At 41.3% G+C, this 57,671-nt stretch carries 43 protein-coding genes and 3 pseudogenes (2 of these 46 only partly in view); 19 read left to right on the top strand and 27 right to left on the bottom strand.

Annotated elements, in window-relative coordinates; genetic code table 11:
• Positions 1-178, top strand: partial view of an esterase/lipase family protein gene (locus LEP1GSC190_RS04665; protein ID WP_036047588.1) — the 3' end only. It extends 1,664 nt beyond the left edge of the window; 178 of the gene's 1,842 nt are visible here — the last part of the coding sequence; its start codon lies off the left edge, out of view; the stop codon is at positions 176-178.
• 246 nt (positions 179-424) lie between these two features.
• Here the strand turns inward: LEP1GSC190_RS04665 and LEP1GSC190_RS04660 are convergent, their stop codons facing one another.
• On the bottom strand, positions 425-1,132 hold the full coding sequence (locus tag LEP1GSC190_RS04660; protein WP_002745395.1) for a lysophospholipid acyltransferase family protein: 708 nt from the start codon (positions 1,130-1,132) through the stop codon (positions 425-427).
• Between the two features lie 68 nt (positions 1,133-1,200).
• Positions 1,201-1,593, bottom strand: a pseudogene (locus LEP1GSC190_RS20705) (hypothetical protein).
• A gap of 259 nt (positions 1,594-1,852) precedes the next feature.
• On the opposite strand from LEP1GSC190_RS20705, the gene LEP1GSC190_RS04650 reads away from it, so the two are divergent.
• Complete coding sequence (locus LEP1GSC190_RS04650; protein WP_036035810.1) at positions 1,853-2,713, top strand: bile acid:sodium symporter family protein; 861 nt, start codon at positions 1,853-1,855, stop codon at positions 2,711-2,713.
• 17 nt (positions 2,714-2,730) lie between these two features.
• On the opposite strand, the gene LEP1GSC190_RS04645 is transcribed toward LEP1GSC190_RS04650, so the two are convergent.
• Positions 2,731-3,009: a hypothetical protein gene (locus LEP1GSC190_RS04645; RefSeq protein WP_002745449.1), complete on the bottom strand. Its 279-nt coding sequence runs from the start codon at positions 3,007-3,009 to the stop codon at positions 2,731-2,733.
• A 383-nt stretch (positions 3,010-3,392) separates the two neighbouring features.
• Here LEP1GSC190_RS04645 and LEP1GSC190_RS04635 point away from each other — a divergent pair, with 383 nt between their 5' ends.
• The gene (locus LEP1GSC190_RS04635) at positions 3,393-4,316 is read left to right on the top strand and encodes a DMT family transporter (protein ID WP_002745614.1); all 924 of its coding nucleotides are present in this window, start codon (positions 3,393-3,395) and stop codon (positions 4,314-4,316) included.
• Positions 4,317-4,625: 309 nt separating this feature from the next.
• Here LEP1GSC190_RS04635 and LEP1GSC190_RS04630 read toward each other — a convergent pair whose 3' ends face one another.
• The 6 genes and pseudogenes from LEP1GSC190_RS04630 to LEP1GSC190_RS20985 form a co-directional block, all read right to left on the bottom strand.
• Positions 4,626-5,693, bottom strand: a complete 1,068-nt coding sequence (locus tag LEP1GSC190_RS04630; RefSeq protein WP_002745510.1) for an AI-2E family transporter — start codon at positions 5,691-5,693, stop codon at positions 4,626-4,628.
• A complete protein-coding gene (locus tag LEP1GSC190_RS04625) occupies positions 5,686-6,213 on the bottom strand; it encodes a cyclic nucleotide-binding domain-containing protein (protein WP_002745460.1) in 528 nt (175 codons plus the stop codon). The genes LEP1GSC190_RS04630 and LEP1GSC190_RS04625 overlap by 8 nt, the downstream gene beginning before the upstream one ends.
• 4 nt (positions 6,214-6,217) lie before the next feature.
• Complete coding sequence (locus LEP1GSC190_RS04620; RefSeq protein WP_002745634.1) at positions 6,218-6,766, bottom strand: lipoprotein signal peptidase; 549 nt, start codon at positions 6,764-6,766, stop codon at positions 6,218-6,220.
• Positions 6,763-8,475 carry an ABC1 kinase family protein gene (locus LEP1GSC190_RS04615; RefSeq protein ID WP_002745597.1) on the bottom strand — a complete coding sequence of 571 codons (1,713 nt, stop codon included), beginning with the start codon at positions 8,473-8,475 and terminating at the stop codon, positions 6,763-6,765. The genes LEP1GSC190_RS04620 and LEP1GSC190_RS04615 overlap by 4 nt, the downstream gene beginning before the upstream one ends.
• 11 nt (positions 8,476-8,486) lie before the next feature.
• Positions 8,487-9,374 (bottom strand): annotated as a pseudogene (locus tag LEP1GSC190_RS04610) (Gfo/Idh/MocA family protein); the annotation flags it as partial.
• 93 nt (positions 9,375-9,467) lie between these two features.
• Positions 9,468-9,740: pseudogene (locus LEP1GSC190_RS20985) on the bottom strand (gfo/Idh/MocA family oxidoreductase); the annotation flags it as partial.
• 397 nt (positions 9,741-10,137) lie between these two features.
• Here LEP1GSC190_RS20985 and LEP1GSC190_RS04605 point away from each other — a divergent pair.
• A complete protein-coding gene (locus LEP1GSC190_RS04605) occupies positions 10,138-11,100 on the top strand; it encodes an ankyrin repeat domain-containing protein (RefSeq protein WP_002745385.1) in 963 nt (320 codons plus the stop codon).
• A gap of 118 nt (positions 11,101-11,218) precedes the next feature.
• Here LEP1GSC190_RS04605 and LEP1GSC190_RS04600 read toward each other — a convergent pair whose 3' ends face one another.
• A complete protein-coding gene (locus LEP1GSC190_RS04600) occupies positions 11,219-11,938 on the bottom strand; it encodes a carbon-nitrogen hydrolase family protein (RefSeq protein WP_002745430.1) in 720 nt (239 codons plus the stop codon).
• Positions 11,939-11,954: 16 nt separating this feature from the next.
• Positions 11,955-13,802 carry a hypothetical protein gene (locus LEP1GSC190_RS04595; RefSeq protein WP_002745553.1) on the bottom strand — a complete coding sequence of 616 codons (1,848 nt, stop codon included), beginning with the start codon at positions 13,800-13,802 and terminating at the stop codon, positions 11,955-11,957.
• Positions 13,803-13,924: 122 nt separating this feature from the next.
• On the opposite strand from LEP1GSC190_RS04595, the gene LEP1GSC190_RS04590 reads away from it, so the two are divergent.
• Positions 13,925-14,293, top strand: a complete 369-nt coding sequence (locus LEP1GSC190_RS04590) for an STAS domain-containing protein (protein WP_004491659.1) — start codon at positions 13,925-13,927, stop codon at positions 14,291-14,293.
• Complete coding sequence (locus tag LEP1GSC190_RS04585) at positions 14,290-15,030, top strand: LA_1326/LA_4305 family lipoprotein (protein WP_002745594.1); 741 nt, start codon at positions 14,290-14,292, stop codon at positions 15,028-15,030. The genes LEP1GSC190_RS04590 and LEP1GSC190_RS04585 overlap by 4 nt, the downstream gene beginning before the upstream one ends.
• 369 nt (positions 15,031-15,399) lie before the next feature.
• On the opposite strand, the gene ileS is transcribed toward LEP1GSC190_RS04585, so the two are convergent.
• Genes ileS through purL form a run of 3 tightly spaced genes read right to left on the bottom strand, consistent with a single transcriptional unit; the run spans position 15,400 to position 21,045 of the window.
• Entirely contained in the window at positions 15,400-18,144 is a 2,745-nt protein-coding gene (gene ileS / locus LEP1GSC190_RS04580; RefSeq protein ID WP_002745558.1) for an isoleucine--tRNA ligase, read from the bottom strand.
• Between the two features lie 7 nt (positions 18,145-18,151).
• The gene (locus LEP1GSC190_RS04575; RefSeq protein ID WP_002745429.1) at positions 18,152-18,811 is read right to left on the bottom strand and encodes a leucine-rich repeat domain-containing protein; all 660 of its coding nucleotides are present in this window, start codon (positions 18,809-18,811) and stop codon (positions 18,152-18,154) included.
• Entirely contained in the window at positions 18,808-21,045 is a 2,238-nt protein-coding gene (gene purL / locus LEP1GSC190_RS04570) for a phosphoribosylformylglycinamidine synthase subunit PurL (protein WP_002745644.1), read from the bottom strand. Before purL ends, LEP1GSC190_RS04575 begins: the two co-directional genes overlap by 4 nt.
• A gap of 305 nt (positions 21,046-21,350) precedes the next feature.
• Between purL and sucC the strand changes: the two genes are divergently transcribed.
• The 7 genes from sucC to lpxB all read left to right on the top strand — a co-directional run bounded on the left by sucC (position 21,351) and on the right by lpxB (position 29,033).
• The gene (gene sucC / locus LEP1GSC190_RS04560; RefSeq protein ID WP_002745663.1) at positions 21,351-22,523 is read left to right on the top strand and encodes an ADP-forming succinate--CoA ligase subunit beta; all 1,173 of its coding nucleotides are present in this window, start codon (positions 21,351-21,353) and stop codon (positions 22,521-22,523) included.
• Positions 22,524-22,535: 12 nt separating this feature from the next.
• The gene (gene sucD / locus LEP1GSC190_RS04555) at positions 22,536-23,411 is read left to right on the top strand and encodes a succinate--CoA ligase subunit alpha (RefSeq protein WP_002745523.1); all 876 of its coding nucleotides are present in this window, start codon (positions 22,536-22,538) and stop codon (positions 23,409-23,411) included.
• Between the two features lie 212 nt (positions 23,412-23,623).
• Positions 23,624-25,198: a TolC family protein gene (locus LEP1GSC190_RS04550; protein WP_002745421.1), complete on the top strand. Its 1,575-nt coding sequence runs from the start codon at positions 23,624-23,626 to the stop codon at positions 25,196-25,198.
• A gap of 11 nt (positions 25,199-25,209) precedes the next feature.
• Positions 25,210-26,646 (top strand): SH3 domain-containing protein, encoded by a 1,437-nt coding sequence (locus LEP1GSC190_RS04545; RefSeq protein WP_002745587.1) that lies wholly within the window; start codon positions 25,210-25,212, stop codon positions 26,644-26,646.
• Positions 26,647-26,683: 37 nt separating this feature from the next.
• On the top strand, positions 26,684-26,917 hold the full coding sequence (locus LEP1GSC190_RS04540) for an FmdB family zinc ribbon protein (protein ID WP_002745423.1): 234 nt from the start codon (positions 26,684-26,686) through the stop codon (positions 26,915-26,917).
• 12 nt (positions 26,918-26,929) lie between these two features.
• A complete protein-coding gene (locus tag LEP1GSC190_RS04535) occupies positions 26,930-27,778 on the top strand; it encodes an LpxI family protein (RefSeq protein ID WP_002745458.1) in 849 nt (282 codons plus the stop codon).
• Positions 27,732-29,033, top strand: a complete 1,302-nt coding sequence (gene lpxB, locus LEP1GSC190_RS04530) for a lipid-A-disaccharide synthase (protein ID WP_174232275.1) — start codon at positions 27,732-27,734, stop codon at positions 29,031-29,033. The genes LEP1GSC190_RS04535 and lpxB overlap by 47 nt, the downstream gene beginning before the upstream one ends.
• A gap of 340 nt (positions 29,034-29,373) precedes the next feature.
• On the opposite strand, the gene radA is transcribed toward lpxB, so the two are convergent.
• Complete coding sequence (radA, locus tag LEP1GSC190_RS04525) at positions 29,374-30,753, bottom strand: DNA repair protein RadA (RefSeq protein ID WP_002745547.1); 1,380 nt, start codon at positions 30,751-30,753, stop codon at positions 29,374-29,376.
• On the bottom strand, positions 30,750-31,388 hold the full coding sequence (locus tag LEP1GSC190_RS04520) for a ribonuclease D (protein WP_002745402.1): 639 nt from the start codon (positions 31,386-31,388) through the stop codon (positions 30,750-30,752). Before LEP1GSC190_RS04520 ends, radA begins: the two co-directional genes overlap by 4 nt.
• A gap of 123 nt (positions 31,389-31,511) precedes the next feature.
• Between LEP1GSC190_RS04520 and LEP1GSC190_RS04515 the strand changes: the two genes are divergently transcribed.
• From LEP1GSC190_RS04515 to LEP1GSC190_RS04505, 3 genes are all read left to right on the top strand, one after another.
• Positions 31,512-33,452: a glycoside hydrolase family 36 protein gene (locus tag LEP1GSC190_RS04515; protein WP_002745516.1), complete on the top strand. Its 1,941-nt coding sequence runs from the start codon at positions 31,512-31,514 to the stop codon at positions 33,450-33,452.
• Positions 33,453-33,513: 61 nt separating this feature from the next.
• On the top strand, positions 33,514-33,999 hold the full coding sequence (locus LEP1GSC190_RS04510; RefSeq protein ID WP_036035832.1) for a putative lipoprotein: 486 nt from the start codon (positions 33,514-33,516) through the stop codon (positions 33,997-33,999).
• An 83-nt stretch (positions 34,000-34,082) separates the two neighbouring features.
• Complete coding sequence (locus LEP1GSC190_RS04505; protein ID WP_002745509.1) at positions 34,083-35,837, top strand: hypothetical protein; 1,755 nt, start codon at positions 34,083-34,085, stop codon at positions 35,835-35,837.
• 130 nt (positions 35,838-35,967) lie between these two features.
• On the opposite strand, the gene LEP1GSC190_RS04500 is transcribed toward LEP1GSC190_RS04505, so the two are convergent.
• The 3 genes from LEP1GSC190_RS04500 to LEP1GSC190_RS04490 are packed head-to-tail and all read right to left on the bottom strand — an operon-like array spanning position 35,968 to position 38,802.
• On the bottom strand, positions 35,968-37,077 hold the full coding sequence (locus LEP1GSC190_RS04500; RefSeq protein WP_002745397.1) for a SpoIIE family protein phosphatase: 1,110 nt from the start codon (positions 37,075-37,077) through the stop codon (positions 35,968-35,970).
• Between the two features lies 1 nt (position 37,078).
• Positions 37,079-37,894 carry a hypothetical protein gene (locus LEP1GSC190_RS04495; RefSeq protein ID WP_002745655.1) on the bottom strand — a complete coding sequence of 272 codons (816 nt, stop codon included), beginning with the start codon at positions 37,892-37,894 and terminating at the stop codon, positions 37,079-37,081.
• A gap of 2 nt (positions 37,895-37,896) precedes the next feature.
• Complete coding sequence (locus tag LEP1GSC190_RS04490; RefSeq protein ID WP_086005241.1) at positions 37,897-38,802, bottom strand: histone deacetylase family protein; 906 nt, start codon at positions 38,800-38,802, stop codon at positions 37,897-37,899.
• Between the two features lie 103 nt (positions 38,803-38,905).
• On the opposite strand from LEP1GSC190_RS04490, the gene pyk reads away from it, so the two are divergent.
• Both pyk and LEP1GSC190_RS04480 read left to right on the top strand, forming a co-directional pair.
• Positions 38,906-40,333, top strand: coding sequence for a pyruvate kinase (gene pyk / locus LEP1GSC190_RS04485; protein WP_002745475.1), 1,428 nt, complete (start codon positions 38,906-38,908; stop codon positions 40,331-40,333).
• 625 nt (positions 40,334-40,958) lie between these two features.
• On the top strand, positions 40,959-41,930 hold the full coding sequence (locus tag LEP1GSC190_RS04480) for a sensor domain-containing diguanylate cyclase (protein WP_002745609.1): 972 nt from the start codon (positions 40,959-40,961) through the stop codon (positions 41,928-41,930).
• A 205-nt stretch (positions 41,931-42,135) separates the two neighbouring features.
• Here the strand turns inward: LEP1GSC190_RS04480 and purM are convergent, their stop codons facing one another.
• The 5 genes from purM to LEP1GSC190_RS04455 all read right to left on the bottom strand — a co-directional run bounded on the left by purM (position 42,136) and on the right by LEP1GSC190_RS04455 (position 47,559).
• Positions 42,136-43,170, bottom strand: coding sequence for a phosphoribosylformylglycinamidine cyclo-ligase (purM, locus tag LEP1GSC190_RS04475; RefSeq protein WP_002745456.1), 1,035 nt, complete (start codon positions 43,168-43,170; stop codon positions 42,136-42,138).
• Between the two features lie 119 nt (positions 43,171-43,289).
• Positions 43,290-43,880: an adhesin Lsa19 gene (gene lsa19, locus LEP1GSC190_RS04470; protein ID WP_002745572.1), complete on the bottom strand. Its 591-nt coding sequence runs from the start codon at positions 43,878-43,880 to the stop codon at positions 43,290-43,292.
• A 428-nt stretch (positions 43,881-44,308) separates the two neighbouring features.
• Positions 44,309-45,085, bottom strand: coding sequence for a glutamate racemase (gene murI, locus LEP1GSC190_RS04465; protein ID WP_002745538.1), 777 nt, complete (start codon positions 45,083-45,085; stop codon positions 44,309-44,311).
• A 26-nt stretch (positions 45,086-45,111) separates the two neighbouring features.
• On the bottom strand, positions 45,112-46,416 hold the full coding sequence (locus LEP1GSC190_RS04460; protein ID WP_002745612.1) for a pyridoxal phosphate-dependent aminotransferase: 1,305 nt from the start codon (positions 46,414-46,416) through the stop codon (positions 45,112-45,114).
• 36 nt (positions 46,417-46,452) lie between these two features.
• Positions 46,453-47,559, bottom strand: coding sequence for a S1C family serine protease (locus LEP1GSC190_RS04455; RefSeq protein ID WP_002762330.1), 1,107 nt, complete (start codon positions 47,557-47,559; stop codon positions 46,453-46,455).
• Between LEP1GSC190_RS04455 and LEP1GSC190_RS04450 the strand changes: the two genes are divergently transcribed.
• On the top strand, positions 47,558-48,655 hold the full coding sequence (locus LEP1GSC190_RS04450; protein WP_002762402.1) for an aminopeptidase: 1,098 nt from the start codon (positions 47,558-47,560) through the stop codon (positions 48,653-48,655). The two genes, LEP1GSC190_RS04455 and LEP1GSC190_RS04450, sit on opposite strands and share 2 nt — an antisense overlap.
• A 91-nt stretch (positions 48,656-48,746) precedes the next feature.
• Here the strand turns inward: LEP1GSC190_RS04450 and LEP1GSC190_RS04445 are convergent, their stop codons facing one another.
• The 3 genes in view from LEP1GSC190_RS04445 to LEP1GSC190_RS04435 are tightly spaced (at most 13 nt apart) and all read right to left on the bottom strand, a layout consistent with a single transcriptional unit that may run on beyond the window.
• Positions 48,747-56,510 carry a TolB-like translocation protein gene (locus LEP1GSC190_RS04445; RefSeq protein ID WP_002745575.1) on the bottom strand — a complete coding sequence of 2,588 codons (7,764 nt, stop codon included), beginning with the start codon at positions 56,508-56,510 and terminating at the stop codon, positions 48,747-48,749.
• Between the two features lie 3 nt (positions 56,511-56,513).
• Positions 56,514-57,125 carry a hypothetical protein gene (locus LEP1GSC190_RS04440; RefSeq protein ID WP_002745600.1) on the bottom strand — a complete coding sequence of 204 codons (612 nt, stop codon included), beginning with the start codon at positions 57,123-57,125 and terminating at the stop codon, positions 56,514-56,516.
• A gap of 13 nt (positions 57,126-57,138) precedes the next feature.
• Positions 57,139-57,671, bottom strand: the 3' portion of a protein-coding gene (locus LEP1GSC190_RS04435) for an LIC_11026 family protein (RefSeq protein ID WP_036047577.1). 2,458 nt of this gene lie beyond the right edge of the window; the window shows 533 of its 2,991 coding nt (coding positions 2,459-2,991); the start codon falls outside the window, past its right edge; its stop codon occupies positions 57,139-57,141.

The following is a 57,671-nucleotide window of genomic DNA, read 5'->3' as shown; positions in this document are numbered from 1 at the left end:
TATCGGGAATTCTAAACTTGTCGACTTAGATTGGATCAGCGATACAGTTGTTCCGTATGAAAGCTCCCATCTGGAAAACTCAGAATCGGAAACGCTGATTCAGTCCGAACACTCGGTGCAGAATCATCCTCCTACTTTTTTAGAAGTGAAAAGAATTTTAAAAGAACACACCCCATAAAACGATGTTTGGCTTGTAAAATTGATACCTTGTTTTGAGGTACATTTCGGATACTATTGAACCGTAAAACTCCAAAAACTCGGGCAACGTCGAAATCGTACAAAAAGGCAACATCTTTCAGTTATTAAAAAAAATCGTTCCAATTTCATCGCACACTCACAAAATATATTTTCAGGCGAGACATATACAAACAAAGTTTTAACCCAAAAAAGCCGACCAATTTTAGTACATTCTATTTTAAGAATATTATTTTTTTCTTAATTCTTCGGCCTTATCGATGCTCCTCTGTCGGTTTTCGAGCATCGCTTTTTCTACTTTCAGCCGAGCCTCTTCAAAACCTTTTTCATCCAAATCTCTAGGGATATAAATCGACTCTCCGTACGAAACCACGAAAGTAGTAAACGGTTTCGGAATTCTATGTTTATCCCAGGCTCTTTCGGCAACCCATTGACGTGTACATTCATAATGAAAAGGAACGATAGGGACTTGAGAAATCTGAGCAGAAGCGATCAAACCGGGTTGTACGACTAATGCCGGACCTCTAGGACCATCGGGCGTCATCGCCGCAGGAAGATTTTTTTTAAGATGAGTAATCAATGCTTTGAGGGCCTTGGAGCCTCCCTTAGAAGAACTTCCTCGAACGCTGCAATTACCGAATCGATGAACAACCTGATTGATAAAATCCCCATCTTTGGATTCGGAAATGAGAACGGCCATTCCTAAGTTTCGGTTGAGATAAGGAGAATATAAAACATTCGTATGCCAAACTGAAAGGATATAAGGTTTTTTTTCCCTACGAATTTTCTCAAAACTTTCGTTTCCGATATTGATTCTTCGAGAAGTAAACCCAACCAGCTTCTGTAGATTAACTACAAGAAACGGAATGAACCAAATTAAAAACTTTCTTTTAAAAGACTGCTTTTCGTTTTTATGAATGATAGAACGTTCTTCCATGTAAGCACGAGATTTTTCCGAATTTGGAAATTCATCATCTCTTTTTTTGGGTTATAATCCACCTCAATTTAGGAAAGAAATTCCTGCGTTTTATACAAAGAAAAAAATTCTTTCTCCCTAGAAAATAAAATCAATATACTTGCAAAAAAGATTCCCATTCCCCGATCCAATACGAAATAAAAGACGTCGTTGATGACATAACCTGCGTCTAAAAAAATTATGAAAAAAATTTTAGACCGAGAATAAGATACGAATTTCTCTTTCGATCCCAAATTATCCAGAACCATTTTTTTATAGCAAAAAATAAAGGAATATACCAAGAGATCGGTAAAAGGGAAATCGTGATTTTCAAAATAATTCCACTACATCCCAGATAGATTTCCATTTGGACCTGTAAAAAACACAAAAACGCCACCAAACAAAACCAAATCGATTAACAGAGAAAAATAAATAATCTTCAGGTTTTTTCAATGTGTCCGGAAAAACGGCTCCATTTTATTATCTGTCAAGTTTTCACAAAAAAATCCCCGGAAAAGCTTTCATCGAATCGAATACAAGATAGAAATTAAATTCGAATTTTAAATTCAGATTTTTCTATTTTTATTTCGAACACTCCACCCTAAGAAAATCGGAAATATAAAATTTAAAGAATTCAAAAATTCTGTGGACTTTAAGTAAGAACTTTTGTACAGAGTTTGAAACAAAAATAGGTCTTAAACAATGGAATCCAATTTACTGACAAAGATATTTCTTCCAGTCGCGTTAGGTATCATCATGTTCGGAATGGGAATGACACTCACCATAGCCGACTTCAAACGAATTTTCGTCCTTCCCAAAGCAGTGCTCACGGGGTTAACACTGCAACTTCTGCTTTTGCCGATCACGGGATGGCTGATCGCAAGCGTCTCCGGACTTTCGGGAGAACTTTCCGTAGGCCTGATTCTTTTAGCGATCTGTCCGGGGGGAGCGACTTCCAACCTTATCACTCACCTTGCAAAAGGAGACGTTGCCCTTTCTATAACGTTAACCGCGATAACAAGTTGTATCACCGTTCTTTCAATTCCGTTCCTTTTAAATATGTCCATGCACCATTTTCTCGGAGCTGGACAAATGATCGAACTCAACATTCCTCAGACGATTCTCCAAATCTTTCTGATCACTGTATTACCGGTGTCAATCGGAATGATTCTCAACGCGAAAAAACCAGACTTTTCCCGAAAGTTCGAAAAAACGATAAAAGTTCTTTCCGGAATTTTTCTGATCCTAATCATCACAGGTGCCATTGTTCGCGAAAGACAGAACATCGTACCATTTTTCATCCAGGTGGGTCCCGCTTCCTTGGCCCTCAATCTAATTACGATGATATTGGGTTATATGGGAGCGACTCTGATGAAGGTTACACATTCCCAAAGAACTTCCATTACGATCGAAGTGGGAATTCAGAACGGAACCTTGGGAATTGCAATCGCAAGTACAATCCTAAACAATCCGGCAATGGCGATTCCGTCTGCAATTTACAGCTTGATTATGTTTGCCACGGGGGGCCTCTTTTCGATCTGGATGCATAGAAATCAAAGTTAAGAGAAAATGATCATAGATCAAAAATCCGGAAAGATATCCGTCAAAGTCGCGCGTTTTAGTCTTTCTTTGTAATTCAAATTCATCGTACAACGACCGGATCCCGCAGAAACGCGATTCGGAAGGGAATCGATTTTAGTAACGAAGAAACTCTTATATTCCGCATGACGTAAAAGTTTCCGACTAAGAATCAACAGAACTTGATCCTGAAAATAAAAAAGAATTAGAATATTATAAAATAACTTTATATAAGAGATGTCAAAAATTAAAACATCCGAGCCGGGCGGGATAATGATCATAGATCTGATTTTTTAACAGATCTACCCGACCGATGCGATCAATTTCTTGCAGCTGCCGGAGGAAAATTAAACGACACGGCTTTCGAACTCGTTGGAATCGCTTTTGTATTTTTCGAAATCCAGATTTTCGGGGCCGTGGAAATAAAAACCGGAACGAGAGGGTTCATTTTAGGTCGAACCAGAACGATTCCTCATAGGTTACCAAAAAAACTTTCATTCACGAAGGATATCATCTTTTAGGATGCAAACCTTCCTTCTTTCTGAGTAATTGTTATGTCCAAATTCAAAAAGTCAAAGAATGGAAACGAAAAAATCGAAAACCTCTTTCCTTCCGTTGATGAAAAAATCTTTTTAAAAAACCCTTGGGAATAAGAGATGGATTTATGGAATCCAAATGGAAACCTTTTTGGGGAATCTCTCTTGTATTAACGGGAGCCGTTTTCTTTTCCGCAAAGGCGATCCTTGTCAAATTGGTCTATCGATACAATATCGATTCGACTACGGCGCTCGCATTCAGAATGTTGTTTGCAATCCCATTTTTCGCTTGGATCGCCTACCGCTCCGGAAATACAAACAAGAACTTTGTAAATCTCACAAAAAAAGATTGGGGCTTAATTTTAATTCTTAGCTTTTTAGGTTACTACCTCGCGAGTCTATTCGACTTTATAGGTTTGGAATATATCTCAGCGGGTTTGGAAAGAATTACCTTATTTGTATATCCTACGATCGTACTCATTATCGGTTCTATACTTTTCAAAAGGAAAATTAAAAAAGCGGAAATATTTGCAATTCTTCTCACATATTCCGGAATCGTCGTCGCATTTATAGGAGACATTCAGGCCGAAGGACCAAATACAACGAAAGGTGTGCTATTTGTACTCGGGTCGGCGATCGCTTACGCTTTATACCTCGTAGGAAGCGAATCTTTGATTCCGAAACTTGGTTCGGTTCGATTCACTTCATATCTAATGCTTTTATCCGGTTCGATCGTCATAATTCACTTTCTTATCACTCGCCATCCGGCTTCCCTGATCCAGCCCACTAACGTATATTTATACGGACTGGCTCTCGGAGTTTTAACGACCGTAATTCCGGCTTATTTTACCACGGAAGGAATTCGAATGATCGGTTCTGGAAAAGCGGCAATTGTGGGTTCAGTGGGTCCGATGTCTACAATTTTACTTGCCTGGATATTTCTCGGAGAACCAATCACTTTCCCCGGACTTGCAGGAACCATCCTCGTTTTAACGGGAGCTCTTTGGATCGGTGGAAAAAAAACGGAACCAAAAACCGAAGGTAAGTCTTAAAAAACAAAGAAAACGTATATTGGAAAAACTTATATTTTACGAAAGTAACCTATTTGCGCGCAAGGATTACCAAATTGTTTTTAAACCTTGCGACTTATATTTTTTCATTGACGAACAAGCGAGAAATCGAAGTTAGGCGGTCGTTCCAAGCAAACCTTCCTTTAAACATTACAACTCAATGAAACAAAATAAGTTACCCGTTTAAATACCCAAAACAAAAGCGCAGCACAATGTCGCCTAACGCTAAGTCCATAAATATCACATCGTTCCAAAATCCTGATTCCTTGGCTTAAAGATTCAAGAGTACGATCAAAGCAGGTTGTGATCCTTCATAGAACTATAAAGAGTTTGAATCGTCACTTTTAAAATCGCTGCCATCGGAACCGCGATGAGCATTCCCACAAGACCAAGCGCAGCCCCTCCTACGGTAACCGCACCTACAATTACAATCGGATGAAGAGACATCGAACCCGAAATTACAATCGGCTGTACTAGGAAGTTATCAATAATCTGCGCGATTGATACCACGATCAAAATAGAAATCATAAGTCCCGTCGTTTCGGTTCCGCCGATGACGAGAGCAAAAAACAAAGGTGGAATCGCCCCCATAACCGGACCTAGATAAGGAACCGAATTGGCGATTCCCAAAAAGAGACCGAAAATGTAAAAGTAAGGCAATCCGATGATATAGAATCCCAAGCTGGAAACCGCACAGATGATCACACTTTGAATCATTAGACTTTTAAGATAATTCGTAAGCTGTTCGTTGATCTTATACGTGATCATGAGAGCCATTTCAAAATAACGATTTGGTATCAGGGAGATCAGACTTTTATAAATTCCATTTCCGTTTAGTAAAAATAAAAACGCAAACAAAGGAGTGATGAGCAGATAACCGATCAAAGTCGGAATATAAGATACGAACCCTTTCACTTGTTCGTGCATCAGCTCCGCGATTTTCTTAATCAGTTCGTCAGGACGAATCGTTTCGTTCCAAGAAGCGGGAAATTCATTGAACTGAAGGTTGACGGTTACGGTCAAATATTTGAACTTTGCATCGTCCAGATCCTGTTTCCAGTTTTTCAAAAGCGGATTTAACGTGGACGCAATCGGAGAAGCAACCGAGTTGATAAATAGATAAATTGGAATGCTAGTGAACAACATCAAAATTGCAATGGAAAGAATTCTAGGCACGCCTAAACTTTCCAGATCGTTAATCATTCCATTAAACGTATAGAAGATCAAAAGAGCCAACACGATCGGAACTGCGAGTAATTGAAGTCCCCAAAGAGAAACGACGACTGTAAAGGCAACGATGAGAAAAAAACTCGTCCGAATGAAATATCCGGAAAACTCCCCGATTTCCGGATCACGCATTCTTTTGTTTTCCTTTGAAGTAGGCTTTTTCTAAAAGTCCATTGGTCCTATGCAATCTTTCCACGATCACCGTAGAAAGACTCATGAGAATTTCAATGCCGATCCTCGGTTTTGTTTCTATGATTTCTTTGAGATCGGGTTGAAAAAATCCAAGCAACGTGGTTGGTTCAAGAGTGATCGCGCTAGCAGTTCTTCTTTCTTCCGTAAAAAGGGAAAGTTCTCCGAAGAACGAATGCCGATCAAGATGAGCGAGATCAAGTTCGATTCCATCCCTAACGGAACGAATTACGACCGAACCTTCATAGACCAGATAAAATCCTGCCCCGACATCTCCCTGACGAAAGACCATTTCGCTTTCCTGATACTCTCGAACGTGTACCATCCTCGCGATCTCAATTAAGGTTCTTTTTTTCATTTTCCCAAAAACGGAAGTTTCCCTAAGAAACTGAATGATCGCCTTGTTATTCGCTTCCTTACGAATGAATAATTTTCTCCAGATGGGTAGATCAAGAGCTTTCAAGAAATTATTTCTCCTCTTCGAGTTTCATCGTAAAGATCAGAATCGTAAGCCCGATCGTCACGCAGGAATCCGCCACATTGAACGCAGGCCATCTTGAAAAAAGAAGAAAATCAGGCCAATCAAAATCCAAGAAATCGACGACTCCGATGTATTCTCCCACGTTCGGTTGAAACCCAAAACGAAATCCCGTGCCCGGAATTTTTACGAAGAACTTATCCAGAAAATTTCCAAAAGCACCGGCCATTACGAGATTCCACCCCCAAGGATTTCCAAGATCGTAATTTTTCCATCTGTATCCGATGAGAAACACAATTGCAATTCCGGTTGCAATCAAAGATGGGATCGCATTATCTTGAAACGCTCCGAATACGAAACCGGTATTGAAGGTAAGAGTCATTCTGAAAAAATTTCCAAGCACTTCCAGATAACGGTGCGGTTCAAAGTAGAGAATGACGAGAAACTTAGTCACAAGATCCAATACGATTCCGAGAAAGATAACGCCTATATAAAGAGGGCGATAGACGTCTAAAAACCGTTTTTCAAAATATTTCACGAGAGAGTTCCTTTCTTTTTAAGTTTGTTTTTCCAAAATGAATAAATAAGTATCAGCCCAAAAAATCCGGAGGTTCCAAAAAATCCCCAACTTTGAATTTCCATTCCTTTTTCGAAATAGTAATTTCCGAAATGAATTCCCGCAACCAGGAATCCGGAATATAAAAACTGATGTCCCAGAATGTACATCTTCCGAGTGTGCCGTTCCACCTCCCGGAGTTGGATTCCCTGCCTTCCCCGATTGATGTTCTGAAGTACTTTGTAAAATTCTCCCGGAATGGAAAGAGCATGACTTAAAAGATTCTTATCTTCGTTTAACAAAGAAAACTCCAGTCCGCCTTCTTTTCCGGTGGCGACAGCCCGGAATGGTTTTTCCCCGTAGTCCAAAACGGTTCTGTAAGGATCCAAAATCGCGGTAATCCCTACCAGTAAACCCAAAACACGTTCCAGGAAAATAAAATTTTCTGGAATCTGAATCATTCTAAAAATTTCCTTCAGACTAGAATTGATCTCCTTTAAGAAAAGTCGATCCTCCCTGGTATGAATCTGATCCAGAGAAAGATTTCGGAAATAATCCGTATCCGCGACGAATCTTCCCAACTTTTCCAAAGAGTAACGAACAACCTCTTCGAGTTTATCCCGATCCGCAGAAACGGATAACGCACCAATGTCGTTTAAGCCGGAAACAACTCCATAGTAATCTTTGGCAATCGCACAGAGAAAGATTTTTTTCAAAGCAAAAACCCTGATAACATTCATCTCCCCCACGGCTCCGAAATCAATGAAACAAAGTTTTTCATCTTTCGTGTAAATCAGATTTCCGGGATGCGGGTCCGCATGATAAAAACGATATTGAAAAATCATCAACACATAGGCACGAACAAGAAGTTCCACGGGCCTGGACTTAGCCTGACCTTTGAGAACGGGAATCGCCATTGTAATTTTGACCCCTTCTATAAATTCCGTAACCAAAACACTTTTACCTGAAAATGCACGGATAACTTTTGGAAATACGTAATCCGGTTCTTCGGCGAAAAGTTGTCTCATCCGATCATAAGAATCCGCTTCCAATTGAAGATCGGTCTCTCTGGTTATGAGATGGGTGATTTCGTCGTGAATTTTTTTGTACTCAAAACGAAGGAGATAACGATTGATTCTTTTCAAAAAAGAGCGGATATTCTTCAAATCGTCTGCAATCAAAGTTTCGATTCCAGGATATAAAACTTTTACGGCAACCTTTTGGCCTCCAATGGAAGCAACGTGAACCTGAGCCGTAGACGCACTCGCTTCTGGAACGCTTTGAATGTTCGGAAAAACTTTAGTGATTTCTTTCCCGAATTCCAAACGGAAACGTTCTTCGATTTCCGAAAAGGGATGAGGAGGAACTCTGTCCTGAAGATCTTGAAGAGATTCGGTAAACGAATCCGGAAAGATATGGGAAAGATTTCCGAGATACTGACCGAGCTTGATATAAACTCCTCCCATGGATAAGAAGAAATTACGGCAATCTTCTCCTAATGTACGAAAGAATTTTTCCTGAACGACCCTATCTCTATAGGAAGGAAAAAAGATTTTTCCCAGTTTAAAAAACCAGAATATAGACCATATCTTTTTCCAGACGAAGGAACTCGCATTCCAAAATCTCCAGGAACTACCGTGTCGTTTGTATGATTGGGTTTCCTGAGGTTCAGCTGTGGAAGAAACGAGCATACGTGAAACTTCTAAACTCCCAGGAATCTTTTTTCGGCTCTTCTCCGGATCGTATCCAGTAAGGTGAGAATTTGAAGATTCTCCTCCATATCCCCGGTGACCCGGGACGATTTTCCGGACAAATGCCGAAAAAGAGAATCGTATAAATTGAGAAACGGATTCGAGCCTGCGGAAGATTTTTCGGAAATTGAAACCGAAGTCAAACTTTTAAATCCTTTGTATTTTCGGGAAGGTTTGGATTTCCAAAAACGAACCTCGTCGTTTCCGACGAGAAAACGCGCGTTCTCCGTTTGGATATCCAATTCAAATTGAAAGTAATTCCTCATTCCCCCCACTTCCAAAAAAACTGTCTCCCCCTTGGGATAGGTCATCAGAGCTAAAGCCTGCTCTTCCACGGGAGAATTTGGGTAGGATCGTAAAACAGAAACGACCCGGTCCGGCATTCCCAGATACCAGGTTAAAAGATCAACCGCGTGAGTTCCGTCATGAAAGAGAGGTCCAGTTTTGTCCAAAACTGCGCGACCCGGATTTCTCACAGAAGTCAGAACGGATGCGCGTATCGTTCGAACCGGCCCGTAAGTTTCTTCTTGGATCCATTTACGAACTTGTTTGTAAATAGGATGGTATCTTCTCTCGTGATTGACTCGCAGATCCGTTCCCGTTTTATAACAGAGTTCCGCGAGTTTGCGCGCAAGCGGAAGAGAATGGCAAACCGGTTTTTCGACCAAAAGATGACGAAACCCAAATTCGATCGCGGCCTTTGCAAGTTGATAGTGCGTCTCAGAGGGGGTCGCGATCACTACAAGATAGGAACTCAAGTCGATTGAATTCGAATGTAATGAGTTACGGCTTTTTTTTTCCGATCGTAAATCGGCAGAATTTACATTTTTGAAGTTAGCCAAATCCAGACCTTCTGGATAAATCAATCGTGTTCCCGAAGAGTTCCTACGTTTCGTTTTCCTATCGGAATACTCAGTCCTATTGTCCGGACTTGTAACTGCCGAATCTTTTTTACTTTGGGAAGAATAAAACGAGGAAGCCCAATTTTTAAAATCGGGAAAACATAAATTTTTTGGAATATTCCAATCTTTGCAAAATCGGTTCCTTCGATCTTCGGATGGATCAATCGCTCCTACGAGAAAGAATTTCTTTTTTCCCCAAGGTGAAAAAATCGCTCCAGCGTGCGTGCAAGGACGGTTACGAAAGGAGTCCTTTTCCAGGAGAGAAGCAATTCTCCCCAGACCTATGAGTAAAACGGGAATCATAAGATGATGAAACCATTTCGGGCATTCGACTCAAGAGTTATTTTGACTTGACCCAGCCGGATTTCGAAGCGATTCTTTGGTTCATGGATTTGAAAACAAAAATTTCCTTCTTTTCTCAAAACGATTTGGATTCGACGGAAATCATCAATAAAAACTCCGCATAGAAGCTGTTATGTATAGAGTTTTTCAGACAGGAATCGGTTACCTAGAGAGTCATAATATGTGCATTTTCAAAAGGATCGATGCATTTGAAAGAACTCTGAAAACAAATAGGAACCTCTGAAAGAAGAAAGGGTCAAAGTATTTTCAGATTCCTATAAAAAACGGATTTCAAAAATGTGGATACCACACGTAAAAAATCCGATTTAATATAGTACGAGGGTTTATCAATATTACGATGATTTTAAGAATTCATAGTCTCCTTTTAATAGTTCCGTTCCTTCTATGGGCCGACCCGGCTTTGGACAGCGAGTTTTTACGATCCGTCCAGGAAGGAGATCCTAAAAAAACGCAACTTTTAATCCAAGCGGGAGCTTCCGTAGACGCTACCGATTCCAGAGGCAAAACAGCTTTGATGCTCGCGGACCACAGACCCGAAGTCGCGGAAGTTCTAATCCGTGCGGGAGCCAACGTAAACGCTCAGGATAAAGATGGAAGTTCCGTACTGATGGAAAGTTTATCTGGACTTTTTGATGTAAAAGTTCTAGACATAGACGACCTCGCGGTTCCGAAACGATTGATCGAATCCGGAGCTAAATTGGAATATCTTTCCAAGGTCGATGCAACAAAGACTCTTCCCGTTTCAATCTTAAATGTGGCGATTCGTCATGGGAATCTCGTGCTTGTACAGTTTCTAGTAGAGAATCAGGCCGATGTAAACTTCGATAAGGGAAGTCCGGAGGAATTTCCTCTCTTTCTTGCGTGCGGAGCCGGTTCGTCTTCGGCAAATTTTTCAATTGTAGAATTTCTTTTGAAAAACAACGCAAAGGCGGATTATACGAGCCGCCTTCATGATAAGAGCCAAGATGGAAAACAGATCCAAGCCGGAGTCGACAACGCGCTTCATTTTCTTTCGGAAGAATCCGATATCGACCCTCGAATCCCGGAACTTCTCGTAAAAAGCGGAACGAACGTAAATCATAGAAATGCGGAAGGAATCACCCCACTTTTACAGGCCATTCTCAAAAGGAGAATTGCCTTATCCGAAAAGTTACTAGAACTAGGCGCCGACCCGAACATCTCGGATACACAAGGAAGAACTCCTCTGGAAGAAGTAAGAAAACAAAAACTGATCGACTTGGAAACTTTGATTTTGAAAAAAAACAGGATTAAGGAAAATCAAGAAAAAATCTCTCAGTAGATTTTTACGTCAATCGTCCCAGGAAAATTTGGTTAGAGAGAACCTCAAAACGGACCGGTCTACAATTTTAAACGATGGAATTCCGAGAAACACATTTCAGTTTTTGAATATTAAAAACCTAAAACAAACTGTTCACACCGTTGATCGTAACGGTTTTGATAACCTCTTTGTTCTTTTCTGATTCAGCGACCTTCCAATTCACTCCGGAAGAAGTGGACAAAAGACTTCTACCGATACAATTATGACCGAACACCGCACCAACACCCCCAACTCTTGCAATAAAAATATCATACTGAGAAGAAAGCTTCACATAACGTTCTAAGTCCTGTGCGTGAGTGAAATCAGGTTCCGAAATGCAATCAATGTGAAAAAGAAGATTTACACCCTGAGATTTCAATTCCTCCAAACGTTTGAAACTTAGGATTTCCTTTCCAGCCACGACCCCGAAACGAAAACCTCCCATGATAAAAATCGTTTCCGCATCGCCCGGAGTGGCAACGTTTTCTTCAGAGGAAAGTTCCCGTTTATCATACCAATCCACGACTACCACATCCTGAATGATCGGAACGCTGATTTTCAGTTTTCCGAAATCGTCCTTTCTGAACATGGACCCTCCGATAATTACACCTTTATAATATTCGGAAATCTGCAAGAGCTCGTCGGAAAGGATTTTAGATTTTTCGGAAAGTTTTTCCGGAGAGGAAGACAAATCGTAGAATGGAAAATACTCCGGCAAAAGTAAAAAGTCAGATTTTTCCCTCGAAAGTTTTAGTTTCTGATCGTTCGAAACGGGTCGGTTGATATGTTTTTGAAAAAGTGTAACTTTTGCGGAAGCCAAAATCGATACCGCCCGATCAATCGCCTAAAATGGAAGGATCAACGCCTAACGAGTCCGAATCGAGTTTTTCAGCCCCCCCGGCTCCGGACGAGCCGCCTCCCGGAATTCCTAGATCGGATTCGTTAACAGAAGATTGTTCCGTTTTGATACCGAATTCTTTTTCCATCTCTTCGGAAGAAAGTTCGGTTACTCCTCCGAATAAATCCCCGTTTTCAAGACGGCCCGCAAACGCAATCGCAAAACAATACGCTTCCATGATACACTGTTTGATCGGTTTTTTATTCAACCTTCTTTTTGATTCCATCATATCCAAGGTCATAATTTCATCCATGTTAGTGACGATCTCTTTTTTGGATTTCATATCTGTGATGAGTTTCTCCAAAATTTCGGCTGTCTTTTCCACGAATTCTTTAACCGTCACACGGACATTTCTGGATTGTTGGCTTTTTTTTGTTTCTAAAGCGCTAGTTTTTTTAGAGGCTTCGATGTAATTGGCACCCGGATTTTTAAGATGATTTTTTAGTTCCTTATAATACTGATCGTAAATTCTAAACTGCTCGATTGAAGCCCGAGTCGTCTCATAATGATCGATCATCTTCTCTCTATAGTCGACCTTAGCGCCATTTACGATCGCAGGTTTAATTTCGATCTTTTTGGTTGTCATCACGAAAGAATATTCGGCGTCAAATTCCTTAAAGAAAAGCCAGGTCAAAAACGCCTTATCCTCAGAAAGAATATCTTCATATTCTCCCTTCGGATCGTGTTTTTTACGAAGCTGATCAAGAGGAAGCATTCTCATCAGTTTCAAACCGTATTTGAGTTCTTTACTGAGGGAATCTTCGGGGTTGGTTTCTTCTTTCTTTTCTTCTACGGGAGCGCCCTCTTCGGGTGTCGCACCTCCGGAGATTTCATCCAACTCTTCCCCTTGCTGTCTATGACCCGGTTTCTCTTCGGGAAGAATTCCGAGAACGGATTCCATCGTATTGCTTAAGAGAGGAATGTTCTTGTTTTCGTTTCTAAGAACGACAAGATAAAACTTTTCGAATAAGGTTCCGAATAGATAATCGAATTCCTGAAGAGCGCGCTTTTTCTTCGTGTTGTAGATAGCAGTAGGTTTCCCTTCCAATTTTTCCAGGGCGGAGTATCCGAGATTGAGAGCCTTCACATAACTTCCCTGAAACGGATAAACATAGTATAATTTTTTAAAAATGGAATACAAGGGATCTTTGACTCTGGAAATCGCAACGGGTAGATCCGGGGCCGCGTTATGCGGCTCTAACACTTGGTTTACTTCCGCGTTATCGTATAGCTTATGCATTCTCCCTAAAAGTTCAATATAAATGGGATTCTGAGCGTCGAGTTCCTTTGCTATCTTTCCCGCGTATGTCGGATTTCCGAGGATATCATTTCCAACAAAGTTCAATTCAAGAAGGGATTTTTTTCCATAGAGATTAAAATCGGATAAAAAAGTAGGTAATAGATCGGGAGAAGAAAATCCGGTAACTCTTCCCAACCAACATTTAACCCGAACGGAAAGACGATTGATGAAATTTCCCATTTCGTCTTCGAGAGCTTTTCTATCTCTCGGACTAGGTCCTTTAGACCCTCCGACAGAGCCGCCACCTTTTCCTCCTCCCATACCAGAACGGGACGAAGTTCCGCCGCGTGAAGAGGAATCTCTTCCACCTCTCTGGCCTTGACGAACGTTAGGCTGTCTACCGGATTCGGCTTCTTCTTTCTTTTTATCCTTTTCACTGACGACTTTCCCGCCGGCAGACTGGAATTTATTAAACATTTCTTTTCTGGCCTTATCATCCAGATTATTCACTCCAATAGAGCGTTTCGTTTTATCAAACTCAGCCATAAGTGCAATCCTTGCAATTCCGCGTCTCAGTTCAAATTCACAGTTCTAAGAAATAAATCAAGAAAGTTACTACTCTATTTTACTTCTTGACAGGCCTTTCTTCCAGGTGTTTTTTCGATTTGATGATAATCCGAAGCGAGATACGAGAGAAACATATCGTTCTTAGCGTTCTTGAAGACATCCTCATGGATAATTCGCGGGATTTTCACAAAGAATTTGAAGAATCTGTAAAAACAGAAAATCCGGAAATCATCAGCTTTTTTCTGGGAAAAGTCAAATTCATCGATTCTTCCGGAATCGGTATTATCATTAAAGTAAGAAATCAAATTCGAGAAAAAAACGGGACTCTAAACATTTTTGGCCTAAATAAGTCCTTAAATTCCGTATTTCGGCTATCAGGACTGGACAGAATCGTGAACCTTTATACTAATGAAGAGTTTCTAAATAAGTATCCGATTTTTCAAGAGTTTGTGGATCAAAATTCCAAATGAAATATATATTCAAATTTTCCTATTTGTTTTTCATCTTTTCACTCGTTCAGTGTTCTTGGGTTCAGGAAAGAAATTTTTTCTTTTGGCCCACCAATTCAAATCTGATTCATCGTTCGGCAGAAGTCGCTTATTTTCAGATCAGCCCTATCAAAGTAGATTTATTTCAGGAGCTGGTCCCTTCAAGACCGTTCATTCACCCTTTTCAACTCACCCCCGAACAGTGGAAGGCTCTTCTAGGAAACCTAAAATACATCAAAAAATCTTCTCTCGGTTTTTTTACGGATCATGTTTTTTCTGACGGAGAATTGGAAGTTATAGCAAGAGATCTTCCTTTAGTTATCAAGTCTCTTCCCGAAAATAAGATTCTTGTTTTGATTTCAAAATACGATGATATTCAATCGGTTATTTCTTTGGAAGAGTTGACCACCGCCTTGATTTGGGGCGAAAAAGATAAAATCAACCTGGTTTTCGGTAAAATCAAAAGGGAAATCGTGGATAAAAATGTAGGTATGGATTTTTCTCTTTGGACCAACATCAAAGCGATCTCTCTGGATCACATTTCCGACGGGACGGAAATTTCGGATAACGGAATCGTTCAATTCCAAACGGTTCGCAACATTCCAAATCGGAAATGGGTGATTTTTAATCCCGAACAATTAGATCAGTATAAATTTAAACCAAGAAAACGAAGCGAAATCCGCAAACTTACCGATGAAAATGACCGCCCTGGAGGCTGATTTTTGTTTCACTTCACTACTTGCGGTCCAAGGAGAATCGCCCATTTTGGAGATTCTCCTTTTTTATGTACACGCCGAACCGGCGATCGAACAAAGATTCCGACCATCCAAAACCACCAAGATATTGCGTTTCCAAATACGTTAACGAGATAATAAAACGCTCCAAAACAAATTCCCCAGAAAAAAGAAAAAACGAAAGAATCGCAAGTTGAACCACTATGGTCGAAAGATTGACTTTTTTCGCAATGTTTCTTTGCAAAGTTCGTTGAACAGTTTCATCGGACCGAGTTTTAAAATATAGGAACTCCTACTTTTTTCCTGCAAGCAAGTTCCCAAACATCGCAAAATCTGCGATGTCCGCTACACAACTCAAGCAACAACCGATTTACAACGACCACAGAGATCGTCTTTTTCGGAAATATCTTCCGTATGTCTCCAACAACGAAGACATTCACCTTGAACCGGTTTTAAAACTTTTACGGAGAATTTTTCGTTCTCGTGACTGGAAAGGACTTCCATTCCCGGATTTTTCTCATGAATTTGAGAAACCACAAAAAGCAACTCCAAGGTTTCCTTCGGAAGAAGTTCACCAAAGCTGGGCCCACTTTTAGAAACGATTTCAAGAGCCGCTTCAAGAGACTTACCCAACTTTCCTTCTTGTCTTGCGATCTCAAGAGCCTTCTGAACGACTTCTCTCGCTTGCAACGCAGACTCAAATTTATCTTCAAGAGATTGATTCTTCCAAGATTTCAAATCAGGGAAGGTTTGTAAGAACACAGAGTCTTTTTTTCCGTTGGAAGTCCATACCTCTTCGGCGGTAAAACTAAGAATTGGCGCCACGAGAATACATAATGAATCCAGAATATACTGAAGTGTCGTAGAGGAGGATCTTCTGGATCTCGAATCTCTCGCGTCGCAATACATTCTGTCCCGGATCATATCGAAATAATCCTGAGACAGAGTAACTGTGCAAAATAAGATCAACTTCTGATAAATCTGATGGAACTGATAGGTCTCATAACTTGCAACCACGTCCTCCACAAAACCAGCGAGTTTGGAAAGATAAAATCGATCCAACTCTTCGAGTTCTTCAAAAGGAAGATTTTGTTCAGGGGTATGGCCATCCAAATTTCCCAAAAGATAACGGAATGTATTACGAATCTTACGATATTGTTCAGAAACTATTTTTAAGGATTCTTTTCCTACTTTGATATCATCCCTAAAATCCAAAGAACTAACCCACAAGCGAAGGATATCGGCCCCGTAAACTTGGATGATGTCGACCGTAGGATCGATTCCGTTTCCTAAAGATTTGGACATTGCGTGTCCTTTTTCATCCAAAACATAACCGTGGGTCAATACGGCCTTATAAGGAGGAATTCCTCGAAGAGCCATCGAAGGCCAGAGAGAAGACTGAAACCAACCTCTATGTTGATCGGAACCTTCCAGATAAAGATCCGCTGGAGGTTCATTCTTACGCTCACCTAACACCGCAAAGTTGGAGACTCCTGAATCGAACCAAACATCTAAAATATCGTTTCCTTTTTTGAAGGAATCATTTCCGCATTTACCACATTTTGTTTTCGGAGGGAGGAGGTCCTTAGCTTCTTCCGAATACCAAATCTCGATTCCCTTTTCACGGACCATCTTCGTAAAGAACTGAATCGAAACGTCGTCGATATGAGTTTGACCGCAGGATTCGCAAGCGAACGCAGGAATCGGAACTCCCCAGTTTCTCTGACGAGATAAACACCAGTCCGGTCTCGTTTCCACCATGGATCGAATTCGAGTAATTCCCCAAGAAGGAATCCATCGGACCCCATCTATCGCGGAAAGAGACTTTTCACGGAGATTTTGAAAGTCCATCTTAAAAAACCACTGAGGTGTCGCTCGAAATATCAGAGGTTTTTTACTCCTCCAACTATGAGGATAAGAATGTTCCAGCTCGCCCTGGTAGAGAAGTAATCCCCTGTCTTTCAGAAGTTGAATGATTTCCGGATTTGCATCGAAAACTTTTTTTCCCTGCATCAAAGGGAACTCATCCGTGTATCTTCCGTAATCGTCGACGGGTGAGAACGGTTCCAGCCCAGCCGTTAAACCGACTTTGTAATCGTCTTGACCGTGACCGGGAGCCGTATGAACGCAACCCGTCCCCGCCTCAAGAGTCACATGATCTCCGAACAAGGAAACGGAAATACGATCGATAAAAGGATGTTGAAATTTAAGGACGGCTAACTCTTCCGAAGAAATCGATTTCAATTTTGTAAGAACGACTCCAGTTGTCATTGTAACGTTCTTTGCAAGAGCATCAGCAAGTATAAGTTCCTCTCCTGACTCCGTTCTAAAAATAGAATATTCAATTTTCCTATTAAAGCAAATCGCAAGGTTTGCCGGAAGAGTCCAAGGAGTTGTCGTCCAGATTAGGCAGAATTGTTTTTTCTCGCCGATAACGGGAAATTTTACATAGATAGAAGGAGAAACATGAGGGTAGTATTCTATCTCCGCTTCCGCATGCGCCGTCGCCAAATCGATCGACCAATAGACCGGTTTTTTACCCCGATAGACATAACCTTTCTTAAAAAGTTCTCCGAATACTTCCACAATTTTCGCTTCAAAATCGGGAGACATTGTTTTGTAGATTTTCCCTTCTTCCCAAAAACAAAGAAAACGACTCAAGTCGTCCCCTTGTTTTCCAACGAACTCTTCCGCATATTTTCTGCAGAGTTGCCTAAGTTCTTCGGGCCCAGTTTCACGAACCTTTTTGCCTAGATTCTTTAAAACCTGAACCTCGATTGGAAGGCCGTGACAATCCCAACCCGGAATCATATCCGCATAAAAACCGGCGAGCGATTTCGATTTAATAATCGTATCTTTGAGAATTTTATTAAGAGCATGACCTAAATGAAAATTTCCATTTGCATACGGAGGACCGTCATGAAGAACAAATTCTTTTTTTCCATTTCTTTGTTCCCTCATTTTTCGAAAGATCTGGCCTTGTTTCCAAGATCTGATTTGTTCAGGTTCCCGTTTGGCAAGATCCGCCTTCATGGGGAAATCTGTCTTAGGAAGGAGAACTGTGGAGGAATACGGGTTTTCTTTTTGGGTTTCGCTCATAGTCGTTTCAGTAATCGATTTTAGTGTTTGGAAGAATCGCCTGCAATTTATCTGCATCCTCTCCCTTTAATGAAGTTTTTTTAATATTCAGTCTTTTTAAATTGGTAAGATTTCTAAGTTTTTCGTAATTAAAAGGAAGAGTCTTGATTCCCAAATTCAGATTCAAATCCAATTCCTCCAAGGAGGAAAGAGAAGCGAGAATTTCCACGTCCGTTTCCGTAAGAGTCAATTTATTTTGATCGAAGTACAAAGTTCTGATCAGCGGAAGAAACAGAAGTTCGGAAGGAAGAATCGTAAAATCGTTGCCCCCAGCCAGTAATACTTTCAGATTTTTTAATTTAGAGAACGTAGACGGCAATGCAGTAAGGTCGTTTCCGAAAAGATTAAGTTGTTCAAGACGCCTACATTCTCCGATAGATTCCGGAAGAAAAGTCAAACTGTTTAAGCGAAGATCCAACTTAGTTAGATTTGGAAAACCACAAACTGCTTCGGGAACCGTGGACAACTTCTGCATTCCAAAATCCAAGATTTGAACTAACTCCGGTTTTGCCTTTGCCTCTCCCAAAATTTCTTCCGCATTTTTTTTACAGTCGAAACTCGCCGTAAAACAAATGAAACCAATCGCAAGAAATTTCCTTAATAACGGAAGTTCTGCTCCTACTTTCATAAAGCGAATACGGCCTCCAAACCTTTCTCATAAGGCTCGTTCAATTCCGAAAAAGAAATTTCCACTCCGATGTCTTTCAGCTTCAAAACTTCGAAGGAAGTAGTCTTACCGATAGGATAAAATTTCAGCCCTTTCTCTTCTGTTTGTTTACGGATTTGTTCCTTCCAAGTGGAATCAAACCCAACAAGAACGGTTGTCGAACTCTCTCCGAACAAGGTCAAATCCAATCGATTTTGTTTGAAAGCAGTCAGGTCCGCATCGATACCGAGTCCAGAAAAAAGAACCGTTTTGGAAAGAGCGATTCCGATTCCTCCGAGAGAAAGATCTCTCGCAGATTTCAAAACCCCTTTTTCGTTTAGTGAAAGAATCAGTTTACAAAGTTCTAATTCTTCTTTGATATCGAGTTCAGGAATGGTTCCGTTGACTTGGCCGTGGATTTTTTTCAGGTATTCGCTTCCTCCCAAAGAAGGACGGAAATTTCCAAGAACCGCAAGTTCGATTCCGGCTTCCTTCGGAAAGTTGGAAATAAACTTTTTCTTATCTTGAAGGATTCCTACCATTCCGATCGTAGGGGTCGGAAAAATCGGTCCTTCAGGAGATTCGTTGTAAAAAGATACGTTCCCTCCGGTCACGGGAAGACCCAAGAAGCGGCAGGCATCTCCCATCCCTCGAATACATTCGGAAAACATATAATAGTTTTCCGGAATATAAGGATTTGCAAAATTCAGATTATTGGTCACTCCGTATGGGGTCGCTCCCGTAACATAAACGTTTCGGGCCGCCTCACAAACCGCAAACTCCGCCCCCTTATAAGGATCGAGATAGGTATATCTGGAATTACAATCGGTAGCAGTCGCAAGAGCTTTGTTCGTATCCGGGATAGAAGAAAGTCCTCCATCTAGTCCCGGACCTATGAGTTTTACGAGACCGACTTCGCTGTCGTATTGTTCCGTAATTGGCTTGCGGGAACATACGTTCCAGGAGGAAAGAATTTTCAGTAGAACGTCGCTTGCGTTTGCGCCGGAAGTCACGTCGGAGATTGCATCCGTGTTCCAAGTCTTTACAGCGTCGAGATAAGCGGGGCGTTTCGTTTCTCTTTCGTAACGAGGGGCTCCTCCACCTAACACGAGCGACTCGGCAGGAATTTTTGCTTTGAGCTTTCCGCCCATATAAATCTCGATCATTCCGTCTGCGGTAACTTCGCCGATTTTGACCGCATTTAGATTCCATTTTTCGAATATAGATACGAGTTCGGATTCTTTTCCTTTTTTTGGAACTACGAGCATTCTCTCTTGGGACTCGGAAAGCATCGCTTCGTAGGCGTTCATTCCAGTCTCGCGAAATGGAACGAGATCAAGATCAATTTTCATTCCGGTTTTACCCTTGGCGCTCATTTCCGAAGTTGCACAAGAAATTCCAGCCGCACCCATATCTTGAATTCCGATCAAAAGCCCTTTTTGAATCGCTTCCAAACTTGCTTCCATAAGTAGCTTTTCCATAAACGGGTCACCCACCTGAACGGCGGAACGTTTGGACTCGGATTCTTTGGATAGATCCTTGGACGCAAAGGACGCTCCATGAATTCCATCCCTTCCTGTCGTAGCTCCGACAATGTAAACTGCATTGCCAACTTGGCCACCGGTCGTCGCGCTGGCCATCTGATCGTGGCGCACGATTCCCACGGTCATTGCGTTTACAAGAGGGTTTTTGGAAAAACATTCGTCGATAAAAAGTTCTCCACCCGAAACCGCAATTCCGAGCGAGTTTCCGTAATCTCCGATTCCCTTTACCGCACGGGAAAGAAGATATTTATTTCTTGGTTCGTCGGGATTTCCAAACCGCAGAGAATTCAGCGATACGATCGGACGCGCGCCCATCGTAAAGATATCTCTCATAATTCCACCCACACCGGTCGCCGCGCCCTGATACGGTTCTACTGCGGTCGGGTGATTGTGACTCTCGATTTTGAAAACCACGGCCAGCCCATCTCCGATATCCATCGCACCCGCATTCTCTTCACCCGCTTTAGCAAGCAGTTTATCCGAAGATGTCGGAAGTGTTTTCAACTTTAGTATCGAGTTTTTATAAGAACAATGCTCCGACCACATTGCAGAAAAAATTCCAAGTTCGGTGGAGTTTGGAATTCTTCCCAAAATTTCCTGAATTTTCTGAAATTCTTCTGCGGTAAGTCCGTGTTCCAGAGCGTCTTGTAGGGAAACGACGTCTTTTTCCATCGTTTGCCAGTATTTTTTCTAAGTCGCACCCTGAAAATCAAATATTCCGGTAAAATTCGAGAGCGAGGTTTTAGTGGTTAGGGTACTTCATTCGCAAAATATAGGAACTTCTAGATTTTTGGATGGGGGTTTTCCTCAACGACTCCGACTCAATTGGAAAAACTTGAACCCCTTGTGACTCGAAGCGCCAGTCTCTCGAATTTTTTACTGACACCAGAGTTCCTACCAAAAACAGTATATATTTCGAGTAAATCATACCTCCTACTAAAAAGAAGCACTGAACTAAGTTCAATGAAGGTTAATTCATGAAAATTCACGAGTATCAGGCAAAAGAAATCCTGAGAAGGCACAAAGCCAACGTTCCATTTGGAGTCGTTATCGATAAAAAAGAAAACGCATCCAAAGCCCATGACGAAGTCACCTCCAAAACTGGAGGTTCCATCGTAGTTGTTAAAGCGCAAATCCACGCAGGTGGGCGTGGAAAAGGCGGCGGTGTTAAAGTAACCAAAACCAAAGAAGACGCAATCGCAGCTATAGACAAAATTCTTGGTATGCAGCTCATCACCCCCCAAACCGGACCCGAAGGAAAAAAAGTCCTAAAAGTGTATCTGGAACAGGGAATCGATATCGCTAAGGAATATTATTTAAGCATCCTACTCGACCGCTCCATCCGCAAAACCATCATCATGGCTTCCACCGAAGGTGGTATGGAAATTGAAGAAGTTGCGGAAACTCATCCTGAAAAGATCCTGAAAATCGCAGTGGATCCGGGAATCGGCCTTCAAGTCAACCAAGCAAGACAACTTGCATTTGATCTTGGTCTTCCGGCGCAATCCCACAAATCTTTCCAAAGTTTAGTAATGGCGATCTACGAAGCGTATATCAAAGAAGACGCTTCCCTTTTAGAAATCAATCCTCTCATTCTCACGAAACAGAACGAAATCATCGCGGGAGATTGCAAGATCGACCTCGACGAAAACGCTCTCTACCGTCACGCAGATAATGCGGCTTTCCGAGATATCACCGAAGAAGATCCTCTTGAAGTTCAAGCTTCCGAGTTCAACCTCAACTACGTGAAGTTAGACGGTAACATAGGTTGTATGGTAAACGGAGCCGGGCTCGCGATGGCGACTATGGATATCGTAAAACTTGCGGGAGCGGAACCTGCAAACTTTTTGGACGTCGGAGGTGGAGCGAGTAAGACCACAGTTACCAATGGTTTCAAAATCATCCTTGGTGATCCAAACGTTAAAGGGATCTTTGTAAACATCTTCGGCGGTATCGTTCGTTGCGATATGGTCGCCGAAGGAATCATCGAAGCAGCTAAGGCTGTGGATCTCAAAGTTCCTCTCGTGGTTCGCCTCCAAGGAACCAACTCGGAACTCGGAAGAGAAGTCCTCAACAAAAGCGGACTCAAAATTACCGGAGTCGACGATCTCCGCGAAGCGGCAAGCACCATTGCCAAACTGATTAGGTAAGAGAGAACACACATGGCAGTATTAGTTGATGAAAATACAAAAGTCGTAGTACAAGGAATCACCGGTAAGGAAGGTTCCTTTCACGCCACACAGATGCTCGCTTACGGCACGAAAGTGGTCGCCGGAGTCACTCCCGGTAAAGGCGGAAGCAAATGGGAAAATAAAGTTCCCGTTTTCAACACGATTCGAGATTCCGTAAAAAACGAAGGCGTAAACGCCGCAGTGATCTTCGTTCCTCCTGCATTTGCAGCGGATGCAATCATCGAAGGAATTCTCGCAGAACTCCCACTCGTGATCTGTATCACGGAAGGAATTCCAACCCACGATATGTTGAAAGTTTACAGCGTATTACGAAATTCTAAAACAAGACTGGTGGGACCGAACTGCCCCGGAGTGATCACTCCCCGTGCAAAACAAAAACTCGGAATTATGCCGGGTTTTATCCATAGCCCGGGCTCCGTGGGAATCGTTTCCCGTTCCGGAACCTTGACTTACGAATCGGTGGCTCAGATCACAAAACAAGGCCTCGGTCAATCCACTTGTATCGGAATCGGAGGAGACCCCGTTCCAGGCATGAACCACACCGAAGCCATCAAATTGTTAAACGAAGACCCGGAAACAAAAGGAATTGTGATGATCGGTGAAATCGGCGGAACTTCGGAAGAAGAAGCAGCAGAATACATCAAAAATCACGTAAAAAAACCGGTCGTCGGTTTTATCGCCGGTCAAACCGCGCCTCCCGGCAAAAGAATGGGACACGCAGGTGCGATCATTAGCGGCGGCTTAGGAACCGCAACCTCAAAAATGAAAGCGATGCAAGAAGCGGGTATCCAAGTTTGCCAATCTATCGCGGAAGTTGGAGAAAAAATGAAGAAGGCTCTGGGATAATATTACAATGTCGTAATGCAAAACACGATTTCAGAGGACAAAACAAAACGGATATGTAAGAGTGATGTCACTATCTTCTATCAGTATTCTCATCAATGAATAAACTTGTAAGTGTTAAAGTTGATGAGATAAACCTCAGTCCTCTTGAGTCGTATCTTAGCTTGACAACATTTGAGTAACCGGAATTGATTCTTATAAGATGGAGGTTTGAAATGAAAGACAAAGTCAAAAATTGGAAACAAAGGCTAAGAATTCAAAAGTTGTCTGGAGTCCTTCTGGGAAATTTTGTTCTTTTATCCACTTCTCTTTTTGCGGATAATTCCATCCTTAAATTGACCACCGAAGAAACCGTCAAACGCGCATTGGAAAGTAATTACAATCTGCAAAACCTTCGTTACGAACTCGCAAAATCGGATACAAACTTTTTGAAAAACGATTCCAAATACTCTTGGAGATTAGTAGCGGACGGAAGATCCAGTCAGTCCATTCTTCCATTTAACCAAACGAATATTTTCACAGGAACGAAAATCTCCGACGATACGATCAAAGGTGGAATCGAAAAGATTCTCCAAACCACAGGAACCTACTTCAAAGTAGAAGCGGGAACCAGAAGATTCGACTCGAACGCGTTCGAAAATCCGGCGACAACTCCGGCAGGATTTAGCGCCTTAGGCATTCCTCCTTTATATACAGGGTTTGTAAGAGCGACGATCAGCCAAGACCTACTTAAAAATTCTTTCGGATATAAGGGAAGAAACGAGGTTAAAATTTTAGAATCCCAAGCGGAAATTGTGAAAAACCAAGTGTCACAACAAATTTCCGCAGTCATTGTAGAATCCCTTGTCGATTTTTGGGATTATTCGATCAAAACGCAAGCCGTCAAAACATACAAACAACTCGTGGAAAACACGAAGAATATCCGCAACCTTACCATTCGTAAACAAAACCTCGGACTTTCAGAAAGTTTCGAAGTCAATCAATGGAATGCTCTTCTGGCTCAAGCGGAAAACCAATTGGAAACCGCTCAGGTTCAAAAGGAAGAATCGAAACGGAAGCTCGTCCGTTCTCTCAAAATTCCGGACGGGACCTCCCTTTCCGAAGAGACGAATCTTTTGGAAGAACTGATCGAAAAACCGGATTATATAAAAGATTTAGAATATGCTTATAAACACAGAGCTGACTTTTTGAACACACTCAAACAAAAAGAAATCGCCGAAGCGACATTGAAAAACGCAAACAACGACCGCCTCCCTACTTTGACGATTTCAGGAACCGGTGCGAGTCAGGCGCAAAACATCATTTCCCCCCAGGAAAACTATATCAATCCCAACCAAGGAATCACTACCGCAAAGTATAAAGAGTGGACCGGGCAAATGAATTTCGCATATCCTCTCGCAGATAAAGGCATTTATGCGGGAGTTAGAGATGCGACGATCGGCATACGCCAGGCAATTCTAAAAGAGGAAGAACTCAAAAACGAAGTGAGAGACGACGTAAAGACTAGAATCGAAGCACTTGAAGCGAGCCACAGAATTTATAAGAATAACATTACTACCGAAAGAGAAACCGAAAATTACTACAACGGGGTTTTAAGGAGTTTCCGCCAAGGAAGAGCAGATGCAGTTTCTGTAAAGAACGCGCTTGATACCCACGTTCAAGACCAGCTCAGACTAACACAGGCAAAAGTGAATTTCAATATCGATCTTTTACGTTATTATCTCGCTAAGAATGCATTACTAGAACATTTTCAAGTGGATCGAGATAAACTTCTTCCGCACTTAAATTGATCGGAGATCGATTGAGAAAGAATTTTTTTGTAACCTTCGGGCTTCTATTCACTTCCACTTTACTCGGTTTTCTCGTCTGGAAAATTTTGACTCGTAAAACCGATTCCGTGTATAAAAATTTTTCCAAAAAAAACTGGGAAGACGTAGTTTTAGAAGTTCTGGGAAAAAAAGATCCGGACTTGGAGGACTATTCCTACGCATCCATGTCTCTCGCGGAATACAACTTCGAACTTCTAACCACAGCTTCCGAAAAAAAAGAAAAAGTCGTCTCCAAGTTTGCGGAAAAGTCGGGGCTTAAATTTTTCAAAAGAGAAGTCGGAGGAAGAACAATCTTCACGTTCGAAGACAGATTTTTTTCCTTTCTGCCAGATGGTTCCTTTCTCAAAACGAGAGCGCTTTGTAAAAAACTGTCCCTCGGTTCGGAGTACGAAGCCCAAGACGTTCTTTCCAGATACTTGTTGAAACTGATTTCATCCAACCCTCTCCCTCTTTATAACGAATACAACCAAGCGCTGCTTAAATCTCTTTCCGCCGGTTCCGCACGCGAGTTAGACGAAAACGGAAGAAACAAACTTTTAAAATTACTCGAATACTTTTCTGGAAAAGAGGATTCTCCATTTAACGGTAGTAAGGCGAAAATCGAAGGGAAAAATCTGAACGTAAGAACCGGCCCAGGAACCGAAAACCCCATAGCGTTTCAGTTCAAAGGAGGAGAGTTAGTATTCATACTCGATCGGGATACTAGAAGCGAAACCATAGCGGGTAAAAGAGGAAATTGGAATCAAGTCATCGATCTTAGAAACGGAAACGTGGGTTGGATCTTTTCAGGATTTCTTAAAAACGTTCCTTCGGATCTTTCTATCTCGCAAACGATGGAAGAATCTTTTCGCGCTTTGGACAGATCTCCGGTTTGGGATTTCGAGTCCTGGAAAGAATCCTCTCCTCCGAACGGATTTCAAGGCGAGTACCATGCCACTGAAAAAATCGCACTCGATGGAGATACCGGAATCGTTCTACATTCTTCCAAAAGTAAGTATGATCTGATCTGTCGTTCGACGGAAGAATCGTTCCGGGACTTGGAATTTTTCGTCTCCTTTTTAGGAGGAGACGAAACGATTCCCGTCTTCACCTTGTTAGCCGGTTCTTTTGGAGATTTACATAAAGCGTTCGAGATCGAGATGGACAAGGAAAGCATTTCCATCAATCGAAACCGATTTATCACTGGAGACAATTTTGCCAAAAAAAGATTTCGCCTAAACATTCAAAACGGCGGCGGTTCCGGATTTCAGGGCGGCCTGATTGTCTCCGAAAAGAGGGTCCTATCCGAAATCGATTCCCTGGAAACGATCGACACGAATTCGGGAATACGATGGAAGCTTTGTCTTCCTATGGCGAGAGAAAACTCGAACTCGAGTTTGAGCGTTTTTCAGTTCAAATTCATTCCATAAGCGATAATAAATTAGAATATTCTAATGGAGAGCGTCTATGCCGACATACGACTATAAATGCAAAGCCTGCGGGCAAACGTTTGAACAATTTCATTCCATGAAGGACGAACCAGTCAAAGATTGTTTTCTTTGCGGTAAAAAAGGTGAAGTGGAAAGGATGATTTCCAATGGTTCGGGCATCATTTTTAAAGGAACCGGATTTTATGTGACGGATTATAAAAAAAGCGGCTCGGGAGAATCTTCCACAACCGCGACAACTTCCTCGGATTGAAAAGGTCTTAGTTTGGGAAGACTCGGAATTCTTGCCGGCGGGGGGGAACTTCCCCATATCGGAATGAAAGAAGCCCTTGCAGCCGGAGAAGATCCTATTTTTTTTTCCATCATAGAATCCGATTTCCACGAGGGGGACTATGGAGATCGTAACGTTCCGATCCACATCGTAAAAATCGGAGCTTTGATAAAATTATGCAAACGGTATAATGTCGACCGACTTCTTCTTCTCGGAAAGGTCAAAAAAGAGATCATATTCAAAAATCCGAAATTCGATCTGAAAACGATCAGTATTCTAGCGAGAATGCTCAACAGGCACGATTACTCGATTTTCAAAACCGTTTTGGAGGAGTTCTCTAAAGAAAAAATCGCAATCATTTCTCAGAAAATGTATCTCCAATCCTTATTCCTTCCCGAAGGAAGATTCACCAAAAAGGTTTTGAACAAAAAAGAATTGGAAGACGTGGCTTTCGGTATGGAATACGCCGAAAAGATGGCGGAACTAGACATCGGCCAAACCGTGATCGTTTTGGATAAATCCGTTCTCGCAGTAGAAGCGGTGGAAGGTACAGACTTTGCGATTCGCAGAGGCGGTTCTTTTGCCAAAAAAAGAAAAGCGACCGTATGCAAAAGTTCCAAACCCAACCAGGATCACCGTTTCGACCTTCCAACCGTAGGGGAAAACACTCTAAGGATAATGCACGAGAACAACTGTGAAACCTTGGCCCTTAGAACCGGAGAAACGATCATAGTACATCCAAAAGAATTTATTAACCTTGCAGAAAAACTAAAAATTAATATTTTGAGTATCGGCAGTGACAACCTTACGAAAATCAACTCTACAATCCAAAAAATCCGGTAGTCGACCCATTTCCAAACGCGCGTCCACACTACCGACAAATCCTAAAATTCTAATGCTGGCTGGAGAACATTCCGGCGATCTTTTGGGCGGAGAATTGATTCGAGAACTCAAAAAAAACTTTCCCCATTTGGAAACTTTCGGAGTGGGCGGCGAAAGAATGATCGAAGAAGGTTTCGTTTCGATCGAATCCATGGAAGAACTTTCCATCATCGGCTTTTCCGCAATTCTTTTCAAATACAGATTCTTAAAAGCATTAATCGGAAAATTGCTCGATATTGCCGTGGAGAAAAATTGCACTCACGCCGTTTTAATCGATTACCCGGGCTTCAACCTTCGCCTTGCAAAAGCACTCAAACAATTAGGGATTACAGTCGTTTTTTACGTTTCCCCCCAACTCTGGGCTTGGAATTTCAATCGAATCTATTCGATTCGAGATAATGTCGATTTGATGCTTGTCTTATTTCCTTTCGAAAAAGAAATTTATGATAATTACGGAGTTCCTTGCGAATTTGTAGGTCATCCTCTCGCGGTTCGTTTGAAGGAAAAAATCCGAAAAGAAGCGGTCATTCCCGAACCGGAAGATAAGGCTCATTTCCATTTCACAATTACTTTAATGCCCGGCTCCCGTAGTGGTGAAATTCGAAGGATCTTAAACGATCTTTTGGAAACTGCGGGTCGACTTTCAGATCATTATGAAATTGAAAAAAAGAAAATCCGTTTTCTTCTACCAAACATCAACCAAAAGGAAGAAGTTTACATTCTCGAACAAATAGAACTCGCTAAATCCAAATTCCCGAATTTAAAAATTGAATATCTATTCGATCGTTCTCTTCGTGCGATCGAAACCTCCGATTTAGTTCTGGTAACTTCCGGGACTGCAACGTTAGAGGTAGCTTATTTTGAAAAGCCAATGGTGATTCTTTACAAAGTCAGCATGTTTACTTACGTAATCGGTTCTTTTTTTATCCAAACTCCCCATATCGGACTTGTGAATATTCTATCCGGAAAAGAGATCTGTAGGGAATTAGCACAAGCAGAATGCACTCCGATGCATATCGCAGAAGAATCAATTCAACTTTTGGACAACAAAAAATATCGCACTAAAATGATCGAAGAAGTCCGCCAAGTAAAAGAGGCGTTAGGAATTGAAAATTCATCCAGACATGCTTCCAGAGAAATTACAAAATTGATCAAAGGATTCCCCAAAAAAACGGAAACGGGACAGGAATCTAGAAACCCAGAACAGCAAGCCTGAATTTAGAATTTTTTGATGTTTTTAAATTGTAGTAGTTCCCACATTTAAAACCACAAGAGACACCGGTTGACCTAAATGCTTCCCAAATATTACGTTTATCTCATATATAAAATTGTATCTAACAGAAAAATACGTTTTTTTAAATAAGACCTTCTATTTTTATCCACGGTAATAAGAGTCCGTCTCAAAACCTTAGAAATGTAGGAATTGCTACAATTTTAAACGACAGGAAAGTAAACGTCGATGCTACGTAATTTGTGGGAACTTCCGCGTTTTTTTAGAAACTTGCCGGATCATTATTTGGTATATTTTTTTTAAGGTTTTGAGACGGGCTCTAAGTTCAATTGACGCCCGGAAAAAGCAAACGCAAATCGTTCAAAGAACGAATTCCCTGGATCTGAATGTCCGTATTTTGGACCAATTCGCTCAAATTTCCTTCAGGAAGAATCACTTTTTTCATACCGACTCCGGCAAGTTCTTTAATCCGGAGATTTGCTTGCCCGATACTACGGACCTCGCCCGAAAGACCGACCTCGCCCAGAATGCAGGTTCCTTTCGGAAGAGGTTGATCGAGATAACTGGAAATAATCGAAGTGCAAATCGCGAGATCCAAAGCCGGTTCGTCCGCGTTTAAGCCTCCTGCAAGATTGCTAAATAGATCACATTCCCCTAATTTGATTTTGATATACTTTTCGATCACTGCAGCGAGCAAAATCACACGGCGAGTATCCGGCCCCTCCGCCATTCTTCTTGCCTGAGCAAAACCGGTTTTACTAACCAAAGCTTGCACTTCCACGGTAAGAGCTCGACTACCTTCTAACACAGCGCTGATTACGGAACCGCTTCTTTCCTCCGCACCTGCGCTGATAAAGATGCTATTTCGATCCCCTACTTCTCGTAAACCGCCCGAAAACATTTCAAAGATCGCAAGATCCCCCACGGCACCAAAACGATTTTTAACCGCTCGGAGCAGTCGGTAATAATTGAGTCGATCCCCTTCGAAATAAAGAACCGTGTCCACAAGATGTTCCAAAATTTTCGGCCCCGCGATGGTTCCTTCTTTCGTAATATGACCCGTCATCAAAATCGGAATTCCGGACCGTTTGGCGGTTTCGAGCAAAACTTGAGTACACTCTCTAAGTTGAGTGACGGTTCCTGCCTGATTCGGCAGAGCTTCTCTTGCGATGGTCTGAATCGAATCCACAAAAACCACCGCTGGCCTTTCGCCCTCGATCATTGCGGAAATATTTTCCGCGTAAGTTTCAGAAGTAAGCAAAAGATTGGATGAACAAAATCCCATTCTTTCCGCCCGCATTCGAATCTGAGAAGGAGATTCTTCACCGGAAATGTAGAGAACTTTTTTATTTGCCTGTGTCAGATAACGTGAAACTTCAAGAACCAAGGTGGATTTTCCGACGCCGGGCTCCCCGCCAATCAAAGTGAGAGAACCCGGAACCAGCCCACCGCCCAAAACGAGATCGAGTTCTTTCAAACCGGTTCCCATCCTTTCAAGCGATTCTTCCTCTATTCTGTCTAAAGGAATCGGCTCCTGATACGATTTATTTTTCCGAGAATTCCCGCCGGAGGAAGCAAATCTCTCACCGCCGATCTCTTCAATGATCGAATTCCAATTCCCGCAGGACTCGCATTTACCCGCCCAACGAGAAAAATCTTGACCACAAGACTGGCAAATAAAAGTTCGAGTAAGTCTCTTTTTCAATGTTCGAAAAGGGAAGGCATCTCAAGCCAATCAATCTGATTAAAAACGGGAAGACAACGAAAAGCCTCTCTAGCAAGGGAATCCCTGCCTTCCCTGACGAGGATCTCTGTGAGTTTTTGTTCGAGGGAAATCAGATATTTTACATCGCCACTTGCATACTCGATTTGATTCTTGGTAAGAATTTTCTTTCCCCAATCGGAAGACTGATTTTTCTTATCGATCACCTCGTCGTAAAACTCCTTGATAAGATCCTTAAGACCGTGCTTGTCTGTGTATGTCCGCGCAAGTTTACTCGCAATTTTCGTACAAAAAACGTTCTCCAAAAAGATTCCTAAACGATAACGGAGAAAGAGAGAATCCATTCTCGCAAAATGAAAAATTTTTACGATTTCCGGATTTTCGAACAGGGACTTAAGTAATGGAGCTTCTTTTTGATCGGGGAGAATTTGAACCAAACTCACGTTATTGGAAGAGCCGCAAATCTGCACAACACAAAGCCTGTCTCTTCTAGGATTGAGTCCCATCATTTCGCAGTCGACCGCTAGGCGATCATCCGCCTTATACTCTTCAAATCTTTTTCCCGAAAGATCTCCGAGAAAAAGCTCTGGTTTTATAGTTGAAGGTTTTGGAGGCATAAATTCATAATAATCCGTACCGTGCGGTTTCGGGAATCAAAAATACAAAATGGGAACTCTATAATTATAGAAAAGTTTCCGGTTGAAAAAAGATAAACATGTTCATCGGCAGCGATGGAGAATATGAAAGCCATTTTAAGATACAAAGTCTATGAGAATTCTTTTACATCCTCATTTGAAATTTCCGGCAAAGGAACCAAAACTTCCAGCGACTGCGGAAATTTTTCCCTTTCCCTTGGTCATAAGAAAACGGGGAAGAACGAAACATTCAAACCACATCTCGAATGGATCGGAGAACAAAGACCCAAAGCCGGAACCGAAATTATCAATCTGGAAATAGAACTTCCGCCGCACACGTTGAGCGAACCGAAGATCTTCCAACAAGGTTATCAATCTTGGAGCCTTTCCACCGTTCACTCTCTTTCTGATGCGGATGAATCTCCAAGGTTGGATTTCCTTCGATATTCCCAGGAGAATTTTTATACGAATCATTCCGGTGTCGGAGGGGATTGGCAGAGTGAAGGAATGATACTTCTGATATCTTCCGCAAAGGATTCGCATTATTTTGCGGGGGCAATCGGTCCCGGAGAACAAGGAGTAAAGTTCAGAGTCATTTCCCCTCAAAGAAAAGAAGAACTGGAAAATTCCAAAAAGAAATCCTGGATTCCCGATTCCGGAATTTCCTTGGTTTACGACTTTTATCGTTACGAAGATTTCAGAGGGAATAAACTTTCCCTCACTCCAGTTGTAGTAACTCGTTTTACTCTAGGCCCGGAAGCATTTTTAAAAAAGTATTTCAGCGAATTAGGAAAAACTCATAAAGTTAAACTCTCCACGACGCCCGTTCCAACCGGATGGTGTTCTTGGTATCAATACTACACGAAAATTTCCGAAAAGATCATTTTGAAAAACCTCGCACTTGTAAGAGAGAAAAAACTTCCGATTCAATTTTTTCAAATCGACGACGGTTATCAAAAAGAGATCGGAGACTGGCTGACCACAAACGATCAATTTCCCGGAGGAATGAGGCTTTTAGCCGAAGAAATCAGAAGGGAAAAATTGACTCCGGGGATTTGGCTCGCACCCTTTCTCGTCAGAAAAAAATCCGAATTCTATCAGAAATATCCCGAAGCCATCCTCAAAGATCGAGACGGAAAGCCCGTGCCTGCACTTTGGAACCCTCACTGGGGAATGGACTACACGTATTGTATAGACGTCACCCATCCCACCTCCCGGGATTTCTTAGAGAATATCCTAAAAACGATCGTTAAGAATAATGGATATCCGTATCTCAAACTAGACTTCTTATACGCCGCCCTTCTTCCTGGTTGGACCTACGATCGGAGTATCTCGCCTCACAAACGTTATACGGACACGATTCGGTTTATCCGTAAAGTCGTAGGTAAAGACGTGTTCCTTCTTGGATGCGGAGCGCCCATTTATCCGTCAATCGGACTCTTTGATGCGATGAGGATCGGTTGCGACGTGGCGCCTTTCTGGGAAAGAGAAAAAACGAGAATTCTTGCAAAGGACAAACATGCGCTCAGTACCGAAAGAGCCTTGATTAACGACATTACTCGTTCTTCGATGCACAGAAACTTATGGTATAACGATCCGGATTGCCTTTTGGTTCGAGAAAGTAAAAATCACATGACTCCCGCACAAACTCAGTTGATGGCAAGCGTAATGGCAGTGAGCGGTGGAATGATTCTCGTGAGCGACGATCTCTCCCTAATCGGAGAAGAAAGACTCGCACTCTTAAGGAAAACACTGGAACTAGGAGTCAAGTGCAGAAATAAAACTCCCGTTCCGATCGGACTTGCTTCTGGATCGTTTCCATCGGCGCTTTACAATCCCGCGGGCTTTTTAGGAATTTGGAATCCAAGCGAAGAAGAAAATACGATCGAAATTCAAGTTCCTTTCATCTCTAAACTCAAACAATTTCCGGATTACTGGACAGGAAAAGTTCCCGAGTCCCTGGAGTATTTTTCAAAAAGTGGAGTTCTCAAATTAAAACTTCCGGCATTTGGTTCCGTGGTATTACAAACCGCAAAAGTTGTTTGACTCCATTGAAGGAAAAAGTAAAATTCCAACCGAAAAACTACCCAACGGAGAATTCGGCCTGATGAAACACATTCAAAAACTACTCATCTCTCTAACACTAGGACTTACCATAATCAGTCTCAACCACTGTTTTATTTTTGAATCTATCTCCACCGGAGCCCAATCTCTCAGTAAATCTTCCGATTCATTAGAAAGCCTTTCCAAATCAATCAAGTCACTTTCTGTTTCCGTAAGTTCCATTTTTTCTTCTTCCTCTGGCAACGACGAAGAGAAAGAAAAAGCGTATCTCAAAGACGTTCGCGATTTAACTGCAATGCACTTTGAAAATGGATTTCAAGAAATTGAATTCAAAAACGATCTCTCTACTTTAGCGTTTCGAAACGGACTCACGAATTGGAAGTCGTTGCGAGTAACATATCTAGGAATAGGAAGCGGACTTAGAAAAGTGGGAATAAACGAAGATAAGTTTCAAACCTTCGTACAAGGGCTCGGAACTTCCAAGCCGGAAATCGTAGAGTCCATTCGTAAAGGATTCCATCAACTCTGAAATTTTTTCTTGCTCTCCTCTTTATAGCCCTGCTCTTTTCGACAGGGCTTTACTCCACACCCACAACGGTTGATTTCATTTATGTGGACGCAAACACCGGACAATCCAGCGGCGGGCACACGGGCATTCGAGTCGGAAACAAAGTCTACCACTATCAATTTTTTCCGGATGATATCTTCCATTTGATTCGGGAAACCTACGATGACTTCGCGTTCGATTACAACATAATATCCAATCGGACCAGTGTGCTTACCAGGTTGAAGCTTACGCAAAAAGAAGTTTCCATCTTAGAATCGGGACTCAATCATCTTTATCTCGTCCAGTTCCGACATCTGCAAAACCTGGAGATGTTAAAAAAAGAAACAAAGTTCCTTGAAGAATTGAATTCTCCTGAAAAAAAAATCGGACTCCGAGCGACCGCATATTTCACTCCAGAAGTGAAATCGAAACTTACTCAGGATCTTAAAACAAAACTTACAGCCGCCTTAGGGAAAGATTTTCTAAACCATCTGGAACGAACTCTAAAAGACGAAATTCTCTCTCCAAACAACGAACTCCTGAGAATGGATTTTTCTCCGCTTCCAGAAAAAATGAGTCGGGATAAGTTCCCGTTTTTCAAGCCGGGATCTTATCTAAAACTTCGCGATATACTAGAAGGAATCCTACTGTGCCAAATTCTCAGAGAAGAATGGTCCTTAAACGAAGAATTCATAATTTATAATATAAAAGAATCTTTAACTGAACAAGAAAAAACGCTCTTGGAGAATTTCAACACAAAACAAACCGAAGGACTGATCCAGGTCCTATCCGAAAGAGATCCAGGCTGGGCTTATAGCGCGCTTGTGATCCTCGGGCGACTGCATACGATCGAAGAAAGTATCCGGACCGGGATTCCGGTATTCTTATCCAGCTTTCCGGACAATCCGCAAATCGTTTACCAGGAAGATTCCGACGACACACAGGCTCTTCAACACATCACCGAGGAAACCTCAGCGATCGTATCACTCGCACGAAAAAAGATCTCCGCCCTAAAGGAACTAACGGAAAAAGAATATCAAATTTGGGAAGACACATCCAACCGAGCTTTTGAACTGCAAAAAGGAATCGGAAACACGATTCCAATTCGAGTGACCTGGGACAAATTGCTTCCTCAAAGAGAAAATAAATTCCTGATTCCGATGCACTTGCCTGAAAATTCCGTACTTGCAGAATATTTGAAACTCGCAAAGGCAAGAGAGCTGGAATATCATGTCCGTTTAAAAAAACTTTATCCGTTCCGTCTTCTATCCGAAAACTGCACGACCGAAATCCTCAAAAATGTACAAGACTCATTTGATCAAAAGAGAATTCCTTTTCCAAACGAAAAGATCAACTTCAGACTTTCGTTCTCGTTTATTCCATTTTACGCATCTCATTGGATTTCCAACAACTGGAAGAACGAAGGAAAAAAGATTTTCCTTTCTTATCGAAGAAAAAAACTGGCAGAACTATTAAAACAAAACCCGAGCTGGAAAATCCATTTTAAGGAATCGCTTACGCTCAGCTCCTCGATCTACAGATCCAATCAAGAAGACCACTTCTTTCTTCTTTTTACGGACGACGTGCTTTGGGTTAGACCTTTCTACGGAATTGCAAACTTGACAGCCGGACTCGGCGCGACTCTAATCGGAATACTCGCCTCACCCTTAGACAAAGGAGAACGATTTCAAAAGGGGTTTCAATCCTTGTTCTTTAGTTTTCCTGAACTTGTTTTTTTGAATATTCGAAAAGGAACTTTCCCAATGGTGTCCATAAAAGAAATTCCGGACGAGCTCTTTCAATTCCAAGAAGAAGATTAAATTCGGATTTTCATTGAAATTTTCTGTGTTTATGATGTCGCCAATAGAAACATACCATGGATCGACTTCGAACGGAGTTTCGCAAAAAATTCTTACGACAAAAATACAATCTTTCTTGAAAGTAAAACTTTCAAGAAATCTCTAAAAGAATATAAGAAGAGTCGTCCCTATATTCTTTCAAAGGAATCGAAGAACGAACAAAATCGTCCAAAGCATTTTTCATACGTTTAACAGAGTCCTGACCCGACTTGTGGATTCGATTCAATTCTTCGATCAAGGGATGATTGAGATTGTTTATGATTCCGTCGGAAAAAAGAAAGATTACATCCTTATCCTCGAAGTTCATTTCGTAATTCGGAAAATCCAAGTCTTCCACAATGCCCATTAGTTGACCCGACTTTTCATTTAAGAATGAAAATCCTTCTTTGTGAAAATGAACCGGAAAAGGATGCCCGCCTCTGGCATAAACCAACTTCTTTTCATTCGGAAAAAGAATCACGCAGGCGGCAGTCATACTGTGAGTCCCAATGTTCAAACAAAGTTCTTGGTTCATCCTTCTAAGGATAACAGACGGGTCATGGGAATTTTTAAACTCTTCTCTAGCGAGAGTTGTCATCAGAAGCGCAATGAGTCCGGAAGTGACACCGTGATCCTCCACGTCCCCCAAAAGCAAAAGGATCGACTTTTCCTTTTTAAGAATCACGTTAAAATCCCCGCTCACAAAGGAAACCGGAGTCACATCTGCCTCCACTTTGTAAGGGTTCAGATCGGGAATCGAAAATATTTTTCCCTGAACCCTGGAAGCGAGGCGAAGATCCCGCATGATAACTTCTTCACGCAGATCTTTCTCTTTTAGAATAACATAATAATCATATGCTTTCTGAATAGCTATCTGAACTGTCTGAATCGAAAAAGGTTTGAGCAAAAAGTCGCTCGCTTTGTGCGTAAGAGACGTGACCACGTTGTTGATGTCCCTTTCTCCTGTCATCATGATCACCTGAGTTTTGGGTTCTAAACTCTTAAAATAGGGAAGAATTTCAAGACCGCTCGTGCCCGGCATATGGATATCGAGAAAAACGATCGGGTTTAATTCCCTTTTAAAGTATTGTTTTCCCTGCTCCACGGAATCGAAAAATACGCTCTGATATCCGAGCTTATTTAGGATGAGTTCAAGAGTTTCTCCGACGTCCCTGTCGTCGTCGAGAATGATGATTTCTGGTCTTAAGGAAAATCCCAACATATTAAGTTTTCCTTAAATACCGGGTTTCCGAAACGATCTTTTCCACTTTTTTATAATATTCTTCGCCAAAAAGCACAGACTCAAAATACCCATTGATGCAAGAAACCATTTCCCCGTATTTCCAAACGTAAAGTTCTTTCGTGGAAGCCTCACAAATCTTTTCGTTGTGAATCTGCTCACTCAATTCTCTCAAATTAGTTCTTTTAAAGGAATGAAGGATCGCACGGAACTTCCCTTCCTTTTCGGGATCCACAAACTGAAAGGACTTATGAAACAAAACAGCATCGTGAAAATATTCCGGAATGTTGAAAGCTCCGTAAGCACCTAATTTTGTGGCAAGAATTCTGATAAAGCCGGTGATCTCGTTCATAAGAGAAAGTCCGGGATATTCCTGCCCCTGAAACAGTTTCTTTTTGGCTCTCATATGCTTCATCTTTAAATTCTGGGTCAAGAGCCAGTCAATATAAACGAGTTTATAAGATTGATCCAGCTTTTTAAACTGAAAGTCGGAAAATTTCAAGCGCATGTGAACTAGAATTTCGTCGGAAGGATTTTTGATATAAATTCGATTGTCCATGTCGGAAATCCCGTCCAAAAAAATCTCATAGTCTTTATAACCTCTCGCCAAAAGAACCCGAAAGATTCCCGAATTTTCAAGCATCTCTTGTACTTCATTTTGCGAAAAACGATTGAAAAGCCTGTTTTCAATTCCAAGAGAAGTCTGAAACTCTCTGGAAATGTCGATCATTCCCAGATCTTGGCCGTCCCAAAATCCGGGATTTCCTTTTTTTTTATCGGAATCTGAAAAGATACTCATAGTCAATCGGCCGCAAATACTTTGATAGTGTTGTAGTGAATCGTCACCGTATCGTAAAAGTCCTTTGCGTATCCTCCCGCCGGAAGAATCACTGCAGGCACGTCTAACGCACAGACAAAGTCTCTGACAATTTTATCTCTCTTTCGTAGTCCTTGAAGCGTGAGTTTTAAATCTCCGAGGGAATCTCCTTCAAATGGATCGGCTCCGGCGATATAAAAAATCAAATCTGGTTTGAAATCAGATTCGATCTTACGCAGAGATTCCACCAAAAGTTCCAGATACTTTACGTCGTCCGTTCCTTCTTCAAGGGGAATATCAAGTCCCGACTTCTCTTTTTTAGGATACAAATTTTCCTGATGCATGGAAAACGTAAATACGTCCGAGTCTTCTTGAAATACAACTGAATTTCCGTTGCCTTGGTGAAGATCCAAATCGATAAAGAGAATTTTTCGACCAGGATATGTCCTTTGATACAATTTAACCGCGATCGCTGCATCGTTCAGATAACAAAATCCTTCCGCCCGGTCAGGCATACTATGATGAAAACCACCGCCAATATGATAAACGAACTTGTATTTCTCGGTCAGTTCGGTGGCGAGTATCGTGCCTCCCACCGCTAAAACAAAACTTTGAACGATTTGTTTCGTAAGTGGAAGCTCCGAATACTGGGTTCTTTCGGTAATTTTGAGAGAAAAAAAATCCTTTAAAAATTCTTTAGTATGAACCAATGCCAAATCTTTATCCTTAGCGGGCTCAGGCTTATATACATAAAGATTTGCGAGTTTACGATCTTGTTTTACAAGATCGTAAATCATTTGGTATTTCCTTGCCGGAAATATATGAGGCCCCAGATCTATGTTATAATCTGGATGATAAACCAAACCAATTCGTTCTAACTGCTTCTCCAAGAAGAGGACGCCTATTTTTGGTTCATTCTATTTTTCGGTTTCCGTTCGTAAAGAGGAAATATTAGCTGGAACAATGGAAGGCGTTTATCTATAATTACCGTTCATGAAAATCCAGAACTGGAAAAAAACCAAAATCGTTTGTACCATCGGTCCGGCCTCTTCTTCCGAAGAGACCATACTTTCCATGCTCAAAGCGGGAATGGATATCGCTCGAATGAATTTCTCGCACGGAACTCACGATTCTCACAAAAGAATTTACGATACGTTACGCAAATGCGAACAAACCTCCGGTTTTCCATTGGGAATCATGGCCGACTTACAAGGTCCAAAAATTCGAACTGGAAAATTAAAACTCAATTCCATTTTACTCCATAAAAATCAAGAGATTCAAATTGTCCCCGACGCAGATTTCCAAGGCGACGAACATACGATCGGTTGCACATATCCAAATCTAATTCAAGATATCAAAGAAGGGGATAAGATCCTCATCGACGACGGTAAACTAGTTCTGAAAGTCATTTTTAAAAAGTCGGACTCCGCAATTTTAAAAGTGATTGTAGGCGGTATCTTATGGAGTAACAAAGGAATCAATCTTCCCGGAACTCCAATCTCCGCCCCCGCTCTTTCCGAAAAGGACGTAGAAGATTTGAAATTCGCACTTTCTCTCGGGGTAGACTATGTTGCACTTAGTTTCGTTCGAACAGGTGCGGATTTGGAATCAGCCAGATCTTTATTGCAAGGATCCGAAGCCGGATTGATCGCAAAGATTGAAAGACCGGAAGCGATCAAAAATATAGAAGAAATCATAGAACGCGCAGATGGAATCATGATTGCAAGAGGGGATCTTGGGGTCGAGATCGAAACGGAGAAAGTCCCGATCCTTCAGAAGGAACTCATCTATAAACTCAATCAAGCGGGCAAGCCGGTAATCACAGCGACACAGATGTTAGAATCAATGATCGAAAACCCAAGACCGACCCGTGCCGAAGCAAGTGACGTTGCAAACGCAGTTATGGACGGAACGGACGCAGTGATGCTCTCCGCGGAATCCGCAAGCGGTCATTATCCGTTGGAATCGGTAGAGATCATGTCGAAGATCATTCAAGAAACGGAAACCATCAACCATATCTACGAAATCCACTGGAATATTAAGAAGACATTCTTAGAATCCGAAAGAACTGCTTTAGGAAATGCCGCGAGAGAAATCGCTCACGGAATTCACGCAAAAGCGATCGTTAATTTTACAAGAAGCGGTTATTCCGCTTTGATCACTTCGGAAATGAGACCGAAGGTTCCGATCTATTCGTTCACTCCATTTGCCACCACAGCAAGAAAGATGAAACTCTATCGAGGTGTAATACCTTTCGTAATGCCTTTTTTTACAAGGTTGGAAGATATGATCGCATACATGAATCAGAAACTCAAAGAGGACGAATTTCTCTTTCCGGGAAACAAGGTGGTGATTCTTTCCGGTGCTCCGGGAACCACAGTACGTAGTGTCGACTTTTTACAGATTTATCAGATTCATTGAGCTCCATCCTCCTACAAACCCAAAGGATAAGAATGTTTCCGCTCAATCTATCTTTCTCTTGAATGAGACTTTTAAAAAGTTATCGGGCCGCACCATGAATGCATATTATCAATTGACAAATTTTAATTTATGTAGAATTGCATCGTAAAAATACGTCTCCCGCATAATCTTCCGCTTTTATAATTCAAGTTCCTTCAAAACAAACATTCTATAATTTGAATACATTTTATTCTATTGTATTCGTTTCTTATTTTCGTTTTTTACTTTCCAGTTTCTCTTTTTAGTTATAAAATTGGACCTAATCAATAATTTTACCATAACAGCAAAAGAAAATATCTGTGAATAGAATCGACGAATCATTCTGTTTTCGTATAAAAACTTTTTTATAAACAATTCTCAAACCGATTTCTTATGACAAAAACAAAAACCTCTTTTTTAAGTCCTCATTTATTTTCTTCTTATTTGAGGAAACGTATTAAGTATGAAAAAGTAGTACAACATCGAGTAACTTTTCGATTATTCTCCGAATGCATTTTGTATAACGAGACTTTACGGATATGTTCTAAAAATGAAAATTAATCTCTCGTATCTCCATAAAAAACTAAAACAATGGAAATAGACAACGATGAACTTTAAAAAAGAATACGATCTTGAAAAACTCGTGAATAATTCTATAGATCTATTGTCAATAGTAGATTTAGAAGGCAAAGTTCTATTAGTAAATCCCGCTTTCGAACGAACTTTAGGCTGGAAAGAAGAGGAATTGGTTGGGAAAAACCCATTTCACTTGCTTCATCCCGAGGATAAGGAAATTACTTTTCAGGAATTCAAAAAATTAAACCAAGGTTTGCCGACTTTCTCTTTCCAAAATCGTTACATTTGTGCGGACGGAAATTATAAATATTTCACCTGGACAGCCTCTCCTGATCTTCATTCCGGTTTAATTTATGTGACCGGAAAGGATATCAGCGAAATGATTGAATCCAACCGCAAGATTAGCCAACTTGCAGCAGAACTCAAAGTCGCGAATGATAAGTTGTTTGAACAGGCTTCTACAGACCCGTTGACAAAACTCAAAAACAGAAGAGCCTTCAACGAGGATTTGAATCGTCTGATTCATCTCGCTCAAAGTCAGGGAACCTCCCTTTCTTTATTGATGATCGACGTCGACTTTTTCAAAGACTATAACGACAACTTTGGTCATCCGGCGGGAGACAAGGTTCTGATTGAAATCGCCCTCTTACTCACTAGAACCTTGCGTAAATGCGACGTTCTGGCAAGATACGGCGGTGAGGAATTCATTATCGCCTTACCGAATGCTTCACAAACGGATTCCGTAGAAATCACGGAAAGATTAATTCAAACCATCAGAGAATTTTCTTGGGAAAAAAGATCCATTACCATCAGTATCGGCATTTCAACTCTTACGTTTCCTCTCGGGGGAACTCTTCCAGTCGAAGACAACGCCTGCCTGACGAATCTGATCGAATCCGCAGATCGTGCGTTATACGCATCAAAAACAGAAGGACGTGATAGGTTTACTCATTTTACCGAAATTCATTCTCCTGATAGACTGAATCTTTCCTCTTTCCAGTAAGAACTGATCTCAAAACACCACGATAAGTTTTTATTTTTAAAATAAGAAAAACTTTTTCATCTTTGATGGAAGTAGACGGATAACAGGATTTCAACCTCTACAAATATCCGAGAAAACAACAACCGCTTTATAGATCTACGGCCAGCTCTGTATCAAGTTCCGTAGATTTGAATGACAAATCCCCAGTTGTCATTGTAGATACCCGTTAGACGAACTGAACCTCTTCCCGATTACCGGAAACAATCTCTCCAATTCTATGGACGGACTCTCCCGTAGATTCTAAAAATTCTTCGGTAATATCGACGTGTTCTTCAGAAACGACCAACATATAACCGATTCCCATATTGAACGTCCCGAATAGTTCCAATTCGTCGAGTTTATAATCCCTTTTGATCTTTTCGAAAAAATATCCGGAAGGAATTTTGTCTTTATAAAATTTTGCCTGGGACCCTTTCGGAAGAACCCTTGGAACATTTTCCTGATAGCCACCTCCGGTGATATGTACCATTCCTTTGACCGGAACCTTTTGCAAAAGTTTTAATATACTTTGAACGTAAATTCGAGTTGGCTTGAGAGCATAATCCTTTAAGAACTTCACTTGTTCGGGGTCGGATGGAAGATCTTTTCCGTCTTTTAAAAGGAGCTTACGAATCAGAGAAAAACCATTGCTATGAGGTCCACTGGATTCGAGTCCTAAAATCCGATCTCCCGGTCGAATCATAGTACCGTCTATCATCAAGTCTCTTTCGACCGCTCCCACCACAAAACCGGCAAGATCAAACTCGTCTTCTTTCATCGTTCCAGGATGTTCCGCGGTCTCTCCCCCAAGCAAAGCCACGTTAGACAACTTGCATCCATGAACAATTCCGGCAACGATTTGATCCATTTTCTCAATATCCAACCTTCCACATGCTATATAATCCAAAAAGAAAAGAGGTTCCCCTCCGCAAACGAGAATGTCGTTTACACACATTGCAACCAAATCGATTCCGATTGTGTCGAAAGTGTTCAATAGTCGCGCAAGTTCTATTTTTGTTCCGACACCGTCGGTACCGGAAAGAAGAACGGGTTGATTGTATTTTTTAAGGATACTTACATCGTAAGCTCCCGCAAAGCCGCCGAGGCCACCGAGAACTCTGGGACCATGAGTAGATTCTACGTTTCGTTTGATCTTTTGTACGAACTCTCTTCCCTTTTCAGTATCCACACCGACACTTTTGTATGTGATCTTTTCTTCCATTCTCAAGTTCCGATTCTTTTTTAGAATAGCTTGAAAAAGTCAAAATCCCTGCACACAAAAAAAACCGGACTCACAAGGAAATCCGGCACTTAAGGACGAAGATTCGGGAATTCAGGAAATCATTTCATTTGGTCAATCTGCTCCATGGCAGCCAATTCTTCTTTGGCGGCGGCTCTCGTTTTCAGATCCCTATCGCCCGGCCTTAAATCTACGGCCTGTCCCGCTTCGATCAAAACTTTGGCATTATCGGATTTACGAGTAATTTCAACAGCCCCTTCCCGCACCGCAAACGTTCCAGTCTCGTCTTTACCGTTCACTCTCCCCCAAAACTGAGTTCCTCGAACCGCCGCTACTACGGTAGGAGTGTCGACAAACAGACTCTGACCTTTCGTGAGTTTACTTGCTTTGATGAGAACATTTCCTTCAGAAACCTGAAAAGAAGCATTGTCTGCATTGAGAGCGGCTAAAGTCGCCGTGCTTCCACCTAATAGACGAAAACTACCAAGTTTGGAAGTGAGATCCAAGACTGAATCCGAATCCGTTTTGACGGATTGTTTTTCGGTTACATTTGCAAGTGGAGAAAGTTCCTTGCCAGTCTCCACTATGGAGGCCTTTCCTTTAAGAAAGGTCACAACTGCGTCCGAACTTTCAAACGCCTTAGGTTTACAAACGATGAAAAAGAATAATATCGCGATCAGTAAACGGATCATAAATACTCCGAGTTCTATAAAGAAGTTTTCGTAATTATACTCTAATTCGAAAAAAACCAATCGAATTTTTAGAATAAAGTTTAGAAATTTATTTCAAAAAATTTAAAAATCAATTTGGAAATTTATTTCCATAGAACCGGTTTTTAAAAAATCAGGTCGGAACTCTTTAGCAGAAAGTAATTTATACTTAGAACTTGCCTCAGAATTGTAATGCGTCTACTCAGTTTAACGGTGAAAAGGTGATTTAAAATTACATAAACTTTCCAAAGAGACGTAATCTGCGAGAACTACTACATTTTGTTATTAAAGTAAAGACTTAACAATCATGATCGTGACTTCTCTTCAGGTTTAGGTCGGGTTCTAAGAAATAAACCAAAATAATAAATTCATGTTCACATTCTCCGTAAACAGTTGGTTTGTGGACTATATTAGAGTTCGCTTTCGGATTGCAAAAGTTCGGTCGCCAATCGAAAGTGAAATTCTTCATCGCTGTTTAAGATAAGCTTGTAAACGGCCCCGGAAGCTGGACTCCAATTCGAAACTTTTTGACGAACTTGTAAAGAACTCAATAGATGTTTTATTGTCCCTGAATTTCCGTCGTAAATCCTCACATTCGGAAAGTTTTTTAGGATTATATGTTTTAGAAAAATATAATGTGTACATCCGAGAACTAGATTCTCCACATTCTCCTCTCGGAGTTTTTTCAAAATAGGTCGAAGATATTTTTCTGCCTCGTCAAATTCTCCCTTATCCACCAATCCAGCTAGACCGGGACAGGAAACGGGAAGAATCAATTCTTCCGCTCCCAATTCCGTTTTAAGCCTTTGTAATTTTTTCTCTCTTTGCGTGACCGGAGTTGCCAGAAGCGCGATTTTTTTTCCAGGATTCTGCAATATCGCCGGTTTAATCGCCGGTTCCATCCCAAAAATAGGAATAGAAAACTCCTTTCTGAGAATTTGCGCGGCGGCGGACGTAGCCGTATTACAAGCGAGCAAAATTGCGTTCACGTGTTCTTCTTGCAATCGTTTGCAAACGTCTCGGACAAGTTCTATAATTTCAGAGGCTTCTTTTTCTCCGTAAGGGCTATTCTTTAGATCTCCGTAATATACGACCTCCAATTCCGCATCGTATTTCAGAATTCCCTTAAGCACGGACAAACCGCCCATTCCGGAATCCATCAATCCGATCTTTAGCGGCCCTTTCAAATATAAACCCTCAATCGAAACGAATTTTAAACGGAAGCGATATACTCGCCGATTCTATCTCGAAGTGTCCTGTAGATCCAATCGAATTTTTCTTCGCTTTCTTCGAGTAACGTTACGCGAAATCCGTCTTTTAACGTACAAAACGCAGACAGAGGTACAACACAAATTCCTGTGGAAGCCAATAAATAGTACACAAATCTTCTGTCGTTTGCGGCGGATATCAAAAGTGGCTGGATGAACTCGTCAGCTTTTTTATTCTCCACATTCAACTTCATGGCAGAATTTAAAACATCGTCGTCAAAAGCCACCGTAAGATAAAACGCTCCCTTAGGCTCCACCACCTTTACACCTTTCAATCCTGCAAAATATTCCGTTGCAATATGTGCGCGTTTTTTGAACTTCTCATTTCTTTTTTTTAAGTGCGGGATAAAAGCCGGATGGGAATATACTTCGGGTATCGCCATCTGAGGCAACGTTGTCGAACATACTTCGAGCATTTTTGCGTCTAACAACGATTTTATGTAACGGCTAAAAACAGGATCTTTTTCTTTGTTAAAGATCTCAAGCCATCCGCAACGTCCCCCCGGCCAAGGAAACTCTTTTGAAATGGATCGTAGCGCCATTCCCGGTACCTTATCTCCTATGACCTCCGAAAGATGAAGAGGTCCGTGATCGGAATAATTTACGTGCGCGTATGTTTCGTCGCAAATTAGCATAAGATCGTATTTTTCGCAAATTGATACGATCTTCTTCATAAGAATTTTATCATATACTGCGCCAGTAGGATTATCAGGATTTATAAGTAAAATTCCTGCTATGGAATCGTTGTAACGTACTTTGTTTTCCATATCCTCCAAATCCGGCATCCAATTATGCTCCGGAAGGAGATTATACGTTAGGTGTTCATATCCGCTATGTGCCGCCTCGGCGGAAGAAATGGTGGAATACGCGGGACTCGGTCCTAAAACTCTGGCTTCCCGTCGCATAAAACCGAATATTTTTGCGACGGCATCTCCCAATCCATTGAAAAATAGAAGATCGTCCGCAGTGATCTGCGCTCCTCCTCTTTCGTTCACCTTTTGAGCGAGAAATTTACGGGTAGGCTCATATCCTTGTGTGGCGGTATAGGCCCAAGACTTATCTTTCATCACAAGATTGGAAACAATTTCTTTCATCCAATCAGGAATAGATTCTCCTTTGAGAATCGGATCTCCTATATTCTCATAAGTGATCTGAAGACCCAAGGCCTCCAACTTTTTTGCGACGGCTACGATCTGTCTGATTTCATAGATCAGAGCGTCTGCTCCGCTGTGAACGATATTCCTTCTCATCCCGTCCCCTCTTTTTTTCTTAAAAATCCTTACTCGCTATTTTTGAATCAACTTCACCAGAAGTTCCAGCATCGATTTCTCTCGATAGATACGGAGCTTGAGCTTGCCCCCAAGTCCCACTATTCCAACTTGTTCGCGCAGATCATTAATATTTTTGATCGGAACTCCGTTCGCCTCCAGAATAAAATCGTAACGTTTGATTCCTCCAAGTTCAGCCGAAGACAAAGGTTCCATATCATAAACTAATATTCCTGTCCAAGAACCAGGAATTCCCAGCGCGATTCTGTGATCCGGAAGAGGAATCGTTGCCATCACTCCGAGAATTGCAGAACGAATATGTCTACCCTGATTGGACTCGATCATTCTGATAATTTTCAGCGCATAGTTACTTGGAATCGCAAATCCGATCCCCGAGTTTTTTCCCGTTTCGCTCCGAATCAATCGATTGATTCCAATGACCTCTCCGTAAATGTTTAAAAGCGGTCCACCACTACTTCCGGGGTTGATCATGCTGTCGATTTGAATGTGAGTCTGTCCAGTCTCGTCCAAATCTTCCCTGTATTTTGCGGAAACGACACCCACACTAAACGAACGCTCCAAACCAAATGGCGAACCGATAGCGATCGCCCAATCTCCAACTTCGATTTGGTCCGAATCTCCGAATATGACCGCTCGCAATCCAGAACCTTCCCTGATTTTCAAAAGTGCAATATCGGCACGTTCATGACTTCCGACATACTTTGCGGCGTGAACACTCCCATTGGAAGTAATAACTTCGATACTTTCCGCACCTTCAATCACATGATAATTCGTAACGATATAACCTTTTTCGTGAACGAAAAATCCACTTCCAAAAGAAGCAGGTCTTTCGCTCTTAAAATCGAAGTAATGATACGGACTCGTTATCGATTCGCTCTTTTTCGTTCGTATGGATACCACAGAATCCTTTACAAAATGATAAACGTTTCGAAACGAATTCTGAATTTCGATCGCGGACTTTTGTTTGCTGAGACTAATCGGTCTCTTATCGGAGAAAAGAGAAGACAACGAACAATCCTTCGGAAAAATCAGAACCAACGTCAGAACTACTAAAAGAATTCCGTTAAAAACGACTACCTTTGGGAGTGAACGTATAAATTCCATGTTAGAACTTAAATTCAATTCTACTCGTTCGAAAAACAAGCCTAAATCAAAAATCAAAATCAGACACACCTTAATCTTAATTACTCTTTGTTTTACTTTTGAAAATTGTGTGGGGTATCTTTGGCATTTAGGAACCGGACAACTCGACATTTTACTGAAACGACGCTCAATCCAATCGATCCTTCAAGATGCGAACACAAAGAATGAATTAAAAACCAAACTGCAACAAGTCGAAACGTTTCGAGAATACGGAATCAAAGAATTGGCCCTGAACTCGTCCTCAGGATTTAAAAGTTTCGTAGAGTTGGACCGAAAAGAAATCGGTTGGCACGTTGCCGCCTGTTATCCTCTTAAATTGGAATCCTATACGTGGTGGTTTCCGATTGCGGGAACAGTTCCTTATAAAGGTTACTTCGATTTGGAAAAAGCAAAAGAAGAAGAAAAAGAACTCAAAGAAAAAGGATTCGATACGAGGATCAGAATCACTTCCGGCTATTCCACTCTCGGTTGGTTTGAGGATCCGATCTTCTCTTCCCAACTAAACGATACGAAACCTTACGAAGTCGCCTCTCTTGTGTTTCACGAAATGGCGCACGCTACGGTTTATTTTCCGGGAGATTCCTTATTTAACGAAAGTTATGCGAGCTTCGTCGAAGAAGAAGGAACCTTTCATTTTCTGGAATCCGTGGAAGGAAAAGAAAGCCCGATCAAAAAGGAAATTTTTCTCAAAAAAATTGAATCACAGAAATTAAAAAAACTCTTGGTTTCCACCGCGGACAATTTGCAAAAATTATACGTTTCGGAAATCAGCGATCGGGAAAAACTAGAAGGTAAGAAACGCATTTTAAACGAATTCAAAAACATTCTTCTTTCCACTAAAGAAGAATTCAAAACGATTCATACGGAAAAACTCGCTTCTAAAAACTGGAATAACGAGGATTTTGTGGGTTATCTTCGTTATCATTCCGGCTCCGACTTTTTTCGAAAAGAATTCGAAAAAGCAGATCGTAATTTCACCAAGTTCCACGATAGGATGAGATCCCTTATCGATCTTTCGAACGAGGAACGAAAGAAATTACTTGAGACGGCCCGTTAAAAACAAGTTATGACTCTATATCGTACTTAGAAATCAAAACTTCAAAACTCCACTTGGATTCAAATAGGTTCTATAAAATGAGAGTCGAATTTTATTCTTCCGAAATAAAACTGTTCGTATAAAGTCTATAACCGTTCCAAATTCGATCCAAAGGATAAATTTCCTTAATAGAGTCTACCGCTTCTTGGAATCGAATATAAAGTGGAATTTTCGTTCCACTGCGTTTGGTAAAACGTTTCAGAAAATCGACATGCGCCGTATCCGTTTGATCTCCAATAAAGACGACCCCCGGACTTAAAAAATTTTGCCCGATCCAATAAAAAGAGTCTCTATAATTTTGAATGTCGTAACGCTCCTCTTCTAGATAGGAGGAAGTAAAAATCCAATTTCCCTTTTTCGGAACTCCATAGGAATTTGGAAGAGTACCTCCCCCGAAACTCAAACTCACCTGATTGACGATCTCTAGGGGTTCTTGCAAAATGTAAAGACGGCTTTTCGAATCCGAACCTAGTCTCCCCGAGCCAGCCTCGTAAACTTCAAGATCTTTTAAGGACTTCTTCCAACTTTCCTTAGACTTCGAACTTGCCAAAAATTGAATTTGATATTCGGGAGAAAATTCCTCCTTCGTAGAAAAAATGGGATTTGTAATGAGAGATTTTGGATCGTTGACGAGATAAAATCGATCCTCGGTTCTTGGAACCAAAGGAATTCGAAAATGATATGAACTCAAATAAAGATAGGTAAGCTTATTTTTTGCAAGTTTGATATTTTTTCTATATTCGTTCTCAAGTTCCTCTCTAAGCAGAACCTCGTAACCTCCTCTTGCCGCCTCTTCCAAATATTGAAACAAGGAAGCTCTAAGTTTACGATTGTCTTTAAAAGCAAGGTCCCCCCTGGACTTCCCATTAATAAAACGGATATAAAAAGACTCAAGTCCCAGATCCATCACGGCAAGAAACTCCTGATCCGGGGGAAGTTTCTCCTTGAGCTTCTCCGCAACGGATACAAAAACGGGAATATCCTTATAATCGGGATTGGAATTTAAAATCAAAGGCCGGGTAAGAGATAAAAGATCCTTAGCTACAGCGAGATCAAAGAATACCTCGGAATTGTTCTTTTGAAAACAGATCTTTTGTAAATACGTAATCAAATCTAAGAACTCAATCCTTTCTTCATAACTAAAATGTTTTCCTCGTTTGGATCGAATCGTAGAATTCAAAAACTCGATAAACTCCCTCGGCGTCTTTGCTGACGCCCTTTCGTAAAGGGACAACCATTCCGATTTTTCGCCCTTGCCTTCGAGCGAGGAGATTTCACCTCGGTGAAAAAGATATTTATTCATTAGAATATTCTTATCTTTGAATATTTTTTCGTATTCCGAATTGGCCCCGAAGCGTGATCCGATTTTATCCATCCAAACCTTACTTTTGGACAATTCCCCTCTTGAAAATAAGGCTTGAGCGTAACCGAGCGTCATACGAAGAGCTCTGGACTTTGCCCCAGTATCCCATTCGTATTGCACCAAAGACTCCGCGAGTAAGTTGACCTCTTCGTTTTCTTGAAACGGAACCGAATATAAAATCAAACGATACAAAAGACTCCGTTCCTCCGCGTCCAAGGATTCGAAAAGTTTGGAGGAATTTCCATAAACTGTAGAGTATAGGGAATACGGGGAAAACCAGGCTCCAGTAATCTCCCTTTTCCAATTTCGGAATAATCTTTCTCTAAACCTCCCGGTATCGTCTTCCTTCTTTTGTAAGACTTCAAACACGTCTTTCCAATTTCCGGAAAGAATCATATATAGCTCTTCCTTTCTATGAATTTGATTTTTAGAAAAAGCCGCCCCCTGTAAAAAATACTTCTGCGCATACAAACCCTGCAGAATCTCCTCCACTTCCCTTATTTCTTCGGAATCGCTCGAACTTTCCAGAGCGAGCTTTCCAGCAAACTCCCCGATCTCTGGCTCATAGTGAATTCTTGCAATTTTTAGAATATTCTTATAATATAAATAAGGATCGTAAAAAGGAGAAATATCAAATACCTTCAACGCAGACGGAAACACGGGAACTCCGCTCTTAAACGAATACAACGTCTTCAGCAGATTTTTCTTGGAGGAATCCACCACGTCTTCGAAAGGATAAGAAACACAATCGGAAAGATTCTTATCGAGATAGCAGGTCAAAAGTGCGGAAAACAAAATCGAATCCTTTACGGAATCGTCTCCCGCGTTATTCAAAAGGCCACCGTAGATTTCCTTCATCGTAGTTCCCGGAGAAAGTTTCCACCTTAAACGGAGCATATCCAATTCTCCAAAAAGGTCCGTATTCTCCGTTTTTTGAAAAGATCGATACGAAAACGCGTAGGTATACGCCTCTCTTAAATTTTCTTTTCTTTCGTTTTTTCTAGCCAAAACATGCAAATTTTCAGAGGATCGGTGCGTTTCTTTTTTCCTCAAAATACTCGAACCTAAAAATAAACTTCCAGGAACAAAATCGGACAGAACTCTTTCCGGAAAAACAGCTTCGCAGGAAGTATCCAAAAGACAGATTGAAACATTACGAATTCCTGATGCGTTTAGCACTTCATAAACCTCAGAGATTTTTCCGAGGTCGAGCTTCGTTTTTTCGTAGAAAAGAGCAGAAGAAATCTCACTTCGATTGTGAAAAAGATCTCGAATCGATAGATTTTGTGCCGAAAAACTTTCTCCGAAAGAATTATCTCCACTGATACTCGGAAAAGGAGCCACGAGCATATCCGTATCCAAAAGCCTGGTTAAAATCTGATTGAAAGCGATTTTTTTTACAGGAAGAGTCGAGTTGTAATTCGGCGATCCTTCTACAATTGCAACGTTACGCGCTATTCTTTTATCTTTTTCCTGAAGGGGTCTCAGGTGAGAAGGTCGAAAAATTAAGGAGAATCGTTTCGGAAGAATATTGCGAATCCTTTCAAAATCGATATGATCCCCCAATTGTACAAACCAAATCTTCCGAGAGACAAACGGAATTTTTCCCGAATTGGAGATCCGGCTTAAAACCTCTTCCAACTTGCCGGTTTGATCCAAATACTCTTCATTGGATGACGTAGCACGGTAGATCCTTACCTTATCGTCGGTAGATTCAATTCTAAGATAACCTTCATCCGAGTTGAGCAAAGCGGTCACGGCAGGTTCTTTTGAGAATATACCAAGATATCCATCTAAATCCGGATTTTTACGATTTATGACGCCAAGCTCTTTTTCCAAATCCTTAGAAAGGTCCTGATATTCCTTGAGTAGGCTTTCGGATTTTTCCTTTTTTTCCAACGCGTTCTGAATCGCGGCATAGACGAATTTTTGTTTTCTGACGATATTTTGCAACCTTACGACATCGCCAGTAAAACTTGGATCTTCCGATTCATGAGGAATTCTCATAAATTGACGGTACAAATTCAATTTGTGAAGCAGATTCAAACTTTGAAATCCTTCGGAAAATCGACTTGATTCGAAATTGAGTTCTGATTGTATTTTAAAAAGTTTATATATTAAAAAATACTTAAGTTCGTTTATCAAATGAGGATGAGACAACAAAAGGGTAGCGGCCCGATCGACCTTCTCCTTTGCTTTGGAGTGACTTTTTTCCTTTCTATAAATCTCCGCCTGAGTCACAAGCGTTTCGATCCACTCTTGGATATAGTAAAATTCGTTTGCAGATTCGGAAGTTAGATTCAAGGTCGAAATCGCCTTTTCCGCATCTCCTAACCGAACGTAAAGATTTGCCCTGCTGATTGAATACAATAACCTTTCTTTTCTTGTATATGGATCCTCCGCAAGGCCGACAATCTCTTTAGGAACCATAGAAGGATTTTCTAAAAGCCCGGCCGCCCGCCCGAATAACTCAAAACCAGATAGAACATCTCCCATTCGAAAAAACTGTTCTCCCTGATAGTAATAAACCAGCGCCAAAGTTGGGTCATGGTCAGGAAACGCATTATAAAATTTCAATATACATTTTTTAGTTTCGGAATGGACCTCTTCTTCTTGATACCGAGCATCACCCAAACAACCTTTTACAAAATTATATTTGGAGGAAATCAAACGTTCAGAAGCAGAACGCAGATTTCGTAACTCCAGCTCGGGATCCTCTTCCGTATTTTCCAAGTGTCCAAAGTAAGAATAGAGTCCTCTTTTAAATGAAGTTCTCGCCTTAGAAGTAAAACCTTTTTCGATTTCAAATTTCTCAGCCTGCTCATAGGCTTCCGCTGCAGTCTTAAATTCATTCCGTTTAAAATGCAAATATCCCAAATCGTTAAACGAATTAGATCGGATAAAAGAAGCCGCTAACGTAGAGCCTAAATTTTTCGACTTTACGTAAACCAGACGGGAATTGATCTCTTCGATAGCTCTTTCGATTTCCATAGACGTAACTAGGTTATTCACTCGGATTCCACTAGTCATCAAAGGTTGAAACTTAGGAGAAATCGCCTCTGGAAACCTTCCTTCGCCCGAAATACGAACCCCATCCGGAAGAGCGGCCTCCCAAACCCAATCCCAAATGTAGTCCCAAAAAGTAAGCTTTACTCCCTTGGGAATCCAACCGATGTTTCTTCGGTTCGAAACGATCCGGTCCGCTTCGGCTAAATGCGATTCCGATAGTTTAAACTTTCCTAATTTTTGATAACACAACGCCAATCCGTTGTGAAGGTTGACGGGATCGATCCAACCGTTTTCCCCATTCAAGGAAAGCGCGTCCTTGTAATAAAGAATCGCGTTCGAGAATTCTCCCGATTCCATATACGAAAGACCGGTTAACGTGAATAAAAGTGCAAGTTTGAGTTTATATTGTTGGAGTTTTTCCGCGCTGTCCTTTCCAATCAGAGTTTTTTTGGATTCGTTTTCAAAATACAAGTTGGAAGCGGCTTTGAGTTTTTGAACCGCTGACCTATAATCGGCTACATAGATCGAAGATCTCGCGGAATTAAATAGAAATATCACCTTCTGACGATAATTTTCGAACTGGGTTTTGGAGATGATATAATTCGCTAGGGAATCTACTTTCGAATACTGTTCGTTGGCTTTCGGATAATTTTTCAAAAGGAAATAATTGTTTCCAAGATTTAGTCTTAGATCGGAAAGGGCCTTCTTGTTTTCAAAATTTTCCCCCAAAAGCTCCAGAACCTGGCTGTAAAGTTCAATGTTTTCCTCAAAATTTTTCTCAGGAAAATATTTCTTATAAATACTTGCATACCTCTCTTCGTCGTTCGGTTGATCCTCTCCAGACTTCCTGCTTTTCAAAATGTCCACATATTGGTACATCCAACCCAAAAGCTGATAAGCTTCGTAATACCTCGGATCCGCAAAGATAATCCACCGCAGCTCATATTCAGCTTGTTTAAAGTCCCTAAGGATCTCCTCTTTTCTCGCAGGCGTCATCGAGTTGGCGGCATTGTAGTAGGTCTCTCGAATCACGCTTCGGTTGATTAAATAATACGAATAACCGTATAACGTTGCTAAATCCAAGACGGGCCTGGATCTTGGAACAGCAACCTTATAATATTGATTGATATAACCAAGCCCTTCCTCCGAAAGCGGATCCACGCTGGCGATATCGATCACATTGAGTTTATTCAAAAGCGCTTTTTGTTTTTCTTCGCTTAAGGAACCCGAAAGTTTGAAGACGGAATCTACCATCATCCTCTGATAATAAATCGCATATTCCTTATAGAGAGTTTCTATAAATAGGTTTCTATTTTTTACGAGAAACATATTTTCAGTATTGTAAAAATAATGAAAGGCCGCGTCCTGAAGGTTTCCCCTACGATCGTGATCCCTCGCTTTGTTTTCAAAGTATACAAAAGAACGTTCGATCTCCTTTTCATCCAAGTCCACACCGAGAAGAGGATCGTATTCTTCCAAATAGATTCGAAGTTCGTCAAAAGACTTCTGAACTTCTCCTAACCCTTTGAAATTATCCGACTTCAGAAGATGTCCTTTTAAAAAAAGAGGGTCGGTCTTTGCAACGTTTGATAAAAAAGTATTCAATAAAGAATTACTTTCCTCAAACGAACCCTTTCCGTTCAAGCCGAGAGATTTAACGTATAAGAAATATTGAAACAACCTAAGAGATTTTTTTTCGAGAGAATTGGATACAATCGAAATTTCTGCCGCATTCATTCGTTCCAGAAAATTCTTTCCTACAACCACTTCCCGGTCGATCTGTTCGTAGAGAAGCCTTAAATCCTCCTTCCCGGCCTGAGGATCGTTGGCAACTTGAAAAAAAGATTCGGGAATCTTATATTCGTGTAGGGATGCGTTTTTGTATTGTAAATCGCCAAATTTTCGGTAGATATCCCGAATCCGATAGTAATCCGGATAATGATTTAGAATTTCATCATATACTTTCAAGGAATGCTGAAAATTCCCGGACGTCTGAGCCAAATCCCCCTCTTCCTCCAAAAGGGAAGCTAGAAGATTATTTTCCACTTTCGAAACGGTTCGAATTTGTTCATAATACTCCCTGAGCTCCCGGATCGCGAGCGGAATCGAATTTTTTCTTTCTTGTGTGAGCAAAAGTCCGTATCCAAGTCCCGCAACCGAGTTTAAACGAGAGGCTAAAATTTCCTTTTTAGTGCTTTCCGCAATTGCAAATCTCCCGGAATTTTTCGCCTCTTCGTATTTCAAAAGAAGGGCTTTAGATCGGATCAATGGATAAATCGGGTCTTTGGAAAAGTAAAACTCGATCGCATCAATCGCCAAAAGGAAATTTTCGAAACTTTGTTTATCCTTATATTGCAGAGCGAGTTCGTATTGAGAGATGATATTTTTTTCCTTAGGCACGGCTCCAGAAGCAGGAATAAAATAAATATTTAGAGTATTATAATATGCGGCCGTAAACAAAATCGAGCCGCCGTTAAACGAAGAAAACCTGGAATCAAACAACGAATCGTTTCCCGAAGTCAGTTGACGAACCACTCCCGTCCTCAAATCCTTTCTTATAATAAGGCTATTATCCCTTTCGTCCAAACGTCCATTTTTGTTCGTGTCGTTCTGAATCGAAGTATAATATAAATACCGTTTATCGTCCGAAAGAGAAGGAGAAAAATTAAGATATGAATCCTTTGTAAGTCTTTCGCTTTTTCCCGACGTAAGATCCAAAAGATACACGTCACCGGAAGGGTTTTCTTGATACGAAAGATAGACGATTGATTTACCGTCGGAAGACCATGCTGGCGAAGCCCCGCCACTTTGAGTCAATAATTTCATCGGCTCCTTGCTTTCCGTATCCAGAACGACTAAATTCTGGATTCCCGGAGTCAAACGATCCGTGGAAAACACCAAATGACGACTATCAGGAGCAAAAAAAGGATCCGTGTCTACATTCGAATCCTTTTTACCGGGAACATTAAAATTAGGATTTGTTAATATTCTAAAATCAGAATTTATAAACCGTTTTCCTTCCAGGATTTTTTCGGCCCACAAACCCGGATCCATCTCAAGCAGAACCAAATCCCCGGAAGAGTCGTATTGTTCAGATACGAAGACTAATTTTTTTCCGTCCGGACTGATCGCCGGCTTAAACTCCGGCGCGGGATGTGTAGTAACCGGAACCGTGATCGAACTTTTTAAGTCGCGAAACCAAATGTCGTAATTCCCCTTTTGACCGGTTGTATAAAAAAGATATCTTCCATCGGCCGTCGTAGAATTGTATAAATTATTTCCTCTCTGTACGGTAAGAGGAAACGGCTTTTCGTTTCCCGGTGTGAAATAGTTTACGGCGATAGAGGAATAATTAAACTCTATAGGTTTAATCCTGGAGGATGCGCGGAAGATAGAACAATGATACAAAAATAAAAAACAGAATACGCAGGAAAATCGAACCATGACTTATTCCTTACGCACCCATTTACCGGGTGACTTCTCGTAGTATTCCCCTTTTTCCACAAGACGATACCAAGTCTGTTCGAGATGAATTTTTAGGTGTTCCGATTTTTCTTTTGCATCTGTCTTAGAATCCGGTTCGGAACGAAAGGCGGTCACCTTACCTCTATGTTCGTTAACAAGTGTAATCAAGGAATCGATTCGAGACTTGACTTCCTTTTTGGGGAGGTAATTCCTAATCCCAGCGGCCGGGTTGATCCTGAGTTTTCCGTCAAGACCTTCGGCTAAAACCCCTTCCTCTTTCCAGGTCCTGACCTCCGGAGCCAGATATGCGAGAACTTTTAAAGACATTAGAATATCCTTATCTCCTCCGGCATAATTATCGCCCGAAAAATCCCTTTTCCAAACTTCGGAACCCGCGGAGGAAGTTTTGACCGAAGAGATCAGCCAGCCATCCCTTTCCAAAATTCGATCCTCTCCAATCATCTGTTTTTCAGAAGAGGTCTGCGTCTGGGTAAATGTAATGGAAGGGGATTTAATTACGCAACCCGTTAAAAATGAATTAGATAGGAAGAATAAAAACATTAGATTTTTCTGATTTAGAATTCTACTTTTCATCTTAGGGCTCTCCTTATTGATATGTATCGATTTCGGATCTTGCTCTTTTTAGGAAATTTGCAAGCGGCATCCTCTGTTGCGAAATTTGGCTATTTTCCAAATTGATGATCGTATTTAAAATGGAACGCTTAAACTGAATGACGGCATAAACGAGCCCTTTTGACAATTCCACTTCGATCTTGTCCACTGCATAACTATTGTAAATAAAATCCGTGAATAGATTAGAAGGCGTAAAAATATTTACCGCACTTTTGGCAAAATCCCCGCCGATCTGAAATACACTGAAGAACAGATTTACGTTCGGAATCGGGTCGGCAAGATTTCTACCCGAAACGTTCAGATCAGCTTTGATCTTTCCGTCGTCGATCTTGGATCTTCTTTTAGGAGGAAGAAGTTGTTTCAGATCGATGTCCTTCACCTGAAGCACCGCGCTGAATTCCATTTTCTCTGGATTACCCTCTCCTACGTTCACCAAAATGTCCTTTCCGTTCACAAGACCATCGAGAGTAAACACTTTCAAATATTCTAATTTTAAAAAGTTCTCGG

This window comes from Leptospira mayottensis 200901116 (assembly GCF_000306675.2).
Classification (GTDB): domain Bacteria; phylum Spirochaetota; class Leptospiria; order Leptospirales; family Leptospiraceae; genus Leptospira; species Leptospira mayottensis.
This window is presented reverse-complemented; position numbering and strand designations above follow the sequence as displayed.

Excerpts from the sequence above, each read along its gene's own strand:
- LEP1GSC190_RS04660 (WP_002745395.1), bottom strand. The coding sequence starts at position 1,132 with ATGGAAGAACGTTCTATCATTCATAAAAACGAAAAGCAGTCTTTTAAA.
- LEP1GSC190_RS04650 (WP_036035810.1), top strand. The coding sequence starts at position 1,853 with ATGGAATCCAATTTACTGACAAAGATATTTCTTCCAGTCGCGTTAGGT.
- LEP1GSC190_RS04645 (WP_002745449.1), bottom strand. The coding sequence starts at position 3,009 with ATGATCATTATCCCGCCCGGCTCGGATGTTTTAATTTTTGACATCTCT.
- LEP1GSC190_RS04635 (WP_002745614.1), top strand. The coding sequence starts at position 3,393 with ATGGAATCCAAATGGAAACCTTTTTGGGGAATCTCTCTTGTATTAACG.
- LEP1GSC190_RS04630 (WP_002745510.1), bottom strand. The coding sequence starts at position 5,693 with ATGCGTGATCCGGAAATCGGGGAGTTTTCCGGATATTTCATTCGGACG.
- LEP1GSC190_RS04615 (WP_002745597.1), bottom strand. The coding sequence starts at position 8,475 with ATGCTCGTTTCTTCCACAGCTGAACCTCAGGAAACCCAATCATACAAA.
- LEP1GSC190_RS04605 (WP_002745385.1), top strand. The coding sequence starts at position 10,138 with ATGATTTTAAGAATTCATAGTCTCCTTTTAATAGTTCCGTTCCTTCTA.
- LEP1GSC190_RS04595 (WP_002745553.1), bottom strand. The coding sequence starts at position 13,802 with ATGGCTGAGTTTGATAAAACGAAACGCTCTATTGGAGTGAATAATCTG.
- LEP1GSC190_RS04590 (WP_004491659.1), top strand. The coding sequence starts at position 13,925 with ATGATAATCCGAAGCGAGATACGAGAGAAACATATCGTTCTTAGCGTT.
- LEP1GSC190_RS04585 (WP_002745594.1), top strand. The coding sequence starts at position 14,290 with ATGAAATATATATTCAAATTTTCCTATTTGTTTTTCATCTTTTCACTC.
- ileS (WP_002745558.1), bottom strand. The coding sequence starts at position 18,144 with ATGAGCGAAACCCAAAAAGAAAACCCGTATTCCTCCACAGTTCTCCTT.
- LEP1GSC190_RS04575 (WP_002745429.1), bottom strand. The coding sequence starts at position 18,811 with ATGAAAGTAGGAGCAGAACTTCCGTTATTAAGGAAATTTCTTGCGATT.
- purL (WP_002745644.1), bottom strand. The coding sequence starts at position 21,045 with ATGGAAAAAGACGTCGTTTCCCTACAAGACGCTCTGGAACACGGACTT.
- sucC (WP_002745663.1), top strand. The coding sequence starts at position 21,351 with ATGAAAATTCACGAGTATCAGGCAAAAGAAATCCTGAGAAGGCACAAA.
- sucD (WP_002745523.1), top strand. The coding sequence starts at position 22,536 with ATGGCAGTATTAGTTGATGAAAATACAAAAGTCGTAGTACAAGGAATC.
- LEP1GSC190_RS04550 (WP_002745421.1), top strand. The coding sequence starts at position 23,624 with ATGAAAGACAAAGTCAAAAATTGGAAACAAAGGCTAAGAATTCAAAAG.
- LEP1GSC190_RS04540 (WP_002745423.1), top strand. The coding sequence starts at position 26,684 with ATGCCGACATACGACTATAAATGCAAAGCCTGCGGGCAAACGTTTGAA.
- LEP1GSC190_RS04520 (WP_002745402.1), bottom strand. The coding sequence starts at position 31,388 with ATGCCTCCAAAACCTTCAACTATAAAACCAGAGCTTTTTCTCGGAGAT.
- LEP1GSC190_RS04515 (WP_002745516.1), top strand. The coding sequence starts at position 31,512 with ATGAAAGCCATTTTAAGATACAAAGTCTATGAGAATTCTTTTACATCC.
- LEP1GSC190_RS04510 (WP_036035832.1), top strand. The coding sequence starts at position 33,514 with ATGAAACACATTCAAAAACTACTCATCTCTCTAACACTAGGACTTACC.
- LEP1GSC190_RS04500 (WP_002745397.1), bottom strand. The coding sequence starts at position 37,077 with ATGTTGGGATTTTCCTTAAGACCAGAAATCATCATTCTCGACGACGAC.
- LEP1GSC190_RS04495 (WP_002745655.1), bottom strand. The coding sequence starts at position 37,894 with ATGAGTATCTTTTCAGATTCCGATAAAAAAAAAGGAAATCCCGGATTT.
- pyk (WP_002745475.1), top strand. The coding sequence starts at position 38,906 with ATGAAAATCCAGAACTGGAAAAAAACCAAAATCGTTTGTACCATCGGT.
- LEP1GSC190_RS04480 (WP_002745609.1), top strand. The coding sequence starts at position 40,959 with ATGAACTTTAAAAAAGAATACGATCTTGAAAAACTCGTGAATAATTCT.
- purM (WP_002745456.1), bottom strand. The coding sequence starts at position 43,170 with ATGGAAGAAAAGATCACATACAAAAGTGTCGGTGTGGATACTGAAAAG.
- lsa19 (WP_002745572.1), bottom strand. The coding sequence starts at position 43,880 with ATGATCCGTTTACTGATCGCGATATTATTCTTTTTCATCGTTTGTAAA.
- LEP1GSC190_RS04460 (WP_002745612.1), bottom strand. The coding sequence starts at position 46,416 with ATGAGAAGGAATATCGTTCACAGCGGAGCAGACGCTCTGATCTATGAA.
- LEP1GSC190_RS04450 (WP_002762402.1), top strand. The coding sequence starts at position 47,558 with ATGTTAGAACTTAAATTCAATTCTACTCGTTCGAAAAACAAGCCTAAA.
- LEP1GSC190_RS04455 (WP_002762330.1), bottom strand. The coding sequence starts at position 47,559 with ATGGAATTTATACGTTCACTCCCAAAGGTAGTCGTTTTTAACGGAATT.
- LEP1GSC190_RS04445 (WP_002745575.1), bottom strand. The coding sequence starts at position 56,510 with ATGGTTCGATTTTCCTGCGTATTCTGTTTTTTATTTTTGTATCATTGT.
- LEP1GSC190_RS04440 (WP_002745600.1), bottom strand. The coding sequence starts at position 57,125 with ATGAAAAGTAGAATTCTAAATCAGAAAAATCTAATGTTTTTATTCTTC.